This window comes from Pseudomonas sp. NFX183, assembly GCF_047943075.1.
GTDB lineage: Bacteria > Pseudomonadota > Gammaproteobacteria > Pseudomonadales > Pseudomonadaceae > Aquipseudomonas.
The window spans coordinates 1,072,945-1,127,715 of the sequence record NZ_CP181333.1 but is presented as its reverse complement, the minus strand read 5'-3'; the positions used below and the strand labels follow the sequence as shown (position 1 = coordinate 1,127,715).

Genomic DNA, 54,771 nt, shown 5'->3' with positions numbered 1-54,771 from the left:
TGCGTCACCGGTGTGCTGGACCATGCGGTCAAGCGCATCAAGGATGAATTGCTGCCCAAATACGCGAACGTCGATGACGTGGTGGCGCTGACCCACAGCTACGGCTGTGGCGTGGCGATCACGGCAACAGACGCGTACATCCCGATCCGCACCGTGCGCAACCTGGCGCGCAACCCGAACCTGGGTGGCGAAGCGCTGGTGATCAGCCTGGGCTGCGAGAAGCTGCAGGCCGGGCAGGTGATGCACGACAACGACAGTTCTGTCGACCTCAGCGAGCCGTGGCTGTATCGGCTGCAGGATTCCAGCCATGGGTTTACCGAGATGATCGAACAGATCATGGGCCTGGCCGAAATCCGCTTGAAAAAACTCGACCAGCGCCGTCGCGAAACCGTGCCGGCATCGGAGCTGATTCTGGGCATGCAGTGCGGCGGCAGTGATGCGTTTTCCGGCATTACCGCCAACCCGGCGCTGGGGTTTGCCTCGGATCTGCTGTTGCGGGCCGGGGCGACGGTGATGTTTTCCGAAGTGACTGAAGTGCGTGACGCCATTTACCTGCTGACCGCTCGTGCCCAGAGCAAAGACGTGGCCCAAGCGCTGGTCAGGGAAATGGACTGGTACGACCGCTACCTGGCCAAAGGCGAGGCGGACCGCAGCGCCAATACCACGCCGGGCAACAAGAAGGGTGGGTTGTCGAATATCGTCGAGAAGTCCCTGGGCTCCATCGTCAAGTCGGGCAGCAGCGCGATCACTGGCGTGCTTGGCCCGGGCGAGCGTTTCACGGGCAAAGGCCTGATCTTTTGCGCCACGCCAGCCAGTGATTTTGTCTGCGGCACCTTGCAACTGGCGGCCGGGATGAACCTGCATGTGTTCACCACCGGGCGTGGCACGCCGTATGGGCTGGCGATGGCGCCGGTGGTGAAGGTCTCGACGCGTACGGAATTGGCGCAGCGCTGGCCGGACCTGATAGATATCGACGCCGGACGCATCGCCACCGGGCGTGCGAGCATTGAGGAACTGGGCTGGGAGTTGTTCCACTTCTACTTGGATGTGGCCAGCGGCAAGAAGCAGACGTGGGCGGAGCAGCATAAGCTGCACAACGACATTACGTTGTTCAACCCGGCGCCCATCACCTGAGACCGACGCGGCCCCTGTGGGAGCAGGCAAGCCAGCTCCCACATTTGATTTGTGAATACCTTCAAATGTGGGAGGGGGCTTGCCCCCGAAGGCGGCCTACCAGACGCCGCACAGCCGCATGGCTTATCATTAGCCACCTGACGACACCCACCAAGGTTCTCCCCGGCATGCTGGCTATCTTCCTCACCACCCTCACCATCACCGCGCCGGTGTTTGCCATGCTGTTTCTGGGTGTGCTGCTCAAGCGCATCAACTGGATCAACGACAACTTTATCCACACCGCCTCGTCCCTGGTGTTCAACGTCACCATGCCGGCGCTGCTGTTCCTGGGCATCCTGCACGCCGACCTGCACTCGGCGCTCAAGCCAGGTCTGCTGATCTACTTTGCGGTGGCCACGTTGCTGAGCTTTGCGTTGGCCTGGGGCTGGGCGATCTATCGCTGCCCGCGCGTAGACCGCGGTATCTACACCCAGGGTGCGTTTCGCGGTAACAACGGCGTGATCGGCCTGGCGCTGGCGGCCAGCATGTATGGCGACTACGGCATTTCCCTGGGCGCGATCCTCGCGGCGCTGGTGATTCTGTTCTACAACACCCTGTCGACCATCGTGCTGGCGGTGTACAGCCCGGTGATCAAGTCCGACCCGTGGAGCATCTTCAAAAGCGTGGTGGCCAACCCGCTGATCATCAGCGTGATTGCGGCCGCACCGTTCGCGATTTTCAAGATCGGCCTGCCGGGGTGGCTGGAGTCGTCCGGGCAATACCTGGCGGACATGACCTTGCCGCTGGCATTGATCTGCATCGGCGGCACCTTGTCGCTGGCGGCCTTGCGCAAAAGCGGAAGCATGGCCCTGAGTGCCAGCCTGGTGAAGATGATCGGTTTGCCGCTAGTTGCGACGCTGGGCGCATGGCTGCTGGGCTTCAGGGGCCCGGAGCTGGGGATTCTGTTTTTGTACTTTGGCGCACCGACCGCGGCGGCGAGTTTTGTCATGGCCAGGGCGGCCGAGGGCAATCATGAGCTGGCGGCGGCGATTATTGTGATCACGACCTTGATGGCGGCGGTGACCACCAATATCGGGATTTTTGTGTTGCAGGCGGGTGGCTGGATCTGAAGGTTGTGGTGGGGTTGAGGGCCAATCGCAGGCAAGCCAACTCCCACTGTTTGATCTGTGAATACAGTCATAAGTGGGAGCTGGCTTGCCTGCGATGACTATCCAGCCGTCACGGCTTATCCGCCTGATACGCCTCAATCACTTCCTGCGCCGCCCGAAACGCATCAATCGCCGCCGGCACACCGGCATACACCGCGCAATGCAGCAGTGCTTCGCGAATCTCTTCCACTGTGCAGCCATTGTTCAGCGCGCCGCGAACGTGGCCCTTGAGTTCCTGCGGGCACTTGAGGGCGGTGAGGGCGGCCAGTGTGATCAGGCTGCGCGTCTTCAACGGCAGGCCTTCGCGGTTCCACACGCTGCCCCATGCATGCTCATTGACGAAATCCTGCAGCGGCTGGGTGAACTCGGTGGCATTGCCCAGGGCGCGGTCAACGAACACATCGCCCATGACCTGGCGACGCATTTCAACCCCGGACTTTTTCTGTTCGGTCATTGCGATTCCCTCTTGTGTTGGCGGCGCCAGGCTTGCAGCGAGGTGAACAACACAAGCGCGACCAGTGCTGGCAGGACGTAATACAGCATCAATTGTTCAAGCCGGGTGGCCAGCGGCATGCCGAAGGTGAACGACACCACATGCAGCCCATACGCCAGATACAACCCCAGAAACACCAGGCCTTCAGCGCGGGTGACGCGGTAGCCGCTGTAGAACACTGGCAGGCATAACATCACCACGCCGAGCATCACCGGCAAGTCGAAATCCAGTGCGTTGGGCGACACCGACAACGGCGAGGGCGCCACCAGCGCGGTGAACCCCAGCACGCCGAGCAGGTTGAACAGGTTGCTGCCGATCACGTTGCCCACGGCAATTTCGCGCTCGCCGCGCAACGCGGCAATCAGCGAGGTGGCCAGGCACGGCAGCGAGGTGCCGACACCGATCAGCGTCAGGCCGATGATGCGTTCGGACAGGCCCAGGTCGCTTGCCACATCCACCGCTGCGCCCAGCAGCAAATGCCCGGCCAGCACCAGAATCAACAACCCGCCCAGCATCAACAACGCGCTGCTCAGCCAGGGCGCGCGGGCCACCGTGTCCAGCGTGCGCGGACGGCGAGAATGGCGGGTCTGGTAGTGCAACACACCGAGGTAGGCTATCAGCGCAACCACTAAAAAGAGGCCGTCGAGCGGTGTCAGTTCTTCATTGGCGGCCAGGGTAAACACCAAGAGGCCGGCGAAAATCATCACCGGGATGTCCAGCCGCACCAGCTGCCGCGAGACGCGCAACGGAATGATCAACGCCGCCAGGCCCAGGGTGACGAGGGTGTTGAAGATACTGCTGCCGATGACGCTGCCCACGGCGATATCGGAATTGCCGGCCAGGGTGGCCTGCAGGCTCACGGTCATCTGCGGCGCACTGCTGCCGAAAGCGACGATGCTCAAGCCGATAATCAGTGGCCGCACCTTGAGGCTGGCTGCCAGGCGCACGGCGGCACGCACCAGGATTTCGGCGCCGACGATCAGCAACACCAGGCCGCTGATCAGTTCGATCAGGCTCCAGGGCGAGAGGGCGGTTAATCCGAAAATGGCCAGGGCTCCTTTATCAGTTGCTCAGCGCCTGCACGCGAACCCGTGCAGTGCCGCTGCCCAGCATACCGAGTTGTTCGGCAGCCTTGCGTGAAACGTCGATCAGGCGCCCACGGGTATGCGGGCCGCGATCATTGATGCGCACGACCACGGATCTGTTGTTGTTGAGATTGGTCACCTTGACCTGAGTGCCGAAGGGCAGACGCCGATGGGCGGCGGTCAGGGTGTTCTGGTTGAAGGGTTCACCGCTGGCAGTTTTGTTGCCATGGTGCTTGGCGCCGTAATAGGAGGCGGTGCCGGTTTCGTCGTAGCCGTTGGGGTCGATGAGGCCGCTGGCACAACCGGCCAACGCAGAGAACAGGGCCAAGAGGCCGAGTAGACGCTTCACTTTAGTTAAGTCCCCATTATAAATGTGGGAGCTGGCTTGCCTGCGATGCAGGCACCTCGGTGTTTCAGTTGCACCGAGGCGATACTATCGCAGGCAAGCCAGCGCCCACATGGGTCCGAGTTGGGTAGGAAATCCCGCCCGGACCCTTTCACCGCGAATCAGCCTTCGAGCTTGCTTTTCAGCAATTCGTTCACCTGTTGCGGGTTGGCCTTGCCTTTGGAGGCTTTCATCGCCTGGCCGACAAAGAAGCCGAACATTTTGCCGCGCTTGGCTTCGTCTGCGGCGCGGTATTGCTCGACCTGTTCGGCGTTGGCCGCCAGCATTTCATCGAGCACGGCCGAGATCGCGCCGCTGTCGGTGACTTGCTTGAGGCCGCGCTTCTCGATGATCTCATCGGCGCTGCCTTCGCCTGCGGCCATCGCTTCAAACACGGTCTTGGCGATTTTGCCGGAGATGGTGTTGTCCTTGATGCGCAGCAGCATGCCGCCCAGTTGCTCGGCGGTCACCGGGGCTTCGTCGATTTCCAGGCCCTGTTTGTTCAACAGGCTGCCCAGCTCAACCATCACCCAGTTGGCCGCCAGCTTGGCGTCGCCGGCAATGCTCACGACTTTTTCGAAGTAGTTGGCTTGTTCACGGCTGGAAGCCAACACGCTGGCATCGTAGACCGACAGGCCGAACTGCGCCTGGAAGCGTTCGCGTTTGTGCTGCGGCAATTCCGGCAGGGTGGCGCGGATGTCATTGAGGAACGAATCCTCAAGCACCACCGGCAACAGGTCCGGGTCGGGGAAGTAACGGTAGTCGTTGGCTTCCTCTTTGCTGCGCATGGCGCGGGTTACGTCTTTGTTTGGGTCGTACAGGCGGGTTTGCTGGATGACCTTGCCGCCGTCTTCGATCAGGTCGATCTGGCGACGCACTTCGCTGTTGATCGCCTTTTCGATGAAGCGGAACGAGTTGACGTTCTTGATCTCGCAGCGGGTGCCGAACTCGACCTGGCCTTTAGGACGGATCGAGACGTTGCAGTCGCAACGCAGCGAGCCTTCGGCCATGTTGCCGTCGCAGATGCCCAGGTAACGCACCAGCGCGTGGATCGTCTTGACGTAGGCCACGGCTTCCTTGGCGCTGCGCATGTCCGGCTCGGAGACGATTTCCAGCAACGGCGTGCCGGCACGGTTCAAGTCGATGCCGGTAGCGCCCGGGAATTCTTCATGCAGGCTCTTGCCGGCGTCTTCTTCCAGGTGCGCGCGGGTCACGCCGACACGTTTGATGGTGCCGTCTTCCAGTGGGATGTCCAGATAGCCCTTGCCGACGATCGGCAGTTCCATCTGGCTGATCTGATAGCCCTTGGGCAGGTCCGGGTAGAAGTAGTTCTTGCGCGCGAACACGTTGTGCTGGCCGATCTCGGCATCAATCGCCAGGCCGAACATCACCGCCATGCGCACCGCTTCCTGGTTCAGCACCGGCAGCACGCCGGGCATGCCCAGGTCTACCAGGCTGGCCTGGGTGTTGGGCTCTGCGCCGAACGTGGTGGCGCTACCGGAGAAAATCTTCGATTGGGTGGCGAGCTGGGTATGAATCTCCAGCCCGATCACAACTTCCCATTGCATAGTGTTCTCCTCAGAAGCCGGTAGGGGTGCGAGTGTGCCAGTCGGTGTTCAACTGGTACTGGTGCGCCACATTGAGCAGGCGGCCTTCCTGGAAATACGGGGCGAGCAATTGCACACCGACCGGCAGGCCATCGACGAAACCGGCGGGCATGGACAAGCCCGGCAAGCCCGCGAGGTTGGCGGTGATGGTGTACAGGTCTTCCAGGTACTCGGCGATCGGGTCGCCGGTTTTGGCGCCGATCTTCCAGGCCGGGTTCGGCGTGGTTGGGCCGAGGATCACGTCGACTTCTTCGAAGGCAGCCATGAAGTCGTTCTTGACCAGGCGACGGATTTTCTGCGCCTTGAGGTAGTACGCGTCGTAGTAGCCGGCGGACAGGGCGTAGGCACCGACCATGATCCGACGTTGGACTTCGGCGCCAAAGCCTTCGCCGCGCGAGCGTTTGTACAGGTCTTCGAGGCCTTTCGGGTTTTCACAGCGATAGCCGAAGCGCACGCCGTCGAAACGTGACAGGTTGGAAGAGGCTTCTGCCGGCGCGATCACGTAGTAGGCAGGAATCGCGTGCTGGTTGTTCGGCAGGCTGATTTCCTTGATCACGGCGCCGAGCTGTTCCAGCGTCTTGACGCTGTTGTGCACCAGTTCGGCGATACGCGGGTCGAGGCCGGCGCTGAAATACTCTTTCGGCACGCCAATACGCAGGCCTTTGAGCGAGGTATTGAGGCTGGCGCTGTAGTCCGGCACCGGCTCATCAATGCTGGTGGAGTCCTGCTTATCAAACCCGGCCATACCTTGTAACAAAATCGCGCAATCTTCAGCGGTACGTGCCAGCGGGCCGCCCTGATCCAGGCTGGAGGCGTAGGCGATCATGCCCCAACGCGAAACACGACCGTAGGTCGGCTTCAAACCGGTGAGGTTGGTGAACGCGGCGGGCTGACGGATCGAACCGCCGGTGTCGGTAGCGGTAGCTGCCGGCAGGAAGCGCGCGGCAACGGCGGCAGCCGAACCACCGGACGAACCGCCTGGCACGTGATCCAGATTCCACGGGTTTTTCACGGCGCCGTAGTAGCTCGACTCGTTGGCAGAACCCATGGCGAATTCGTCCATGTTGGTCTTGCCCAAAGTCACGGCCCCGGCGGCAGCCAGCTTGGACACCACGGTGGCATCGTAGGGCGCTTTGAAGTTGTCGAGCATCTTCGAGCCGCAACTGGTGCGAATGCCCTGGGTGCAGAACAGGTCTTTGTGGGCGATTGGTGCGCCCAGCAGTGCGCCATTCTCACCGTTGGCGCGACGTACGTCGGCGGCCTTGGCCTGGCTCAGGGCCAGTTCCTGGGTGAGGCTGATGAAGCTGTTGACCTTCGGATCAAGCTCGGCGATGCGCGCAAGCAGGGTTTTGGTCAGCTCTTCGGAAGAAAACTTTTTGTCGGCGAGACCGCGGGCGATCTCGGCCAGAGTCATGTGATGCATGAAAGGCTCTTTCCCTTTAGTCGATGACTTTCGGAACCAGATACAGGCCGTTTTCGACCGCTGGCGCGATGGACTGGTAGGCCTCGCGATTATTTCGCTCGGTCACAACGTCTGCGCGCAGGCGCTGGCTGGCTTCCAGCGGGTGAGCCAGGGGCTCGATGCCGTCGGTATTGACGGCCTGCATTTGGTCAACCAGCCCGAGAATGCTGTTCAGGGCTGCGGTGGTCTGTGGAAGATCGGCTTCATTCAGGCCAAGCGAGGCCAGATGAGCGATTTTTTCCACGTCGGAGCGTTCAAGCGCCATGGGATTCTCCAGTGGAAAACAGAACGGAGGGCGTCCGTGTGTTAGATTGTCGGAACACTACCGCATTTCTACGGTCATATGGCCGCGATTGTGGGGGTTGGTGCACAGAAAGTCGGCCAATTTAGCACATTGGCGCCTTGCCCAAAATCCCTGTCGTTGTTAGAGTTTGCCGCACTTTTTTACCCACGCGTTGCCTAGGGTCCTTTCCCCATGTTCAAGAAACTGCGTGGCATGTTTTCCAGCGATCTTTCCATTGACCTGGGCACTGCCAACACCCTTATTTACGTGCGCGAGCGCGGTATCGTTCTGAATGAGCCATCGGTTGTGGCCATTCGGACCCATGGTAATCAGAAAAGTGTCGTTGCCGTTGGCACCGAGGCCAAGCGCATGCTCGGCCGAACACCAGGCAACATCGCTGCCATTCGTCCGATGAAGGACGGCGTGATCGCCGACTTCAGCGTCTGCGAGAAGATGCTGCAGTACTTCATCAACAAGGTTCACGAAAACAGTTTCCTGCAGCCCAGCCCTCGTGTGCTGATCTGCGTTCCGTGCAAGTCCACCCAGGTTGAGCGTCGCGCCATCCGTGAATCGGCCCTTGGCGCCGGTGCCCGCGAAGTATTCCTGATCGAAGAGCCTATGGCTGCCGCTATCGGCGCCGGCTTGCCGGTCGAAGAAGCGCGCGGTTCGATGGTGGTGGATATCGGTGGTGGTACCACTGAAATCGCCCTGATTTCCCTGAACGGTGTGGTGTACGCCGAATCCGTGCGCGTAGGCGGCGACCGTTTCGATGAAGCGATCATTACTTATGTGCGTCGTAACTACGGCAGCTTGATCGGCGAATCCACCGCCGAGCGCATCAAGCAGGAAATCGGCACCGCTTACCCGGGCGGCGAAGTTCGCGAAGTTGATGTTCGCGGTCGTAACCTGGCCGAAGGCGTTCCACGTGCTTTCACCCTGAACTCCAATGAAGTGCTGGAAGCTCTGCAAGAGTCCCTGGCCACCATTGTTCAGGCAGTGAAGAGCGCCCTGGAGCAATCGCCTCCGGAGCTGGCTTCCGACATCGCCGAGCGTGGCCTGGTGCTGACCGGTGGTGGCGCCTTGCTGCGCGACCTCGACAAGCTGCTGGCCCAGGAAACAGGCCTGCCGGTGATCGTCGCCGAAGACCCGCTGACCTGCGTCGCCCGTGGTGGTGGCCGTGCACTGGAAATGATGGATAAACACACCATGGACCTGCTTTCCAGCGAATAAGATTGCCGGAATGGTTCATGCTTCGCCCGCAGGCAGCACTTTGCAGTGCTGCCTGTTGGCGTTTATCTTCTTCAATCTGCATCCAGGCCGGTTTGATGCCGTATGAATAAAGAGAACATTTGCCCGGGAGGAGCGGCTTATTAAACCGCTTTTCGCCAAAGGCCCCTCATTGGGCGTGCGCTTATTGGTGCTGGTCGTGCTTTCGGTCGCGCTGATGGTGGTCGATGCCCGCTTTGCACTGCTCAAGCCCGTGCGTAGCCAGATGTCGCTGGTGTTGATGCAGACTTACTGGATCACCGACCTGCCGCAACGGCTCTATCAGGGCGTGGCCAGCCAGTTCGGCAGCCGCACCGAGCTTGTCGCCGAGAACGAAAAACTCAAGACCGAAAACCTGCTGTTGCAGGGGCGCATGCAAAAGCTGGCGGCCCTCACCGAGCAGAACGTTCGACTGCGCGAGTTGCTTAACTCTTCGGCATTGGTCAACGAGAAGGTCGAAGTGGCCGAGTTGATCGGCATGGACCCCAACCCCTTTACCCATCGCATCATCATCAACAAGGGTGAGCGCGACGGTGTGGTCCTGGGTCAACCGGTGCTCGACGCCCGTGGCCTGATGGGCCAGGTGGTCGAGTTGATGCCCTACACTTCGCGCGTATTACTGCTGACGGACACCACCCACAGCATTCCGGTGCAGGTCAACCGCAACGGCTTGCGCGCGATTGCCAGCGGTACCGGTAACCCGGAGCGTCTTGAGTTGCGCCATGTGGCCGACACTGCCGACATCAAGGAAGGCGACCTGTTGGTCAGTTCCGGCCTGGGTCAGCGGTTCCCCGCCGGTTACCCGGTAGCGACGGTCAAGGAAGTCATCCACGATTCCGGCCAGCCGTTCGCCATTGTGCGTGCGGTGCCGACGGCGGCCTTGAACCGCAGCCGTTACCTGTTGCTGGTGTTCAGCGACAACCGTACGCCGGAAGAGCGTGTCAACGACGCTGCCCAGGCGCAGGAAGCAGAAGACAAGCAGAACGGCACCGCGCCGGTCATTCCTGCCACGGTGCCAAAGCCAGCCTTCGTGGGGCCGCCTGCACCTGCGGCGACCTCGGTCGCGCCAGTGGCGACGCCCGTCAAACCTGCGGCCCACAGCGCCCGCTCAGCCAAACAGGCCGCGGCCAAGCCAACGGTCACCACGCCGGCCGCCACCGCGCCAGCGGCTAAACCGCCTGCCACGTCGGCAACCCGACCAGCGGCCGCAGCGCCGGCAACCACGCGGCAGAGGGAGGAATAATGGCCGGTACGCATTCGCGCAATGGCTGGATCGTCTGGCTGACCTTCGCCATCGGCTTGCTGCTCAGCGTTTCGCCGTTGCCGCAATTCATGGAAATCCTGCGACCGCTCTGGCTCGCCTTGCTCCTGGCGTTCTGGTCGCTGACCTTGCCGCACAAGGTAGGCATGGTCACGGCGATGTGCCTGGGCTTGGCGGAAGACGTGCTCTATGGCACCTTGCTGGGCCAGAACGCGCTGATCCTGACCCTGATTACTTTCCTGGTGCTGTCATTGCAGCAGCGGTTGCGCATGTTCCCGATGTGGCAGCAGTGCCTGGTGATCCTGGTGATCTTCGGCCTGGCGCAGTTGGTGCAACTGTGGCTCAGCGCCTTGACTGGTAACCGCCAGCCGACCCTGGCCCTGGTGTTGCCGGCCCTGGTCAGTGCGTTGCTGTGGCCTTGGGTCAGCTTCGGCCTGCGTGGTTTACGTCGCCGCTATAAAATCAATTGAATGGATTGCGAGGCTCTGCCTGGTTATCGAACCCTACAGGGAGAGTCTGCAATGAATTCGCTTTATCTAGCCTCGGGCTCCCCAAGGCGGCGTGAACTGCTGACGCAGATCGGTGTGCCTTTCACCGTGGTCAGCGCCGCCATTGATGAAACTCCTCTTACAAACGAATCCGCCGTTGCCTACGTCGAGCGCCTTGCGCACGGCAAGGCCACGGCGGGTTTTGCTGCGCTTGAAAAGACTGCCGGCGCCTGCGTGCTCGGCGCCGACACGGCCGTGATCGTTGATGGTCAGATCCTTGGCAAACCGGTTGACCAGGCCGACGCCCTGGCGATGTTGATGGCCCTGTCGGGACGCGAGCATGAAGTCCTCACCGCCATTGCCGTCACCGATGGCGAGCGCAGCGAAACTCGATGTGTGAGCAGCCGGGTACGTTTTCGCGCTATTTCTGTCGAGGAGGCTACAACCTACTGGCACAGCGGCGAACCTCAGGACAAGGCAGGCGGCTATGCTATCCAGGGGCTTGGATCGGTGTTTGTCGCCGGGCTCAATGGCAGCTATTCCGCCGTGGTAGGCCTGCCTGTGTGCGAAACCGCGCAACTGCTTGGTCAATTCGGCATACCCTGTTGGCAAAACCTTACCGCGCGCTGAACGCCGTATTCCAGCGCCAAGCCTTAAGCGATCGGTCACTATTGTGAAAACGCCTGAACGAGACCCAGCCATGAGTGAAGAGATTCTGATCAATATCACGCCGATGGAATCGCGCGTGGCGGTGGTAGAGAACGGTGTTCTGCAAGAAGTGCACGTCGAGCGCACCCAGAAGCGCGGCATTGTCGGCAATATCTATAAAGGCAAAGTGGTGCGCGTGTTGCCGGGCATGCAGGCGGCATTCGTCGACATCGGCCTGGACCGCGCCGCGTTTATCCATGCATCGGAAATCTCCCTGCGCGAAGGCCCTGCGGTTGAAAGCATCAGCGCGCTGGTACACGAAGGGCAGAGCCTGGTGGTGCAAGTCACCAAGGATCCGATCGGTTCCAAGGGCGCGCGGCTGACCACTCAACTGTCGATTCCATCGCGTTACCTCGTGTACATGCCGCGCACTGCGCATGTCGGTATTTCTTTGAAAATCGAAGACGAAGCCGAGCGTGAGCGCCTGAAAAAGGTCGTCAGCGACTGCGTGGCTGCCGAGGGCATCAAGGAAGCGGGTGGTTTTATCCTGCGCACGGCCGCAGAAGGCGCCGGCGCCGATGAAATCCTCATGGATATCAGGTATCTGCGGCGCTTGTGGGACCAGATCGGCGCACAGATCAAAACCATTGGCGCGCCGAGCGTGATCTATGAAGACCTTGGCCTCGCGCTGCGTACGTTGCGCGATTTGGTCAGCCCGAAAATCGAGAAAATTCGCATCGACTCGCGGGAAACCTTCCAGCGCACCACACAATTTGTCGCCGAATTGATGCCGGAAATAGCCGACCGCCTCGAGCATTACCCCGGCGAGCGGCCGATCTTCGATCTTTATGGCGTAGAAGACGAAATCCAGAAAGCCCTGGAGCGCAAAGTGCCGCTCAAATCCGGCGGCTATCTGGTCGTGGACCCGGCAGAGGCCATGACCACCATTGACGTCAACACCGGCGCGTTTGTCGGCCACCGCAATCTCGAAGAGACCATCTTCAAGACCAACCTCGAAGCCGCCACCGCGATTGCCCGCCAACTGCGCCTGCGCAACCTGGGCGGCATCATCATCATTGACTTCATCGACATGGAAGACGAAGAGCACCAGCGCCAAGTGCTGCGTACCCTCGAGAAGCAACTGGAGCGCGATCACGCCAAAACCAACATCATCGGCATCACCGAGCTGGGCCTGGTGCAGATGACCCGCAAGCGTACCCGCGAAAGCCTTGAGCAAGTGCTCTGCGAACCCTGCAGCAGCTGCCAGGGGCGCGGCAAGCTGAAGACCCCGGAAACGGTTTGCTACGAGATTTTCCGCGAAATCTTACGGGAGGCACGCGCCTATCAAGCCGAAGGTTATAGAGTGCTCGCCAACCAGAAAGTCGTCGATCGGTTACTGGATGAAGAGTCTGGTAACGTCGCTGAACTGGAGGGTTTTATCGGGCGCACGATTCGCTTCCAGGTCGAAACCATGTATTCCCAGGAACAATATGACGTGGTGCTGCTCTGATCCCCAATTGCTTAATTTCTTCGAGAACGGCAGACCTTGATCTGCCGTCCGTTCACTGCTTTGAGGGTCGCCTGACATGGAGCGTCTGATACGCTTTTTTGCCGCTTTGACCCGTTGGGGCCTGGGCTTGTGTGCCTTGCTGCTGGTGTTGGCTGCGGTGTACGTGAGCCTGGGTCGTGAATTGACCCCGCTGGTGGCTGAATACCGCGCCGAAATCGAAGCCAAGGCTCAGGCTGCGGTGGACATGCCCGTGCAAATCGGCAGCCTTGAAGGCCGCTGGAGCGGTTTCGCTCCCGTGTTGCTGGCCCACGACGTGATGGTCGGCGAGGGCAGCAGTGCCTTGCGCCTGGACCAGGTTGAGGTGGTGCCGGATATCTGGGCCAGCCTGATGGCCCGCGAAGTGCGTATAGCCCACCTGGAAGTCAGCGGGCTGCAGTTGAGCGTCAAGGAAGACAAGGACGGCCACTGGGCGCTCCAAGGCCTGCCGGTGCAAGATGACCAACCGTTGGACCCTGAGCAGGTGCTGACGCGCATGCAGATGGTCAAGCGCGTGTCCTTGCTCGATAGCCAGGTCACGCTGCAACCGTTCGGCCAGGCGCCGCTGACCCTGACTTACGTGGGCCTGAGCCTGCACACCGGCGCCAATCGCCAGCGCCTCGATGCGCGCCTGACCCTGCCGGATGGCCAGCCACTGGCTGTAAACCTGCGTACCCGTATTCGCGCCAGCGCTTGGAAAGACGGTGAAGTCCAGGCTTACCTGAGCGTGCCGCAAAGCGACTGGGCCAAATGGATACCCGGCAGGCTGACCCAGCAATGGAACGTCACGCAGTTCAAGGCCGGCGGCGAATTCTGGCTGACCTGGGCCAAAGGCACCGTGCAAAGCGCGGTGGCGCGTCTGAACTCACCCCAGCTCAAAGGCAGCTACGCCGACCGCAAGCCGGTCCATATCGAAAACCTTGCCCTTACGGCTTACCTGCAACGCAGTGAAAGCGGCCTCAACGTGCTGTTTGACTCGCTGGCGATGAACATTGGTGAAACGCGCTGGGAGTCGCGCCTGCAATTGCAGCAGAGCCTGGCTACCGACAAGGATCTGGAAGTCTGGAAACTGCAGGCCGACCGCCTTGACCTGACGCCGATCACGCCGCTGCTGAATGCCTTGGCGCCCCTGCCGGAAGGCTTTGCCAAAACCGTCGAACACCTCAAGGCCACTGGCACGCTGCGCAACGTGCTGGTGGATTTTCGCCCCCAGGATACGAGCGATCAGAAGGTCAGTTTTGCCGCCAACCTTGAGCGCATCGGGTTTGATGCCTACTTCGGCGCACCGGCTGCGCGCAACGTGTCCGGCAGTATCAGCGGCGACCTGGGGCACGGTGAGTTGCGCATGGACAGCAAGGACTTCTCCTTGCACCTGTACCCGATCTTTGCCAAACCGTGGCAGTACATCCAGGCCAATGCACGCCTGACCTGGAAGCTGGATAAAGAAGGTTTCACCCTGATCGCCCCCTACATCAAGGTGCTCGGCGAAGAAGGCAAGGTTGCGGCAGACTTCCTGATTCGTCTGCATTTCGACCATAGCCAGGAAGACTATATGGACCTGCGGGTCGGCATGGTCGATGGCGATGGCCGTTTTACACCCAAGTATTTGCCGGCGGTATTGAGCCCGTCGCTGGATGAGTGGTTGCGCACAGCGATTCTCAAAGGCGCGGTTGACCAAGGTTTCTTCCAGTACCAAGGTTCGCTGAACCATGACGCGCTGCCGGCTGCACGCAATATTAGCCTGTTCTTCAAGGTGCACGATGCCGAACTGGCGTTCCAGCCAGGCTGGCCGCATGTGAGCAAGGTCAATGGTGAAGTGTTTGTCGAGGAGAGCGGCGTGCGCATCCTGGCGAGCAAGGGCCAATTGCTCGACACCAAGGTCAAGGACGTTTACGTCAATATTCCTCACGCGCCAGCCGGTAAAGACAGTCATCTGCTGATCACCGGTGGATTCGCAGGTGGCCTGGGGGATGGCTTGAAGATCCTTCAGGACGCGCCGATCGGCACTGGCTCGACGTTTGCCGGCTGGAAAGGCGAGGGCGACCTGCAAGGCAAGCTGGACCTGGATATTCCGCTGGTCAAAGGCACCGAACCCAAGATCGTGGTGGATTTCCAGACCGACAAGTCCCGCCTGCAATTGGCCGAGCCGACTCTGGATTTGAGCCAGCTCAAGGGCGATTTCCGCTTCGACAGCACCAAGGGGCTGAGCGGCCAGAACATCTCCGCCCAGGCGTTTGATCGTCCGATCACCGCGCAGATCGTTGCCGATGGCAAACCGGGCACTATCAGCACGCGTATCACCGCCAAGGGGCAGGTCACGGTCAAGCGCCTGACGGACTGGTTGAAAATTAGCCAGCCGCTGCCGGTGTCCGGCGATATCCCCTACCAATTGCAAGTGACGCTGGACGGCGCCGACAGCCAACTGATGGTCAGTTCCAACATGAAAGGCGTAGCGGTCGATCTGCCCGCACCGTTTGGCATGCCCGCCAGCCAGGGGCGCGACAGCGTGTTCCGCATGACCTTGCAGGGGGCCGAGCGCCGCTACTGGTTCGATTATGGCGAGCTGGCGAGCTTCACCTTTGCGTCGCCTCCGGACAAATTCAATGAGGGTCGTGGGGAGTTGTTCCTGGGGGACGGTGATGCCGTGCTGCCGGCTGCCAAAGGCTTGCGCATTCGTGGCGTGCTGTCGGAGCTGGATATAGACCCATGGAAAAAACTGGTCGACCGTTACGCCGGCAATGACCCAGGCGGCAATGCCAAGCAACTGCTCAGCGGTGCTGATTTCAAGGTGGGCAAGTTGAGCGGTTTTGGTACCCAATTTGACCAGGTCAACCTGCAACTTGACCGCAAACCGGCCGCATGGGGGTTGCAGTTCGACAGTCAGCAAGCCAAAGGTGCTGTGAACCTTCCGGATGCCAAGGGCGCGCCTATTGCAATCAACCTGCAGTACGTGAAATTGCCAGCGGTGGATCCGAAGGCACAGGCCGACGAAAACGCGCCAGACCCGTTGGCGGACGTCGACCCCAAGGACATTCCAGCACTGGATATCTCTATCAATCAACTGTTCCAGGGGCCGGACTTGGTGGGCGCCTGGTCACTGAAAGTACGGCCGACGGCCAAAGGCCTGGCCTTCAACAATCTGGACCTTGGCCTCAAAGGCATGCAGCTCAACGGCGCTGGTGGTTGGGAAGGCGCGCCGGGTAACAGCAGCAGTTGGTACAAAGGACGCCTGGATGGCAAGAACATCGCCGATGTGCTCAAAGGCTGGGGGTTCGCGCCGACGGTAACCAGTGAAGACTTCCATCTGGATGTGGACGGGCGCTGGCCGGGCTCGCCGGCTTGGGTCGGTCCCAAGCGTTTCTCCGGTAGCCTGGATGCAGCGTTCCGCAAAGGCCAGTTCGTTGAGGTCGAAGGTGGCGCGCAGGCTCTGCGGGTATTTGGCTTGCTGAACTTCAACTCCATCGGGCGCCGTTTGCGTCTGGACTTCTCGGACTTGCTTGGTAAAGGCTTGAGCTATGACCGGGTCAAAGGCTTGCTCGCGGCCAGCAATGGCGTGTTCGTGACGCGTGAACCCATCACCATGACCGGGCCTTCCACCAACCTGGAGCTCAACGGCACGCTGGACCTGGTAGCCGACCGCGTCGACGCCAAGCTGCTGGTCACGTTGCCGGTGACCAATAACCTGCCAATTGCCGCTTTGATTGTCGGTGCACCGGCCATTGGTGGCGCGCTGTTTTTGATCGACAAGTTGATTGGCGATCGTGTTTCGCGCTTCGCCAGCGTGCAGTACAAGGTGCAAGGGCCTTGGAAGGATCCAAAAATCACCTTCGACAAGCCATTTGAAAAACCAAACTGAGAGGCTGTGGAGTAGCATGGCCGCATGCCCTTTTCGGAGTGTCGGCCTATGTCCTTTGCGGTAATTCAGATGGTCAGCCAGAGCGATGTTCTGGCCAACCTGGCCCAGGCCAAGCGCTTGCTGGAGCAAGCGGCGGCGGGCGGCGCGAAGCTGGCGGTACTGCCGGAGAACTTCGCCGCCATGGGCCGTCGTGACGTAGCCGATCTGGGCCGCACCGAAGCTTTGGGCGAAGGCCCGATCCTGCCGTGGTTGAAACAGACCGCTCGCGACCTCACCTTATGGATAGTGGCCGGTACTTTGCCGTTGCCGCCCAAGGACCAACCCAACGCCAAGTCCAACGCTTGCTCGCTGTTGATCGATGATCAGGGCGAAATCGTCGCCCGTTACGACAAGCTGCACTTGTTCGATGTGGATGTAGCTGATGCGCGGGGTCGTTATCGCGAATCTGACGACTATGCTTTCGGGAGCAATGTGGTGGTAGCGGACACGCCGGTGGGGCGATTGGGCCTGACGGTGTGCTACGACCTGCGGTTCCCGGAGCTGTACAGCGAATTGCGCGCGGCGGGGGCTGAATTGATTACCGCCCCCTCGGCCTTTACCGCGGTGACGGGTGCTGCGCATTGGGACGTACTGATACGGGCGCGAGCCATTGAAACCCAGTGCTACTTGCTGGCAGCTGCCCAAGGCGGCGTACACCCAGGCCCACGGGAAACCTTTGGCCACGCAGCGATTGTCGACCCTTGGGGGCGCGTGCTGACACAACAGGATCAGGGCGAAGCGGTGTTGTTGGCCGAACGCGATAGCAATGAACAAGCGTCGATACGGGCGCGCATGCCGGTGGTCAACCATCGGCGCTTTTTCTCGCAGGGCGCGCTGCGGCCTGCTTCGGAACGATGAATTTAAGGCCAAACCTATGAGCGAGTTGTTGTCCTCAGTCAGTGAACACCTCCTGGCACCCGGTGGCGTGACCATCGAAAGCTTGCAAACCGTGCTCGGCGACCTGGCCGGGCCAGGCATCGACGCGGCGGACCTGTATTTCCAGGGGCAGATTTCCGAGTCATGGGCCCTCGAAGACGGCATCGTCAAGGAAGGCAGTTTCAACCTTGACCAGGGCGTGGGCGTGCGTGCGCAATCCGGTGAAAAGACCGGGTTTGCCTACAGTAATGCCATCACCCTTGAAGCGCTGGGTCTGGCGGCCCGCGCAGCGCGCTCGATTTCCCGCGCTGGCCAGAACGGCACGGTGCAGGCGTTCAGTACCCAGGACGTGGCGCAGTTGTACGCGCCGGATAACCCTCTGGAAGTGATCAGCCGTGCGGAAAAGGTCGATTTGCTCAAGCGTATCGACGCCGCTACCCGTGCCCTCGACCCACGCATACAGCAAGTGACCGTGAGCATGGCCGGTGTGTGGGAACGCATTCTGGTGGCGTCCACCGACGGCGGGCTGGCGGCAGATGTACGGCCGTTGGTACGGTTTAATGTCAGCGTGATCGTTGAGCAGAATGGTCGCCGCGAGCGCGGTGGCCATGGCGGCGGCGGGCGTACCGACTACCGTTATTTCCTTTCTGATGACCGCGCCATGGGCTATGCCCGCGAGGCGTTGCGCCAGGCGCTGGTTAACCTGGAAGCCATCCCTGCACCCGCCGGTACCTTGCCGGTGGTGTTGGGTTCGGGCTGGTCCGGGGTTTTGCTGCACGAAGCGGTGGGCCACGGCCTGGAAGGCGACTTCAATCGCAAGGGCAGTTCGGCCTACAGCGGGCGCATGGGCGAGATGGTCGCGTCCAAGCTGTGCACCATTGTCGACGACGGCACCTTGGCGGGTCGCCGTGGTTCGTTGAGCGTTGATGACGAAGGCACGCCGACCGAGTGCACCACGCTGATTGAAAACGGTGTGCTCAAGGGCTACATGCAAGACAAACTCAATGCGCGCCTGATGGGCGTGGCGCGCACCGGTAACGGCCGTCGTGAATCCTACGCGCACTTGCCGATGCCACGTATGACCAATACCTACATGCTCGGTGGCCAAAGCGATCCGGCGGAAATCATCGCCTCGGTCAAACGCGGGATCTACTGCGCCAACCTCGGCGGCGGCCAGGTGGATATCACCAGCGGCAAGTTTGTGTTCTCCACCAGCGAGGCGTACCTGATCGAAGACGGCAAGATTACCGCGCCGGTCAAAGGGGCGACGTTGATTGGTAACGGACCGGAAGCCATGAGCAAGGTGTCGATGGTCGGTAATGACCTGTCGCTGGACAGCGGCGTGGGCACATGCGGCAAGGATGGGCAGTCGGTGCCGGTCGGCGTTGGCCAGCCAACCTTGAAGATTGATGCGATCACCGTGGGTGGCACGGGGTCGTAAGCGGTGGAGCTTCGGGTGGCGCAGAACGCCACCCGGGGAAGAGGATCAGCGCAGGCCGCGTTGAGTCTCGTCCAGCTCACGGATGTACTTGAAAATTTTTCGGCTGGTGGCCGGAGCCTTGTTTTGCGCCAGTTCGTGCTGGGCCTGACGGATCAGGGAGCGCAGTTGCTGGCGGTCCGCGTCCGGGTAGTCCACCACGAATTTCTCCAGTACAGCGTCATCGCCCGAAATCAGGCGGTCACGCCAACGTTCCAGGTTATGGAAACGTTCGTTGTACTGGCGAGTGGAGGCATCGAGTTGATCGAGCAACGTCAGAATGGCGTCAGTGTCCTGATCGCGCATCAATTTGCCGATAAACATGATGTGCCGTTTACGCGCGATATTCGCGGTGTGCTTGGGCGCATCCGCCAGGGCCCGGCGCATTTCGTCGGTCAGTGGCAGTTTTGCAACCAAATCCGGCTTGAGCGTTGTAAGGCGCTCGCCAAGGTCAACCAGAGCATGCAGCTCGCGTTTGACCTGGGTTTTGCTTTTCTCCCCATCGAGGGAGTCGTCGTAAGAATCAACCATGGTGGCAGTCCGCAAAGAAACGCCGCCATGATAACCAGTCGGGGGCCGCTTGTCCGGCCCGGTCGCTCGATGGCCTTAACCGAAAGCAGAATTTGAGTGGAGAAAACCATGAGTGCAGCCCAAAGCGTCGGTCCGCAAGCGTTACCGGCACTGCAGGAACAAGTCGAGCAGATCCTTGCCGAGGCCAAGCGTCAGGGTGCCAGTGCCTGTGAAGTGGCCGTATCGCTGGAGCAGGGGCTGTCGACGTCGGTGCGCCAGCGGGAAGTGGAAACTGTCGAATTCAATCGCGATCAGGGTTTTGGTATCACCTTGTATTCGGGGCAGCGCAAAGGCTCGGCGAGTACGTCGGCCAGCGGTCCGGAAGCGATTCGCGAAACTGTCGCTGCTGCGTTGGCGATTGCCAAGCACACGTCCGAAGACGAAAGCTCGGGCTTGGCCGACAAAGCGCTTATGGCCAAGGACTTGAAGGATTTCGACCTCTTTCACGCCTGGGACATCACGCCTGAGCAGGCTATCGAGCAGGCGCTGATCTGCGAAGCTGCGGCGTTTGATGCCGATCCCCGCATCAAGAATGCTGATGGCACCACCTTGAGCACCCATCAGGGTTGCCGTGTTTACGGCAACAGCCACGGTTTTATCGGCGGTTACGCTTCTACTCGCCATAGCTTGAGCTGCGTGATGATCGCCGAAGCCGATGGCCAGATGCAGCGTGATTATTGGTATGACGTAAGCCGTCAGGGTGAATTGCTGGCGAACCCGGTCAGTATTGGTCAGCGCGCTGCGCAGCGCGCGGCGAGCCGTTTGGGCGCGCGTCCGGTGCCGACGTGTGAAGTGCCGGTGCTGTTCTCGGCCGAACTTGCCGGCGGCCTGTTTGGCAGCTTCCTGGGGGCGATTTCCGGTGGGAATCTGTACCGCAAGTCCTCGTTCCTTGAGGGCGCAATCGGCCAGAAGTTGTTCCCTGAGTGGCTGACCATCGATGAGCGCCCTCATTTGATGCGTGCCATGGGCAGTTCCGCCTTCGACGGTGATGGCCTGGCGACCTATGCCAAGCCGTTCGTCGAGAAGGGCGAGCTGGTCTCGTACGTGTTGGGCACTTACGCCGGTCGCAAGCTCGGGCTGCCGAGCACGGCCAACTCCGGTGGCGTGCACAACCTGTTCGTGACCCATGGCGACGAAGACCAGGCTGCGCTGCTGCGTCGCATGGGCCGCGGCCTGCTGGTGACCGAGTTGATGGGCAGTGGCCTGAATATGGTCACGGGTGACTATTCCCGCGGCGCCGCCGGTTTCTGGGTGGAAAACGGCGAGATTCAGTTCGCCGTCCAGGAAGTGACTATTGCTGGCAACATGCGCGACATGTTCAAGCAGATCGTTGCCGTCGGTAACGATCTGGAGCTGCGCAGCAATATTCGCACGGGGTCGGTGTTGATCGAGCGGATGACCGTCGCCGGCAGCTAAACACTCAACGTCTCAAAAAAAAGGCGCGCCATCCTACAGATGGCGCGCCTTTTTTTGTGCTCGCGCCATGGGTGGATTCACGTGCCACCCTTGTTTTGATTCTCAATATCATTTAATAATAAATATCATTACCGAATGAGTGTGGATCATGAGTTCTGTCCTGCATGAGGATCCGTACCTGGAAAGCTGGCGCTGGATGAGTCGTCAGATTCGCTGCGGCCTCGATCCCAATGAACCTCGCCTGATCGAACATTACCTCAATGAGGGTCGATACCTGGCGTGCTGCACCGCGACCCATCCGTGGACGATCGCTGAAACATCATTCCGTCTGTTGATCGACACCGCCAGCGATGTCGCCTTGCCCTGGCATTGGCGATCCATATGCCTGGACCAGGCGTGGCGCCCGCTGCGTGACCTGGAAAAACTCTCTCACTGTGCCTGCCGCCTCAAGCGCTGGCAGACCTTTGCCTGGCAATTGGCGACCTGCGAATTGCTGCCCTCCATTTCCGTTTCTGACCTGGTGCAAGGATCTTCCGATGAGTAACACCCGTATCGAACGCGACAGCATGGGCGAACTGCAAGTGCCTGCCGGGGCCTTGTATGGCGCGCAAACTCAGCGCGCGGTGAACAATTTCCCAATCAGCAACCAGCGTATGCCGGCGCAATTCATTCGCGCCCTGATTTTGGCCAAGGCCGCCGCCGCCAAGGTCAACGTCGACCTCAAGCAGATCAGCGAAGCGCAAGGCAAAGCCATTGTCGACGCCGCCCAGGGTTTGCTGGAAGGTGATTACATGCCGCACTTTCCGGTGGATATCTTCCAGACCGGTTCCGGCACCAGCTCCAACATGAACGCCAACGAAGTGATTGCGACCCTCGCCAGCCGTTTGCTGGGCGAAGCGGTCAACCCCAACGACCACGTGAACTGCGGCCAAAGCAGCAACGACATTATCCCGACCACCATTCACGTCAGCGCCGCATTGGTGCTGCACGAGCAAACGCTGCCGGCCTTGCTGCACCTGGTGCAGGTGATCGAACACAAGGCCGAGGAGGTCCATCCGTTCATCAAAACCGGCCGCACCCACTTGATGGACGCCATGCCGGTGCGTATGAGCCAAGTGCTTAACGGCTGGGCGCAACAACTCAAAGCCAATATCGGTCACTTGCAGGACTTGCTGCCGAGCTTGCAAGCCCTGGCCCAGGGCGGCACGGCGGTCGGCACCGGGATCAACGCACACCCGGAATTCGCCGCGCGTTTCAGCCAGCAACTGAGCACCCTGACCGGCGTGAAATTCACACCGGGCAAGAACCTGTTCGCGTTGATTGGCTCCCAGGACACCGCTGTGGCCGTCTCCGGCCAGCTGAAAGCCACCGCCGTCTCGCTGATGAAAATTGCCAACGATTTGCGCTGGATGAACTCCGGACCGCTCGCGGGCCTGGGCGAAATCGAACTGGAGGGCTTGCAGCCGGGCTCTTCGATCATGCCTGGCAAGGTCAATCCGGTGATCCCCGAAGCGACTGCGATGGTTGCTGCGCAAGTCATTGGCAATGACACCGTGATCACTGTTGCGGGTCAGTCCGGCAACTTTGAACTCAACGTGATGCTGCCGATCATTGCCCAAAACCTGCTCAGCAGCCTCGAACTGCTGGCTAATTCCAGCCGATTGCTGGCGGACAAGGCCATCGCCAGCTTCAAAGTCAACGAGGCCAAGCTCAAGGAAGCGCTGTCGCGCAACCCGATTCTGGTCACGGCCCTCAACCCGATCATTGGTTACCAAAAAGCCGCTGAAATTGCCAAGAAGGCCTACCAGCAAGGCCGTCCGGTAATTGATGTCGCCCTCGAGCACACCGCCTTGTCACGTAGCCAACTCGAGATCCTGCTGGATCCGGAAAAGCTCACGGCCGGCGGCGTGTAATCACCGACTCTGCTTTGGAGGCTCACCATGGAGCACTGGAAACGCACGATCGAACGAGCCAATCGCTGCTTTATGCAGGGCGAATTGGTTGACGCTCGCGAGGCCTATTTGCAAGCCCTGGCCCTGGCTCAAGTGTTATTCGAGCGTTGGGCGGATGCCGACGAAGCAGTGGCGGCTTGCGTCATCTCCCATCACAACCTGGCGGACTTGCACCTGCGGCTGAACCAGCCCGAGGAAAGCGCGGAATACCTGTGCGCTATCCACCAACGCCTGTTGCAGACCATGCAGGACCCGCGCCTGAGCCCGCAATTGCGCGAGGCGGCGCTGCGCCAGAGCAGCAAGACCTACGTCGAACTGTTGAACTTCATCAGTGATCACGGCGAGTACCCGCGGACCCATCGCTTGCTGGGTGGCACTGCGGCGCAACCGCAAGCGTCGACCCGCAACAGTCCCTATTACGGAGCACATTGATATGTCCTACACCTTGCCTGCCTTGCCCTACGCCTATGATGCCCTGGAGCCGCATATCGATGCGCAGACCATGGAAATCCACTACACCAAGCATCACCAGACCTACATCAACAATCTGAATGCGGCGGTCGAGGGCACCGAGTTTGCGGGCTGGCCGGTTGAAAAGCTGGTCTCCAGCGTCCAGCAACTGCCGGAAAAACTACGCGCAGCGGTGATTAACCAAGGTGGCGGTCACGCTAACCATTCGTTGTTCTGGGCGGTGATGTCTCCCAAAGGCGGTGGCAAACCCGAGGGCGCGCTAGGCACAGCGATCGAGACGCAACTGGGCGGTTTCGACAGTTTCAAGGACGCCTTCACCAAGGCGGCCTTGACCCGATTCGGCAGCGGCTGGGCCTGGTTGAGCGTCACGCCGCAAAAAACTCTGGTGGTCGAAAGCAGCGGCAACCAGGACAGCCCACTGATGAACGGCAACACGCCGATCCTCGGTCTGGACGTCTGGGAGCACGCTTACTACCTGCTCTACCAGAACCGCCGCCCGGAATACATCAACGCCTTCTACAGCGTCATCAACTGGCCGGAAGTCGCCGCACGCTACCAGGCCGCCGTGGCCTGATATTCATCCAATAACAAGATCTAAGGCCGACTATGGGCACTGAAACACTGGCGATCAGCAGCGGACGAATGTTTCGTTATGCGTTTGGTTCGCTGCTGCTATTGGCAGGCACTGCATTGCTGGTGGCCCACGGGCTGGCCTGGCTGGATCTTGAGCCGCGCATCCTGCGCGCCTTGCAGGGCGGGGCGATCTGCGCGCTTGGGACGGCACTGGGCGCAGTCCCGGTGCTGGTGATTCGCCGGATGCCGGTAGCGCTCAGCGATACCCTGCTGGGATTTGGCGCCGGTGTGATGTTGGCGGCGACGGCCTTTTCGCTGATCGTGCCAGGTATTGCGGCCGCTGAAGGCCTTGGGCTATCGCCTTGGGGAGCCAGTGGTTTGATCAGCTTCGGCATCATGCTCGGTGCGTTCGGGTTGTACCTGGTTGACCGCAAGGTCTCCGGCGCCAGCCCGGAAATGCTGGTGGGCACGCCGGACAAGCCGGTGATTCCACCGCGCATTTGGTTGTTCGTGTTTGCCATCATTGCCCACAACATTCCGGAGGGCATGGCCGTAGGTGTCTCGGCGGGTGGCGGCATGCCGGATGCCGACAGCCTGGCCATGGGCATCGCCCTGCAGGATGTTCCGGAAGGTTTAGTGATTGCGCTGGTCTTGGCCGGGGCAGGGATGTCGCGGATCAAAGCGTTCCTGATCGGCGCTGCGTCAGGGTTGGTCGAACCGGTATTTGCGGTGCTCTGTGCCTGGCTGGTGAGCCTGGCGGAAATTTTGTTGCCGCTGGGGCTCGCACTCGCGGCTGGGGCGATGTTGCTGGTCGTGACGCACGAAGTGATTCCCGAATCGCGCCGCAATGGTCACGAAAAGCTTGCCAGCCTGGGGCTGTGCATCGGGTTCTGCTTGATGATGGTGATGGATACTGCTCTGGGATAAACCTCGGCCCATTATTACAAGCCCGGCTTGGCAACGGTGGCGTCCGCCCGGTGACGGCAAGGCTTGAGGGCGTCCCGCCAGCAAGCCGATGCCTGGACGTGGTTATTCGCCTTCGTCAAAGAAGTTATTGATCAGCTTTACCAGCGCGTCCATCGCTTCCTGTTCTTGCTCGCCTTCAGTCTTCAAGTGAATCTTGGTGCCCTTGCCGGCAGCCAGCATCATCATGGCCATGATGCTCTTGCCGTCGACCATGGATTCAGGAGTGCGCCCGGCCCGGATCTGGCAAGGGAACTGCCCGGCCACACCGACGAATTTGGCGGAAGCGCGAGCGTGCAGGCCCAGCTTGTTGATGATTTCAATTTCCAGAGCGGGCATCGAACAGGTGTTCCTTTCAGCTAAGGTCGCGGTGGCGAACCTGGACGTTCTTGAGGGTTTGTTGCAGCACCTGGCCCAGGCGTTCAGTCAGGTAGACAGAACGGTGATGGCCGCCGGTGCAGCCGATGGCGATGGTGACATAGGCACGATTACTCGCGGCAAAACGTGGTAACCATTTGAGCAGGTAGCTGGAAATGTCCTGGAACATCTCTTCGACATCCGGTTGCGCAGCCAGGTACTCGGCCACCGGCTGATCCAGCCCCGACTGATCACGCAGCTCCGGCTTCCAGTAAGGGTTGGGCAGGCAGCGAACATCGAACACCAGGTCGGCATCGACCGGCATGCCTCGTTTAAAGCCAAACGACTCGACGAGAAATGCCGTGCCAGGCTCTGGTTGATTCAGCAGGCGTAGTTTGATGGCGTCGCGCAGCTGATACAAGTTCAGGCCGGTGGTGTTGATCTTGAGATCGGCGAGGTCGATGATCGGCCCCAGCAGCGTGGTCTCGTCCTCAATGGCCTCGGCCAGCGAGCGGTGAGGGCTGCTCAGAGGGTGACGTCGACGGGTTTCAGAGAAGCGCTTGAGCAGCGTCTCTTCGTCGGCATCCAGGTACAGCACGTCGCAATGGATGTGCTTGGCCCGCACTTCTTCGAGCAATTCAGGAAATCGCGAGAGGTGGCTGGGGAGATTACGTGCATCAATTGAAACGGCAACCAGCGGCTGCGCCAACTCAGTGTGAATCAGCGCACGCTCGGCCAGCTCCGGCAGCAGGCCGGCGGGCAGGTTGTCGATGCAATAGAAGCCATTGTCTTCAAGGACATTGAGTGCGGTGCTTTTACCCGAGCCGGAACGGCCGCTGACGATGATCAAACGCATGATTACTGCCTGTTTTGTTCATCCAGGACAACCTGATAGAGCGCCGCGTTGCTGCTGGCACTGCGCAGTTTGTCGCGTACTTCCTTGCGGTCGAGCATGCTGGCGATCTGCCGGAGCAGTTCCAGGTGTGCATCGGTAGCAGCTTGCGGGACCAACAGAACGAACAGCAGGTCAACCGGGGCGCCGTCGATGGCATCAAAATCGATTTTTTCTTGCAGATGTAAAAGTGCACTTACGGGAGAAGTACAGCCTTCAAGGCGGCAGTGAGGAATGGCGATGCCGTTACCAAAACCGGTCGAACCCAGCTTTTCACGGTCAATCAGGGCCTTGAACACAACTTGCTCATCCAGCTCAGGCACTTCACGGCTGATCAGGTTGGCGATGTGTTCGAGGGCTTTCTTCTTGCTGCCGCCCGGCGCGTTCACGAGTGAACGGCCGGGGGTCAGGATGGTTTCAAGTTGGATCATGGGGGAGAGTTAACGACCTGTACCTTGCATCAGGTGCAGATACTTTTCCTTATGCTTTATGAGTTGGCGGTCCAGCTTGTCGTAGAGCGAGTCAATCGCTGCGTACATGTCTTCATGCTCCGCATTGGCGACGAGCTTCGCATTAGGTACGTGCAGGGTGGCCTCGATTTTTTGCTTGAGCTTGTCGACCTCCATGATGACCTGCACGTTGGTGATCTTGTCAAAATGCCCCGCAAGCTTGTTCAGCTTGCTCTCGGTGTACTCACGCAGGGGCTTGGTAACTTCCAGTTGGTGTCCACTGATGTTGACTTGCATACAGCTTCTCCTTCGTTGCCAGTGCATAAAGCGGCAGGCAAAACGCCTGCCACTGGAACGCTATGGCCCGCCCGTCACATCAAACGCTTACGCTCGCTGGAAGGCGCGATCCCGAGGGACTCGCGGTACTTGGCGACGGTTCGACGGGCGACCTGAATGCCTTGTGCCTCCAGTAAACCAGCGATCTTGCTGTCACTCAACGGCTTTTTCTGATTTTCCGCAGCAACCAGTTTTTTGATGATCGCGCGGATCGCCGTGGACGAGCATTCGCCGCCTTCAGAGGTGCTGACATGGCTGGAGAAAAAGTATTTCAACTCATAAATACCCCGTGGGGTATGCATGAACTTCTGCGTGGTCACCCGAGAGATCGTTGATTCGTGCATGCCCACCGCCTCGGCGATGTCATGCAGCACCAACGGTTTCATTGCCTCGTCGCCATATTCCAGGAAGCCGCGCTGGTGCTCGACGATCTGGGTGGCCACTTTCATCAGGGTTTCATTGCGGCTTTGCAGGCTCTTGATGAACCAGCGCGCTTCCTGCAACTGGTTGCGCATGAAGGTGTTATCGGCACTGGTGTCGGCGCGGCGCACAAAGCCTGCGTATTGCGGGTTGACGCGCAAACGTGGCACCGATTCCTGGTTAAGCTCCACCAGCCAGCGCTCGTTGTCCTTGCGCACGATCACGTCGGGAACGACGTATTCGGCTTCGCTGGACTCGATTTGCGAGCCGGGGCGCGGATTGAGGCTCTGTACCAGCTCGATGACTTGGCGCAGGTCGTCTTCCTTGAGCTTCATGCGGCGCATCAGTTGGCTGTAGTCGCGGCTGCCCAGCAGGTCGATGTAATCGGTGACCAGGCGCTGGGCCTCGGCGAGCCAAAGCGTCTTGGCGGGCAGTTGACGCAATTGCAGCAACAGGCACTCGCTGAGGGTGCGAGCGCCGATGCCGGCGGGCTCAAACTGCTGGATGCGGTGAAGGACGGCTTCGATTTCGTCCAGCTCGATGTCCAGCTCCGGGTCGAAAGCCTCGAGGATTTCATCAAGGGTTTCGTCCAGGTAGCCCTGGTTATTGATGCAGTCGATCAGAGTGACAGCGATCAGGCGATCGGTGTCGGACATCGGCGCGAGGTTAAGTTGCCACAACAAATGGCTTTGCAGGCTTTCGCCAGCGGACGTGCGGGTGGTGAAATCCCATTCGTCATCGTCATTGCTGGGCAGGCTGCTGGCGCTGGTCTGGTAAACGTCTTCCCACGCGGTATCCACGGGAAGGTCGTTGGGGATGCGTTCGTTCCATTCGCCTTCCTCAAGGTTATCCACCGTTGGGGCGGTTTCCTGGTAGGAGGGTTCCTGCACGTCGGAGTTGGGTTTTTGCTCGATGTTGTCGGCCAGCGGGTCTGCATTATCGAAGTCGTCGCCTTCTTCCTGGCGTTCGAGCATCGGATTGGACTCCAGGGCCTCCTGGATTTCCTGTTGCAGGTCCAGGGTCGACAATTGGAGCAGGCGGATGGCCTGTTGCAGCTGAGGTGTCATCGTCAGCTGCTGGCCCATTCTCAGGACTAGCGATGGTTTCATGGCAGGGGCTTAACACCTTATTCGCCGGCGCAATGCGCCATCCACGACAGGGCGCGTGAGCGCCAAACATAAGCAAATTATATGCCTGATGTCGGGGGCTTTGCCTAGAGCGCGGTAACAATAAAAAAAAGAGGTTTTTATTGACTCCCGCGCGCCTTGGCGAACAGCCGTGACACCACGGTGCTTACAGGCGGAACTCGTGGCCCAGATACACTTCCTTGACCAGTTCGTTAGCCAGGATTGTGGCCGAATCGCCCTCGGCGATCAGCTGGCCATCGTTGACGATATAAGCCGTCTCACAGATATCGAGGGTTTCACGGACGTTGTGGTCAGTGATCAACACGCCGATGCCCTTGGCTTTGAGGTGGTGGATGATCTGTTTGATGTCGCCGACCGAGATCGGGTCAACGCCGGCAAACGGTTCGTCCAGCAGGATGAACTTCGGTGCGGTTGCCAGTGCACGTGCGATTTCCACGCGACGGCGCTCACCACCGGACAGGCTCATGCCGAGGTTGTCGCGAATGTGGTTGATGTGGAATTCCTGAAGCAGGCTTTCCAGCTCCTTGCGGCGGCCGTCACGGTCGAGTTCCTTGCGAGTCTCGAGGATCGCCATGATGTTGTCCGACACCGACAGTTTGCGAAAGATCGACGCTTCCTGTGGGAGATAGCCGATACCTGCGCGTGCGCGGCCGTGCATCGGCTGGTGGCTCACGTCGAGGTCGTCGATCAATACACGGCCCTGATCCGCCTGGACCAGACCGACGATCATATAGAAGCATGTGGTTTTGCCGGCACCGTTAGGGCCGAGCAGGCCGACGATCTGGCCGCTGTCGATCGACAGGCTGACGTCGCGCACGACCTGACGGCTTTTGTAAGCCTTGGCCAGATGCTGGGCTTTGAGGGTTGCCATTAGTTCGCCTTCTTCGCAGCGGGTTTAGGCGCAGGCTGAGCGGCAGCGTCTTTCTGCTTGGGCTGGATAACCATGTCGATACGCGGCTTCGGCGTGCCGATCTTCGCGCCGGTGGCGCGACCCGCCTGAGCGATCTGCTTCACGGTGTCATAGGTGATTTTCTCACCGTCCGTGGTGTTGCCATCGCTGCTCACAACCCTGGCCTGATCGATCAGGATGATACGGTTTTGCTGGGCGTGATACTGGATGGTCTTGCCGTAGCCCTTCATCGGAGCAGGGTCTGCAGCAGCCTGCTTCTGTTCGAAATAGGCCAGGTTACCCACCGAAGTCACCACGTCGATGTCACCCGCAGGCGTACGCGTGAGCGTCACCGTGTTGCCGGTAATTTTCATCGAACCTTGGGTGATAATCACGGCACCGGTATAGGTTGCAACGCCTTGCTTGTCATCCAGCTGCGCATCGTCAGCCTGAATGTGGATCGGTTGCTGGCTATCGTTCGGCAGAGCCCAGGCGCTCACGCTTCCCAGTGCTGCGCCCAGACCGAGCAAAATAGGGAGGGTTTTAACGAGCCTCATACTGTCCTCTTACGTTCGATAGCAGGTGTATCCTGCTTTCTTTCAAATACGCTTTCATTCCCTTGCCAGTCGATACACCGCCAGCGCCGTCGATTCTAACGTCTTGCTCGGTCTGCGCATATTGCTGTTGTGGGAAAACGGTCATGCGACTGCTGGTAATAATAGTGTCGCGGTTCTTATCGTCAGTACGTGCAACACGTACCGAGTCGATCAGTTCTACCTGAGTGCCGTCCGGGTTGACCTCGCCATGCTTGCTGGTGACATGCCAGGGGAACTCAGTGCCGCGGTACAGGTTCATGTCCGGGTTGGTCAGCAACGTGACTTCGGACGACTTCAAGTGCTCGACTTTGTCCGAGTTCATCTCGTACTGAAGCTTGCCATCCGGCAGGAACTGCACGCTGTAGGCATTGATGGCGTAATAGTCGATAGCACCTTCGTCAACCTGCGCGCCAGATCTGTCGAGAAAGCGTTCGGGGCTGATATTCCAGTAGCCTACCGCCAGAAACAGTGCGGCGATGACCCCGAACAGCAGGAAATTGCGAATCTTTTTGCTCAGCATAAAACGCTCTATAAGTAGGCGGCGTGTGCCGCTTCAAGGCTGCCCTGGGCACGCAGGATCAATTCGCAGAACTCGCGGGCGGCACCTTCGCCGCCACGGGCTGTGGTGATGCCATGGGCGTGCTCGCGAACAAAAGTCGCCGCATTGGCGACGGCCATACCCAGGCCTACGCGGCGGATAACCGGGAGGTCAGGCAGGTCATCGCCCAAATAGGCGACCTGCTCATAGCTTAGGTTGAGTTGGCCAAGAAGCTCGTCCAGAACCACCAGTTTATCCTCACGGCCCTGATACAGGTGAGGAATACCCAGGTTTTGTGCACGGCGTTCCACAACCGGTGTTTTTCGACCGCTGATAATCGCAGTTTGCACGCCCGCGGCCATCAACATTTTGATGCCTTGGCCATCGAGGGTGTTGAACGTCTTGAATTCACTGCCATCTTCGAGGAAGTACAGGCGGCCGTCGGTCAGCACACCATCGACGTCGAAAATTGCCAGTTTGATGTTTTTACCGCGTTGCAGCAGGTCGCTGGTCATTTACATCACTCCCGCACGCAGCAAGTCGTGCATGTTCAGTGCGCCAACCGGGTGATCGTCGCCGTCGACAACTACCAGCGCAAGAATCTTGTGGTCTTCCATGATCTTCAACGCTTCGGCCGCGAGCATTTCCGGGCGTGCGGTCTTGCCGTGAGGGGTCATGACTTCATCGATCGTAGCCGTTTGAATGTCGAGATTGCGGTCCAGCGTGCGGCGCAGGTCACCGTCAGTGAAAACGCCGGCCAGACGCCCGTCGGACTCCAGAATGACAGTCATGCCCAGGCGCTTGAGGGTCATTTCCATCAGCGCGTCCTTTAATAGGGTGCCGCGCTGGACGTGGGGCAGTTCATCCCCCGAATGCATGACGTTTTCCACTTTCAGCAGCAGGCGACGGCCGAGAGCGCCGCCTGGATGCGAAAACGCAAAATCTTCAGCTGTAAAACCGCGAGCTTCCAAGAGCGCCACGGCCAAGGCATCGCCCATGACCAGTGCGGCGGTGGTCGAGGAAGTCGGCGCCAGGTTCAGCGGGCAGGCTTCGTGGGCTACGTGAACATTCAAGTTCACTTCCGCGGCCTTGGCCAGCGTCGAATCCGGGTTGCCGGTAATGCTGACCATCTTGATGCCCAGGCGCTTGATCAGCGGCAGCAGGGTCACGATTTCGTTGGTGGTGCCGGAGTTCGACAAGGCCAGGATGATGTCATCCTTGGTGATCATGCCCATGTCGCCGTGGCTGGCTTCGGCCGGGTGTACGAAAAAAGCCGTGGTTCCGGTGCTGGCCAGCGTGGCGGCAATCTTGTTGCCAACGTGGCCTGACTTGCCCATGCCAACCACGACAACGCGGCCTTTGCTGGCCAGAATCATCTCGCAGGCACGTACGAAATCCGCGTCGATATGGGCCAGCAAGCCCTCTACGGCTTCTAGCTCGAGGCGGATGGTGCGTTGTGCGGATTGAATAAGGTCGCTGGATTGGCTCATGTCTGAAATCGTATAGCCTGACGAAAAGTCGGCGATTATAGCGGTAATGATCAATTCCCTCACGCAAGTTCGTCAGGGTTTATTCTGCTAGTGCACGAGAATCATGCCCAGCAAGGTTTTTTGCCTGTCCCGAATCTGAACGAGCGCTGTTCCGGCCTTGGGGGCTCTGTACCACCAGTGATATAGTTCGCCGCCAGTTCGGTCCGCCCAACCCATGTGACTAATGAATGCGCACCTGTTGCAAACTATTGCGCACCCATTGCAAACGAATGTCGCAAACATGGTGTCTGAGTGAAAGGCTGCATCCCAAGGAGATTAGATGAGTGCCGATAACGCCTACGCGGTCGAGCTGAAGGGGCTTACCTTCAAGCGCGGGACGCGCAGCATCTTCAATAACATCGATATTCGCATTCCCCGCGGTAAAGTCACGGGCATCATGGGGCCTTCCGGTTGCGGCAAGACCACCCTGTTGCGCCTGATGGGCATGCAATTGCGCCCTAGTGCCGGCGAAGTGTGGGTCAACGGCCAGAACCTGCCGAAACTGTCGCGCAGCGATCTGTTCGATGCCCGCAAGCATATGGGCGTGCTGTTCCAGAGCGGTGCCTTGTTCACCGACCTCGATGTTTTCGAAAACGTGGCGTTTCCGCTGCGGGTGCATACCCAGCTGTCCGATGAAATGATTCGTGACATCGTGTTGCTGAAACTGCAGGCCGTGGGCCTTCGCGGTGCCATCGACCTGATGCCTGACGAATTGTCCGGCGGCATGAAGCGCCGTGTCGCGTTGGCGCGTGCCATTGCTCTCGATCCGCAGATCCTCATGTATGACGAGCCCTTCGTCGGTCAGGACCCCATTGCCATGGGTGTGCTGGTGCGGCTGATCCGCCTGCTCAACGATGCGCTCGGCATCACCAGTATCGTGGTGTCCCACGACCTGGCTGAAACCGCGAGCATCGCCGACTACCTCTATGTGGTAGGCGATGGCCAGGTGCTGGGGCAGGGCACGCCTGAAGAGCTGATGAACGCTGACAACCCGCGCATTCGCCAATTCATGACCGGCGATCCCGATGGTCCGGTGCCTTTTCATTTTCCGGCAGCGGACTACCGCTCAGATCTTCTGGGGAAGCGCTGATGCGCAAGACATCTCTCATCGAAAAGGTTCGCCTTTTCGGTCGCTCGGGCATCGACATGGTCGAAGTGCTTGGGCGTTCGACGATTTTCCTGTTTCACGCATTGCTCGGTCGCGGCGGCATCGGTGGCGGCTTTGGCCTGCTGCTAAAGCAACTGCACTCAGTAGGCGTGATGTCCCTGGTCATCATCGTGGTTTCCGGGATTTTCATCGGCATGGTGCTGGCGTTGCAGGGGTTCAATATCCTCTCCAGCTACGGCTCGGAGCAGGCAGTGGGGCAGATGGTCGCCCTGACGCTGTTGCGTGAGCTGGGCCCGGTGGTCACCGCCTTGCTGTTTGCCGGGCGCGCAGGTTCTGCGCTGACTGCCGAGATCGGCAACATGAAGTCCACCGAGCAGTTGTCCAGCCTGGAAATGATCGGCGTGGACCCACTCAAGTACATTGTTGCCCCGCGCCTGTGGGCCGGCTTCATTTCCCTGCCACTGCTGGCGATGATTTTCAGCGTGGTGGGCATCTGGGGCGGTTCGTGGGTGGCGGTTGACTGGTTGGGCGTCTATGACGGCTCGTACTGGGGCAACATGCAAAACAGCGTGACCTTCAGCGGCGACGTGCTCAATGGCATCATCAAAAGCATCGTTTTCGCCTTTGTAGTGACGTGGATCGCCGTATTCCAAGGCTATGACTGTGAGCCCACTTCAGAAGGGATCAGTCGCGCCACCACCAAGACCGTTGTGTACGCCTCGCTGGCGGTACTGGGCCTTGACTTCATTTTGACCGCCTTGATGTTTGGAGATTTCTGATGCAAAACCGCACTGTGGAAATCGGTGTCGGCCTTTTCTTGCTGGCTGGCATCCTGGCTTTACTGTTGCTGGCCCTGCGAGTCAGTGGCCTTTCGGCCAGCCCGACCGCCGATACTTATAAACTTTACGCTTACTTCGACAATATCGCCGGTTTGACTGTCAGAGCTAAAGTGACCATGGCCGGTGTAACCATCGGCAAGGTCACGGCAATCGATCTGGATCGCGACAGCTTCACCGGGCGAGTGACCATGCAGGTAGACAAGAAGGTAGATAATCTGCCGACTGACTCCACTGCATCTATTCTCACTGCGGGTCTGCTGGGCGAGAAGTACATCGGCGTCAGCGTGGGCGGGGAAACAGCCCTGCTCAAGGATGGTTCGACAATCCACGACACACAGTCGTCGCTGGTGCTTGAAGACTTGATCGGTAAATTCCTGCTCAATACGGTCAATAAAGACGCCAAATGAGGAATCTGTTCATGATCTCTACCTTGCGACGTGGCCTGCTGGTGCTGCTTGCAGCGCTGCCCCTGATGGCCAACGCGGCGGGTTCTGCGCACGATCTGGTGCAGGACACGACCAACAAAATGTTGGCTGACCTGACCGCCAACAAAGAGCAGTACAAGCAAGACCCAAGCAAGTTCTACGATGCGCTCAACACCATTGTTGGGCCAGTGGTTGATGCCGAAGGCATTTCCCGCAGCATCATGACGGTCAAGTATTCGCGCAAGGCAACGCCTGCGCAGATGCAGACCTTCCAGGAAAACTTCAAAAAGGGCCTGTTCCAGTTCTACGGTAATGCCCTGCTGGAATACAACAACCAGGGGATTACCGTTGCTCCGGCCGGGGATGAGTCAGGTGATCGCACCAGCGTCAACATGACCGTCAAGGGCACCAACGGCGCCGTCTACCCTGTGCAGTACACGCTGGAGAAGGTCAAAGGCGAGTGGAAGCTGCGCAACGTGATCATTAACGGCATCAACATTGGCAAGCTGTTCCGCGATCAGTTCGCTGACGCCATGCAGCGCAATGGCAACGACCTGGACAAAACCATCAATGGTTGGGCCGGTGAAGTCGCCAAGGCCAAGGAAGAAACCGACAAACAAGCTGCCGGGAAGCCTGCGCAATGACCGAGTCGGCTGTTCGGCTTGGTGACGCCGGCGAATTATTCCTGAGCGGCGTGCTTGATTACCGCTCCGGGCCTGACCTGCGCAAGCAGGGCCAGGCGCTGATCAACAGCAGCAACGCGCCTGCGCTGGTGCTGGATTGCTCGGCAGTGACCAAGTCCAGCAGCGTCGGTTTGTCATTGTTGCTGTGCTTCATGCGGGATGCCGAGGCGGTCAAAAAACCGGTCAGCATCCGTGCGTTGCCTGAGGATATGCGCGAAATTGCCGAGGTTTCCGGTCTGACCGAGCTTCTGGCGCATCCTTAATAGCCAATATCAAGGAAGCCCCCCGTCAGAGTCCTGCTATGCGGGGTTCGCAGGCGCGGGGCTTTTTTGTATGATGTGCGACCCGTGCGCACTGGGCGCCGATAGAGGTTGAGCATGCAGGCCCTAGAAGTTAAAAGCTTCCTTGAAGGAAAGCTGCCCGAAACGAACGTAGAAGTTGAAGGCGAAGGCTGCAATTTCCAGCTGAACGTGATTAGCGATGAACTGGCGGCACTGAGCCCGGTCAAGCGTCAACAGCAGATCTATGCCCATTTAAACCCGTGGATCACCGATGGCAGCATCCACGCGGTCACTATGAAATTTTTCAGCCGCGCGGCCTGGGCCGAGCGCACCTGAGCCCCCAAGGCGTCGAGATTCTTATGGATAAATTGATTATTACCGGCGGTGCCCGCCTTGATGGCGAGATCCGCATTTCCGGTGCGAAAAACTCCGCCTTGCCGATTCTGGCAGCGACCCTGCTGTGCGATGGCCCGGTAACTGTGGCTAACCTGCCGCACTTGCACGACATCACCACCATGATCGAACTGTTCGGTCGCATGGGCATTGAGCCTGTGATCGACGAAAAACTGTCCGTCGAAATCGACCCGCGCACCATCAAGACCCTGATCGCTCCGTACGAGCTGGTGAAAACCATGCGCGCGTCGATCCTGGTGCTGGGCCCGATGGTTGCCCGTTTCGGTGAGGCCGAAGTGGCACTGCCTGGCGGTTGCGCCATTGGCTCGCGTCCGGTCGACCTGCACATCCGTGGCCTTGAAGCCATGGGCGCAACCATCGACGTCGAAGGCGGCTACATCAAGGCCAAGGCGCCGGAAGGCGGCCTGCGTGGTGCCAACTTCTTCTTTGATACCGTCAGCGTGACCGGTACCGAGAACATCATGATGGCCGCAGCCCTGGCCAACGGCCGCAGCGTCCTGCAAAACGCCGCGCGCGAGCCGGAAGTCGTCGACCTGGCCAACTTCCTGATCGCCATGGGTGCCAACATCACCGGTGCCGGCACTGACACCATCACCATCGACGGTGTTAAGCGTCTGCACTCGGCCACTTACAAAGTGATGCCGGACCGTATCGAGACCGGCACCTACCTGGTGGCGGCTGCCGTCACGGGTGGCCGCGTCAAGGTCAAGGACACCGATCCGACCATCCTTGAAGCCGTCCTGGAAAAACTCAAGGAAGCCGGTGCTGAAATCACCACCGGTGCCGACTGGATCGAGCTGAACATGCACGGCAAGCGGCCTAAAGCCGTCAACGTGCGGACCGCTCCTTACCCGGCGTTCCCGACCGACATGCAAGCGCAGTTCATTTCCTTGAACGCGATTGCCGAAGGCACCGGTGCCGTGATCGAAACCATCTTCGAAAACCGCTTCATGCACGTGTATGAACTGCACCGCATGGGCGCCAAGATCCAGGTCGAAGGCAACACGGCCATCGTCACCGGTATCGATAAGCTCAAGGGCGCGCCAGTGATGGCCACCGACCTGCGTGCTTCGGCCAGCCTGGTCATCTCGGCGCTGTGCGCTGACGGCGACACTTTGATCGACCGCATCTACCACATAGACCGTGGTTACGAGTGCATCGAAGAAAAACTGCAGATGCTCGGCGCCAAGATCCGCCGCGTACCGGGCTAGGTCCAGTAGCTGTAAACACCGTCACTGTGGCGAGCGGGCTTGTCGAGTCGTCGCATCGCCCGCGTAGCGACCCCCAAAACGGGACGCTATGCAGTCCAGCGCTGGGCAAGCCCGCTCGCCACGGGATGGTGTTTTGCTGTTAACTGAGCGTGTCCCTGCTGAACTTGTTTCAAATCGAGGCTGTAATGGCCTCGATCTGTGTCTGGCGCCGTTTGCGACCGGACAGCAATAGCCTGATGAAGGACTGACGTTTCCCATGTTGACCATCGCACTGTCCAAGGGCCGCATCCTTGACGACACTTTGCCGCTTCTGGCTGAAGCGGGCATCGTGCCGACCGAGAATCCGGACAAGAGCCGCAAGCTGATCATCCCCACGACCCAGGACGACGTTCGCCTGCTGATCGTGCGTGCCACTGACGTGCCGACTTACGTTGAACATGGCGCGGCCGACCTCGGTGTCGCGGGTAAAGACGTGTTGATGGAATACGGCGGCCAGGGCCTGTACGAGCCGCTGGATCTGCGTATCGCCCTGTGCAAGCTGATGACCGCCGGCCGTGTCGGTGACGTCGAACCTAAAGGCCGCCTGCGCGTGGCGACCAAGTTCGTCAACGTCGCCAAGCGTTACTATGCCGAGCAAGGTCGCCAGGTCGACATCATCAAGCTTTACGGCTCGATGGAGCTGGCACCGCTGATCGGCCTGGCCGACAAGATCATCGACGTGGTCGACACCGGTAACACGCTGCGTGCCAACGGTCTTGAGCCTCAGGATTTTATTGCCGACATCAGCTCGCGACTGATCGTCAACAAAGCTTCGATGAAAATGCAACACGCCCGAATCCAGGCGTTGATCGACACCCTGCGCAAGGCAGTGGAGTCTCGACACCGCGGTTGACTCACCTGCGCGACCCTAGGTCGCGCCCGTCTATCCGCCTCATAGCCAGAATTCTCAGGTGCCCAAGCGGAAACGACTGCTAGTTTAGGGCGCCTGAGTTTTTGCCAATTCTATTGAGGCCCTCGCTATGACCACGTCCACTGCAATTGCCCGACTCAACGCTGCCGACCCGGATTTCGCCCATCATCTGGATCATCTGCTGAGCTGGGAAAGCGTGTCCGACGACTCGGTCAACCAGCGGGTGCTCGACATCATCAAGGCGGTGCGCGAGCGCGGTGATGCGGCGCTGGTGGACTTCACCCGCCAGTTCGACGGCCTCGACGTCGCGTCGATGTCCGATCTGATCCTGCCGCGCGAACGCCTTGAGCTGGCGCTGACGCGCATCACCGCGCCGCAGCGTGAAGCCCTGGAAGTCGCAGCGGCACGCGTACGCAGCTACCACGAAAAACAGAAACAGGATTCCTGGAGCTACACCGAGGCCGACGGCACTGTGCTGGGCCAGAAGGTCACGCCGCTGGACCGCGCTGGGTTGTACGTGCCAGGCGGTAAAGCCTCGTATCCGTCGTCGGTGTTGATGAACGCTATCCCGGCCAAAGTGGCGGGCGTGACCGAAGTGGTCATGGTCGTGCCGACGCCGCGCGGCGAAATCAACGAGCTGGTGTTGGCTGCCGCGTGCATCGCCGGGGTTGACCGCGTGTTCACCATCGGCGGCGCTCAAGCTGTCGCGGCGCTGGCCTATGGCACCGAAAGCGTGCCGAAGGTCGACAAAGTGGTCGGCCCAGGCAACATCTATGTCGCCACCGCCAAGCGGCACGTGTTCGGCCAGGTCGGTATCGACATGATTGCCGGCCCTTCGGAAATCCTGGTGGTGTGTGACGGCCAGACCGACCCGGACTGGATCGCCATGGACCTGTTCTCCCAGGCCGAGCATGACGAGGACGCCCAGGCGATTCTGGTCAGCCCCGATGCCGAGTTCCTCGACAAGGTCGCCGCCAGCATCGACAAGCTGCTGCCGACCATGGAACGCGCCGAGATCATCGAGAAGTCGATCAATGGCCGTGGCGCGCTGATCCTGGTACGCGACATGGCGCAGGCCATTGAGGTGGCCAACCGCATCGCGCCGGAGCACCTGGAGTTGTCCGTGGCCGACCCACAAGCCTGGCTGCCGTCGATTCGCCACGCTGGCGCGATCTTCATGGGCCGCCACACCAGTGAAGCCCTGGGCGACTACTGCGCCGGCCCGAACCACGTGCTGCCGACCTCCGGCACCGCGCGTTTCTCGTCGCCGCTCGGCGTGTATGACTTCCAGAAGCGCTCCTCGATCATCTTCTGCTCGCCACAAGGCGCTTCCGAGCTGGGCAAGACCGCCTCGGTACTGGCCCGCGGTGAATCGCTGAGCGCGCACGCTCGCAGCGCCGAATATCGCATCCTTGAAGACAAGAAGGGGAACTGAGACATGAGCAAATTCTGGAGCCCCTTCGTCAAGAACCTGGTGCCGTACGTGCCCGGCGAGCAACCCAAGCTGACCAAGCTGGTCAAGCTCAACACCAACGAGAACCCCTACGGCCCATCGCCCAAGGCGCTCGCCGCGATGCAGGCCGAGTTGAACGACAACTTGCGCCTGTACCCGGACCCCAACAGCGACCTGCTCAAGCAGGCGGTGGCCAGGTATTACGGAATCGACGCCGGCAAGGTCTTTCTCGGCAACGGTTCTGATGAAGTCCTGGCGCATATCTTCCACGGCCTGTTCCAGCACGATTTGCCGCTGCTGTTTCCGGACATCAGCTACAGCTTCTATCCGGTTTACTGCGGCCTGTATGGCATCAAGTCCGACCCGGTGCCGCTGGACGAGCAGTTCCAGATTTGTGTGGCCGACTACGCCAAGCCCAACGGCGGGATCATCTTCCCCAACCCGAACGCGCCTACCGGCTGCGTGCTGGCGCTGGACGCGGTGGAGCAAATCGTCAAGGCCAGCCCGGATTCGGTAGTGGTCGTCGATGAAGCCTATATCGACTTTGGCGGCGAAACCGCTATCAGCCTGGTGGACCGTTACCCGAACCTGCTGGTGACTCAGACCCTGTCCAAATCACGCTCACTGGCCGGTTTGCGTGTAGGCCTGGCCGTGGGCCACCCGGACCTGATCGAGGCGCTGGAGCGGGTCAAGAACAGCTTCAACTCCTACCCGCTGGATCGCCTGGCGATTGTCGGCGCGGCGGCGGCGTTCGACGACCGTGAATATTTCGAGAAAACCTGCAAGCAGGTGATCGACAGCCGCGACAAGGTGGTCGCGCAGTTGCAAGCCAAGGGCTTTGAAGTGTTGCCATCGGCGGCCAACTTCATCTTTGCTCGTCACCCACGGCACGACGCTGCCGGCCTGGCAGCCAAGTTGCGTGAGCAAGGGGTGATTGTGCGGCACTTCAAACAGGAGCGGATTGCCCAGTTCCTGCGGATCAGCATCGGTACGCCAGAGCAGAACCAGGCGCTGATTGATGGCCTCGGCGAGCTCTAAGCCACACTGAAGATAAAAAAATGTGGGAGCTGGCTTGCCTGCGATAGCGGTGTAGCAGTCGACATATCCGTCGTTTGATACACCGCCATCGTAGGCAAGCCCGCTCCCACACTGCTTTGCGTTGGGTCAGTTAGAGCAACGGCTCATCCGGCTTCTTGTTCTTCCAGCCATCATTGCCCGGCAGCAGCAGGTTCAAACCAATCGCTACCACCGCGCACAGGGCAATGCCCTTGAGGCCGAAATCATCCGGACCGGTGCCGGTGCCGACCAGCACACCGCCAATCCCGAACACCAGGGTCACCGACACAATCACCAGATTGCGCGCCTCGCCGAGGTCGATCTTGTGTCGGATCAGCGTGTTCATGCCCACCGCCGCAATCGAGCCGAACAGCAGGCACAGAATGCCGCCCATCACCGGCACCGGGATGCTCTGCAGCAGTGCGCCGAACTTACCGATAAACGCCAGGCTGATGGCAAATACCGCCGCCCAGGTCATGATTTTCGGGTTGTAGTTCTTGGTCAGCATCACCGCGCCGGTCACTTCGGCGTAGGTGGTGTTCGGCGGGCCGCCAAACAGGCCGGCGGCCGTGGTGGCAATGCCGTCACCCAACAGCGTGCGATGCAGGCCAGGTTTCTTCAGGTAGTCGCGACCGGTCACGCTGCCCACCGCAATCACACCGCCGATATGCTCGATCGCCGGGGCCAGGGCCACCGGGACGATGAACAGAATCGCCTGCCAGTTGAACTCCGGCGCGGTGAAGTGGGGCAGGGCGAACCAGGGTGCAGCGGCGATCTTCGCCGTGTCGACCACACCAAAGTAGAACGACATGGCAAAGCCCACCAGCACTCCGGAAATGATCGGCACCAGGCGGAATATGCCTTTGCCGAACACCGCCACGATCAACGTGGTCAGCAGCGCTGGCATCGAGATCAGCATCGCCGTCTGGTAATGGATCAGCTCGCTGCCATCCCCGGCTTTGCCCATCGCCATGTTGGCGGCAATCGGGGCCATGGCCAGGCCGATGGAAATGATCACCGGGCCGATGACCACGGGCGGCAGCAGCCGGTCGATAAAACCGGTGCCTTTGACCTTCACAGCCAGGCCGAGGAAGGTATAAACGAAACCGGCCGCCATCACCCCACCCATGGTCGCCGCGAGGCCGAACTGGCCCTTGGCGAGAATGATCGGGGTGATAAACGCAAAACTCGATGCCAGGAATACCGGCACCTGCCGCCCTGTCACCACCTGGAACAGCAACGTGCCCAGGCCAGCGGTAAACAGTGCGACGTTTGGATCAAGACCTGTGATCAGCGGCATCAACACCAACGCGCCAAATGCTACGAAGAGCATCTGTGCGCCAGACAGGATCTGGCGCCAAAGCGGGTCGTTGAAATCATCCTGCATGCTCACGCGTCCTTCTGCTTGGTGCCGAAGATCTTGTCACCGGCATCGCCCAGGCCTGGGATGATGTAGCCGTGTTCGTTCAGGCGCTCATCGATGGACGCGGTGTAGATCTGCACGTCCGGGTGGGCCTTCTCGACGGCGGCGATACCTTCGGGCGCAGCCACCAGCACCATGGCGCGGATGTCTTTGCAGCCGGCTTTTTTCAGCAGGTCGATGGTGGCGACCATGGAACTGCCGGTGGCGAGCATCGGGTCGATGATCATCGCCAAGCGCTCGTTGATTTCCGGAACGAGTTTTTCCAGGTAGGTGTGGGCCTGCAAGGTTTCCTCATTACGGGCCACGCCGACGGCGCTGACTTTGGCGCCCGGGATCAGGCTGAGGACGCCTTCGAGCATGCCGATACCGGCGCGCAGGATTGGCACCACGGTGATTTTCTTACCGGCGATTTTCTCGACCTGGACGGGGCCGGCCCAACCAGGAATCTCGTAGGTTTCCAGGGGCAAATCTTTGGTTGCTTCGTAAGTGAGCAGCGCTCCGACTTCCTGAGCAAGCTCACGGAAGTTCTTCGTGCTAATGTCGGCACGGCGCATAAGGCCGAGTTTGTGTCTGATCAGCGGGTGGCGGATCTCGCGAGTGGGCATGGGAAAAGCTCCGGCGGCGGGCAAAAAAACCGGCCTAGATTAATCTATCCGAGGGTGTTGTCCTATAGACATCTAGTACGTTAGTCCATTAAGGCTTGAACGTTGCGCCTCACATGCGTACCTTTGCCCGCTTTTCTTGCCACAGCACCCCCTTGGAGAGCGCCATGTCCGCTGATCTCGAGCATATCCGTCAAATCATGCGCGAGGCTGACTGCCTGTACACCGAAGCGCAAGTCGAAGAGGCGATCGCCAAGGTCGGCGCGCACATCACCCGCGAAATGGCTGACACCAACCCGGTGGTCTTCTGCGTGATGAACGGTGGCCTGATCTTCGCCGGCAAATTGCTGACTCACCTGCAATTCCCGCTGGAAGCCTCCTACCTGCACGCCACCCGTTATCGCAACGAAACCAGCGGCGGCGACCTGTTCTGGAAAGCCAAGCCGGAAGTCTCGTTCATCGACCGCGACGTGCTGATCATCGACGACATCCTTGATGAAGGGCATACCCTGGGCGCGATCATCGACTTCTGCAAACACGCCGGCGCGCGCAAAGTGCACACCGCCGTGCTGATCGACAAAGACCATGACCGCAAGGCACGCCCGGACCTGAAAGCCGATTACGTCGGTCTGCCATGCATCGACCGCTACATTTTCGGTTACGGCATGGATTACAAAGGCTACTGGCGTAATGCCAATGGGATCTTCGCCGTCAAAGGGATGTAAGCCATGGTCCGCTTTCTTGATCAAACACTGTTCACCGAACTGGCCGAGAAAGCGGCTGCCAGCCCCCGTGGCCGGCACCATCATAACTTTCATCAGATGGAAGAGCCTTGCCATCGCCTGGCCGTTGGCATGCAACCCGACACCTATGTGCCGCCGCATCGGCACCTGAGTGCGGACAAGGCAGAGACCCTGATGGTGCTCAAGGGCACCCTGGGCCTGCTGGTTTTCAGCGAAACCGGTGAGGTGATCGCCAAGCGCGTCCTGCAGGCGGGCGGCGAGTGTGCCGGTGTCGACCTGCCGCCCGGTGTATTTCACGGCTTGGTGGTGCTGGAGCCCGACAGCGTGTTGTTTGAATGCAAGGCCGGGCCGTATCGACCCGTAGGCGAGGGCGAGTTGGCTGACTGGGCGCCACACGAAGGCGATGCCGGCGTTGCCGAGTATCAACGCTGGATGCTCGCCCAGTTCGATTGAGCTACAGTGCTCGGCCACCTTCCACGGAGCGGCCCATGAGCCTGTTGAAACGCACCTGCGCCGCCTTGGCGTTGACTCTCAGCTTGCCGCTGGCTGCGGCGCCTGCGCCGATGCACAGCCAGTTCCTGCCGCCCGACGACCTCACCTTGCGCGCCGCCACGCTCGACCAGCAGCAGCTGCTGCAAATTACCGAGTATGCGGTGGTGGTCGGCAATCAGCGTCAATCGACCCAGCAGCCGATCCCGGTGACGTCGCCGCTGATGATTCGCCTCAAGGGCAAACCCTTGAACAAAGGCGCGACCATCGCCCAGGTGGTGCTCAATTTTGATGCCGAAAGCAAAAGCCTGAAAAAGCCGGTGTTCGATGAGAGCAGTAAGACCCTGACCTTGTCTTACCCGGTGGCCCAGTACCGCGTGATCGTCGACCTGCTGCGCAACGACACGGTGTATGTGCAGTTCCTCAGCTATGCCAACGGGCACATTTGGGCGGACCTGCACACCGACGCCGTTCGCGCTAAATAGTGAGACCGCAGGTATCTACACAACTGCTGGCGAACACAAAATCTGTAGCAGGCGAGCTTTTGTGGTGAGCGGGGCAAGCCCGCTCACCACAGGGGATGTGGCGGCCTTTTATGCTGCGATGGTGGCGGGTCAGTGGGCCCAACTGTCACTGATGCACCGCCATCGCAGGCAAGCCAGCTCCCACATAGGTTCTTGGTCGCTTCCGAAGCGTGTGTGCCGCAGGTAAACTGCGTTTCCCGTGTAATGTCTGCAGGCTGGAGTCGGTAATGCGTAAAGATAAGAAACAGGTGATTGGTGACGAGATTGGCGACGACCAGATCAAGTTGTTCTTGGACTTCGAGCCGGTTGACGCGACTTCACCGTCCCTGCACAAATTGATCAAAGCCTACCGTGGCTTGCGTATCGACGACTTCGCGCGGTTCCTGGGCTTTTTCAAGGAAGCCGGCCTGGATCTGGATGGCAAGGACGAGCATGGCCAGACCTTCGTTGACCTGATCAAGGATCAGCGCAACGCCGATGAGTACATCGAGCTGATCAACGCTGCCCGCAGCTGAGTGCCCGAGACCTAAAAAAACGCCCCGTTCTCATGCCGAGAGCGGGGCGTTTTTTATTGCGTCAAAGCCTTATGCGTAGCTTTCGGCTTCGTTGCTTTGCTCAACCAGTTCCAGGCTGATGTTGTTCTGCGTATTGATCTTGCGATACAGCTCGGCATCGGTCTCCAGGACTTTTTCGCGCGCCGGGAAGATCTCGTGCAGTTTGGCCGCCCACTCGCCCGCAGCCTTTTGCGGGAAGCAGCGCTCGATCAGTTCCAGCATGATCGACACGGTCACCGAAGCACCTGGAGACGCGCCCAGCAGGGCGGCCAACGAGCCGTCTTTGGCCGCAACCAGCTCGGTGCCAAATTGCAGCACGCCGCCTTTTTTCGGGTCTTTCTTGATGATCTGCACCCGCTGGCCGGCGACTTCCAGGCGCCAGTCTTCGGCTTTCGCCTCAGGGTAGAAGCGGCGCAGGGATTCCAGGCGTTGCTCCATGGATTGGCGCACTTCGCTGACCAGGTACTTGGTCAGGTCCATGTTGTCGCGAGCCACGGCCAGCATCGGGCCGATGTTGCCGGCGCGAATCGACATTGGCAGGTCCAGGAACGAGCCGTGCTTGAGGAACTTGGTGGTAAAGCCGGCGTAGGGCCCGAACAGCAGGGATTTCTTGCCATCGACCACACGGGTGTCCAGGTGCGGCACGGACATCGGCGGCGAACCTACCGCGGCCTGGCTGTAGACCTTGGCCTGGTGGTGCTTGACCACCTCCGGGTTGTCGCAACGCAGCCACTGGCCGCTGACCGGGAAGCCGCCGAAGCCTTTGCTTTCTTCGATGCCCGAGGCTTGCAGCAGCGGCAGGGCCGCGCCACCGGCGCCGAGGAACACAAACTTGGCGTCGACTTCACGGCTGTTGCCGCTGTTGACGTCCTTGATGCTCACGGTCCAGCCCGCGCCGTTGCGCTTGAGGCCAGTGACGCGCTTGCAGTACTTGACCTGCGCATCCGGTGCGCTGGTCAGGTGCGACAGCAATTGATTGGTCAGGGCGCCGAAGTTGACATCGGTGCCATTCATCACGCGGGTGGCAGCGATTTTTTCGTCGAGCGGGCGGCCCGGCATCATCAGCGGCATCCACTCGGCCATCTCGCTGCGGTCTTCGGTGTAGTGCATGTCCGAAAACGCGTGGTGCTGGCTGAGGGTTTCAAAGCGCTTCTTGAGGAAGGACACGCCCTTGTCGCCCTGCACGAAGCTCAGGTGCGGCACCGGGCTGATAAAGGATTTGGACGAGCCAAAGGTGCCTTTTTTGGTCAGGTACGCCCAGAACTGCTTCGACACCTCGAACTGGGTGTTGATGTGCACGGCTTTCTTGATGTCGATGGAGCCATCGGCGGCCTGCGGCGTGTAGTTCAGCTCACATAGCCCGGCGTGACCGGTACCGGCGTTGTTCCACGGGTTGGAACTTTCCGCGGCACCCGAATCCATCAGCTCAACGACTTCCAGCTTGAGGCCGGGGTCGAGCTCTTTGAGCAGTACGGCCAGGGTGGCACTCATGATGCCGGCCCCTACCAGTACTACGTCGACTGCTTCGTTATGCGCCATTTAACGCGTCTCCAAAATCTGCAGCACCAAATTGACGGCATGGCTGCCAGGAGTGACGGGGCGGTTCACGTGTTGCCCCAGGTTACCCATGGCCAGGATCGCCATGTCCGATTCGCAATTCTTTGCAACTTCAGCACACGCTTCCTGCCGGGCTAATCTGCCTATGAACGCATTCATAGGCGCCTGTGGCAATTCGACTTATGGTCAAAGCGTGCGATTTGTGCAACCAATCCGTAGCGGACAGGCTCAAGCTCCGGTATTTGAGGAGTGCTCGGTCCTGTGTGGTTGGGCTGTTCCAGACGCTGATGGTGCTTGTACAAACGCCAAACTATTCATTTGCTCGCCACACTCTTGTGAAGTTGTGAAAACCCGTTTTTTCACGCTCTTTTGAAGACGTGAACCTCAAAAAAGGGCTGCCCCAGCCTGGCACCTGGCCCGCAAACCTCTGCCGACACGCGGCAAAACGGGCAAACAACTCAAGTGGCCGAGCGCAATGGCAGCTCTGGCAGATTCGGTAAGGCGGGTGGGTTGCAAAGAAAACAGCAAGCGCGCCAGCTTCACTCGATCTGTGTGGGCGGCTCTCTGTGGGCGATTGTTGGGTTAATACCGAGGCATTAACGATGCTGCGAGGCCCGATCAGGAGACGTCCTTATAATCGGGGGGAGATTGTAGCGAAGAACGCCGGGGAAATGGGCGTGTTTTATGACTTTTATTCGTGTCTCGGTCAGGAGGCCAACGCATGCCGCGGTTGTGCGTGCGTAACCTTCGGGCTGACCCGCGCGCTTGCCGGCAGCGGGCGGTGCATCCAGCCCAGGTGAGTCTCCGACACTTCCACCCAACCTTCGCCGACAGGCGGCAGGCTGCACTGCTTGAACGCCAGGCAATGGCCGTGCGCATCAAGCAGCGCATAGTGGCGATGACGGGCGTGTTGCATGAACAATGACTTGAGAAGGCGCATGGCTTTGTACCTGTTGCGTTACATGCTTGAAGGTTGCCAGTGTGGCATGACATTGGAATGACGGATTTATGCGAAATTGTAATTTGAGCATGCCTTCAGCTGCCGTTCAGGATGGCTGGTGAGTGGCGCGCATGCACCGTTATACTGGCGCCCTGTTTGCATCTAGTCCTGGAGAAATGAGTATGTTGCAACGCCTGTTGTTCGGTTTGATCACTGTGACCAGTTTGACCCTGGTTGGCTGCGCCAACAGCCCGCAACAACTCAGCCCGCAACCTAAAGTCACCGCGCAGCTGGCGCCTGTCGGTCACGGTCAGCCGGTATCGGTGCGTGTGGTGGACGGTCGTCCGTCGCCGACGCTGGGTTCGCGTGGCGGGCTGTACCCTGAGACCGCGCTTATTTCGGTCACCGGTCAAGACGTGCTGCCCAAGCTGCAGGCCCAGGCCGAAGCCGCCGTGCGCCTGCTGGGCTTCACACCCGCCAACTCGCCGGGCGCGCCTCAGCTGACCATCACCCTGGCCGAACTGAAATACCAGTCGCCCAAAGAAGGCTTGTACGTGACTGAAGCTTCCATTGGCGCGACGTTCAAGTCCGACGTCAGTGCTGGCACCCGTCGCTACAGTGGCCGCTACGGCGCATCGCTGAATCAGCGTTTCGGCATGTCGCCCAACCAGGAGACCAACACGAAGCTGGTCAGCGACGTCCTCAGCGACGCCCTGACTCGCCTGTTCAAAGACCCAAGCATCGGCCAGCTGCTCAGCGCGCAGTAACCCTGCATAAAAAAACCGGGCTCAGCGATGAGCCCGGTTTTTTTACGCCTGTCGCTTTCATGCCGCGGTTTCGACATAAAAGTCCAGCACACTCACACCGGTGAGCAGGTCCAGCTCCGGCAGGTCGGCGTGCTGGTGCCCGCCCAACGCGCAATACACCAGCCAGTGTCGATCCTGGACATTGAAGGCCAGTGCGCCAACCAGCGCCTCTTGCTCATCGTTTGGGGCGATCAAATACAGCCGATCCTGGTTTTGCGCATGCAGCATGACAAGCTCCCGGGTGTTCGAAGGGCAACAGAGTGGCTTGTTAAGGTGACGTTCAGGTGACGCTGTAAATTAATGGATACATTAATCGTACTTGGGGGACGGAACGTTTCAGCGGCAGGAGGCCGATATCACTCAGGTTTGTATCTGAACTGATACCAGCACACTGTACGACTGAGGTTTGCGATGGCGCTGCCTGCACTGCTGATCAATGTTGTGGCTCTACTGGTGGCCTGCCCAGGCGCAGCGCTGCTGTTCATTACCCGTTTGCGCGAGCAGCGCGCACTGGCCGATCTGACCGCGCAAAGCGAAGATCGCGCGATTGACCAGCCGATGTTGTTTCTGGATGTGCGCACCGAACGGGCGCATCGTCTGGCTTACCGCGTCGGGTTTGCCTGCCTTGGGCTGGCGCTGGCCACGTCCTGGCTCAGTACTCACCTCTAAAAAACACCACAAAACAAATGTGGGAGCGGGCTTGCCCGCGAATGCAGGGGCTCAGTCGATACATCCTTGACTGAACCACCGCTTTCGCGAGCAAGCCCGCTCCCACATTTTGCTTCGGTGTTTACAGTGGAATCCCGGCTTTAACCCGGTATTGATTCCTCACCGGCGTCGCGTACTGCACCACCAGGTACGGGCGATGCTCGGCCGGGCACTCACTCAAGCGCCGCTCCCACTCCGCTTGCGCCTTGGCCAGCTCATCGGCCGGGAACACCTCGGCCGCCGTCGGCACCTGCAATTGCGGGTCGGCGTCGCTCCACTGCGCGTACGCCAGGTAATGCACCGGGAACAGGCGATAGCCGCCGAGAATCTGCCGGTCCATTTCCACCGCCAGCAGCTTGGTGTCCTCGAAACGCTCGGTGATCGGCGGCGCAAAGTTCACATGCACACGGCCCTTGTAGCCGGTGATGCCCAGAGCGATGCTCACATCATCCTCGCCCGGCGCCTTGCTGTAGGTGCCGGTGGTGGCGCGGATATACAGTTCACGGGCCTTGGCCGTGTCGCAGGGGTCGTATTCGTAGCTGATCGACACCGGCGTCAGGTTCAGCGACTGGATCACCTCGGCAAACGGCTCATCCTTGCGGCTGACGTGAAACATCTTGAGGATCGCCGATTCGGTGCGATCATCGCCATCCTTGGCCCGGCCTTCGGCCTGGGCGATCCAGATCGACTGACAGTCGTTGCGGATCGAATGGTTGATGTAGGCCGACAGCAGGTTATACGCCGCCATCTTTTCCTTTCGCCCGGTGATCGAGCGGTGCACGATGAAGCTCTTGTTCAGGCGCATCAGGTCGCTGACAAACGGCTTTTGCAGCAGGTTGTCGCCAATGGCAATGCGCGGCGTCGGCAGGCCGGCGTGGTACACGGCGTAGTTGACGAAGGCGGGGTCCATCACGATGTCGCGGTGGTTGGCCAGAAACAGGTAGGCAGTGCCCGACTTAAGCTGCTCGACGCCGGTATAGGTAACGCCGTCGGTTGCGCGGTCAATGGTGTGGTCGACGTAATATTCGACTTTGTCCTGCAGCGTGGCCACGGTGGTGACACCGGCGAACTCGCGGCGCAGCTTGCGGGCGATCATCGGCTTGAGCAGCCAGCCCAGGGCGCCGGCAAAGCGCGGGAAGCGGAAGTGGGTCAGGATGTCCAGAAAGGCCTTGTCACTGAACAGACGCGCCAGCACTGCCGGGACTTCGCTGTCGTTGTAAGGTCGGATGGTATCGAATTCGCCCATCATGCTCTCTTGTTAGAAACGGCTAGTGTAAGTAAAGGAAGTATCAGGGTGCGGCCGCAATATTGGCTCTGCCGTGAATAGCCCTGTAAATAGACCGGCGATTATACGCACAAGTCACCTGGGAGACCGCGATGCTGGAAACCGAGTCGTACGATTGTCCTTATTGTGGTGAGCCGGCTGAGGCCGTGCTGGACCTTTCCGGCGGCGATCAGTCATACATTGAAGACTGCCCGGTGTGTTGCCGGCCGATAATCTTTGATCTGCAGGTACACGGTGACGAATGGATGCTCACGGTCCGCAGCGAAAACGAGTAACAGGTACGCCCATGCAGCGAATCTATGAACCGGAAAACCTGATGGAAGGCGAGTTGCTGCAACAAATGCTCGCCAGCGAGGGCATCGAGGCGCACCTGGTGGGGCGCCATTTACTCGGTGGTACCGGCGAATTGCCGATTTTCGGCCTGCTGGGCCTGGAGGTAGACAACGACCAGGCCGTTTACGCCCGTGAGCTGATTACGGCCTACATCGGCGCGCAACCGCTGCCTGGCGACGAACCCGACAGCTTTCCCGACGTATTGGTCTGTTAGGCTGTCGGTCGGTTTACCCAAGAGTCGTGTTGCCCCATGTGTGGACGTTATGCCCTGTTTCGCTGGAACCCTACGTTTGCTGCCTTGCCGGGATTCCCGGCCGACCAGCAGGCGCAGTGGAACATCTCCCCGAATGATTCGGTGCTGATTCAGCGCTTGAGCGAAGGCCAGCGCACCCTGGCGCGTGCACGCTGGGGCCTGACGCCGCCCTGGCTGACTGACCTTTCCCGCACCCCGGCCCACGCCCGCGCCGAAACCCTGGCCGAACAGCCGATGTTCCGCGAAGCCTTTCGCCAGCGCCGCTGCCTGCTGCCCGCCAACGGGTTTTACGAGTGGCGCGGTACCCAGCGCAAGCGCCCGTACTGGCTGACGCCGGGCGAGGGCTCGACCCTGTTTTTTGCGGCGATCTGGGAAGCGTATCCGGTGCAGGAGCAGGTGTGGCTGAGCACCGCGGTGGTGACCCAGGCGGCGCAGAGTCAGCGGCGGCCGTTGATTCTGGATGCGGCGGGGCAGGAGGCGTGGCTGGATCCACAAACGCCGTTGCCTGTGTTGCAGGGTTTGCTGGCCAGTGAGCCGGCTGCGTTGCGCGAGCGGGTGTTGGCCAATATGGTCAATGATCCGAAGCTGAATGGGCCGGAGTGCCTGACCCCGGGTTGAGGTTGGAGCCACTGGCCCCTTCGCAGGCAAGCCAGCTCCCACATTTGACGGTATTCACCCATCCAAATGTGGGAGCTGGCTTGCCTGCGATGGCGGCCTCAAACCCGCCACAAATCCCTAAACCTTGAACTGATTGATCAACCGCCGCTGCTGCTCCGCCAGCTTGGTCAACTCCGCACTGGCTGCGCTCGATTCATCCGCGCCGCCCGCCACTTCATTGGCCACCTGGCCGATATTGATCACATTGCGATTGATGTCCTCGGCCACCGCGCTCTGCTCCTCGGCGGCGCTGGCGATCTGGGTGTTCATGTCGTTGATCACCGACACCGCCTGAGTAATTGTCTCCAGCGCCTCGGCCGCCTTCGCCGCATGCTGCACGCTTTCATCGGTGCGGTTCTGGCTGTCTTCCATCACCTTCACCACATCGCGCGTGCCTTGTTGCAACTGCTGGATCATGGTCTGGATTTCTTCGGTGGCCTTCTGCGTCTTCTGCGCCAGGTTGCGCACTTCATCGGCCACCACCGCGAAACCACGGCCTTGCTCGCCGGCCCGCGCTGCCTCGATGGCGGCGTTGAGGGCCAGCAGGTTGGTCTGCTCGGCAATCCCGCGAATGGCTGTGAGGATCGCGTTGATGTTCTCACTGTCCTTGGCCAGGGTTTGCACCACGCCCACCGCTTTACCGATTTCCTGCGCCAATGCGCCGATAGACGTAGAGGTGTCGCGCACGATGCGCATGCCCTGGCTTGCGGCCTGGTCAGCGTGGCTGGCGGCTTGCGCGGCCTGGGTGGCGTTGCGCGCCACGTCCTGGGCGGTGGCCGTCATCTCATGCACAGCGGTGGCCACCTGGTCGATCTCGACCATCTGTTTGTGCACGCCCTGGTTGGTGCGAATGGCGATGTCGGCGGTGTGCTCCGACGAATCGCTGACCTTCTGCACCGAACTCACCACCTGGGTGATCATGCCTTGCAACTTGATCAGGAAGGTATTGAAGCCAGTGGCAATCGCGCCCAGTTCATCGGCGCGGTCACTGGTCAGGCGGCGCGTCAGGTCGCCTTCGCCCTGAGCGATGTCATTGAGCATGGCCACCATTTGCTTGAGTGGGCGGGCGATGCCGTGGCCCACCAGCCAGATCACCAGCAAGCCGAGGCCAGCAATCAACAGGCCCACCATGGCCATGCCGAAGGTGTCGGTCTTGCGCTGGGCTTGCAGGTCGCTTTGCAGTTTTTGCGAATCGGCCATCACCGCGCTCAGTGGCAGCTGCATCATCAAGGTCCAGCGTGCTTCGGCCTGGCCGATGTTGAAGGGCAGGAACAGCTCGATGTGCCCGTGTTCCTTGTCGATGTCGTAGCGCACTTCGCCGACTTTCAACTGGACAAGATTGGCCAGCTCGTTGCTGTCGAGCAAGTCAGTGGCTTTTTCGCCCAGCTTGCTCGCGTCCTTGGTGTAGGCCACCAGGCGACCATTGTTGGAAATCAGCGCCATTTCGCCAGCGCCGTTGTAGAGGTTCTGGTCGGCGCGGGTGAGCATGTCCTGGATGAAGTTCACCGACAGATCGGCGCCGACGATGCCCTGGAAGGTGCCGTCGATCATGATCGGTTCGATAAACGAGGCCAGCATCACCATCACGTTGCCGACCTTGTAAGGCGCAGGGTCGATGGCGCAGGGCTTTTTGCTTTCTTTGGAGCACAGGTAGTACTCACTGGCGCGCACGCCGGTGGCGAGGATGTTCTGGTCGTTGACGTCGGCGAGTTTATCCAGGCCCAGGCTGCCATCGGCGTTGCGGTACCACCACGGCAGGAAGCGCCCGTCGGCGGCCATGCCGACGATCGGCGTGTTCACGTAGGCGGCGTCATTGTGGTCGATCGCATTGGGCTCCCAGCCGATATAGGCGCCGAGGATTTTCGGGTTGCGCACCACGGTTTCGTGCAGCAGGTTGATCAGTTGTTCGCGGCCCACCTGCAAGGCCGGTTCGCCCTTGGCGTCTTTCATGCCGAGCAGGGCGTTGGCTGTGGCCAGGCCTTTGGCGGTCACCAATGGCGCTTCCAGTTCACGCTGGATCAACGTGGCCTGGGTTTGCGCCAGGGCGGTGAGCCGTTGCTCGATGATCTGCTCGAACTGCGCCTGGGTGCGTTGCTGCACCAGTTCCTGGGTGCGCGCGCCGGCGAACACCGCGTAAAGCACCAGGACAGCGACCACACTCAGCACAATGGCGCCGGTCAGTGCTGCGACAGAAAACTGAATCGACTTGAATTTCATGAACGCTCCGGGCGCAAGGGCAGGTGGGCTGCCTTTGTGTATCGGCCACGGGCTCGGGAGGCTTAAGGCTTGGCGGGCGAAATAGTGCCGAATGTCGCAAATGGACTGGTGGCCGCCGCTGTGGGCATGTGGGATGTATCTGAAAGTTAGCGGTTACACGTCTGTTGTATCTGGCGCCGATACACATGAGCGCCTAGGATACGCGCCATGTTTTCAGGGAGCGTGTTCATGAAGAAGTCATTGGCGGTAAGTGGTTTGGTTGCGGCAATGCTGCTGGCGGGTTGCCAGTCGGTAAACACCACCAGCGGCGGCGCCGTCGGGGTAGAGCGCAAGCAGTACATGTTCAGCATGTTGTCGAGTCAGGAAGTCGACCAGATGTATGCCCAGTCCTACCAGCAGACGCTGGGTGAGGCGAGCGGCAAAGGCATGCTCGACAAGACCAGTGCCAACGCCAAGCGCGTGCAGGCCATTGCCAACCGACTGATCGCCCAGGCGCCGACCTTTCGCCCGGATGCGGCGCAGTGGAAGTGGGAAGTGAACCTGATCAAAAGCGATGAGATGAACGCCAATTGCGGGCCTGGCGGCAAGATCTTCGTGTACAGCGCGTTGATCGACAACCTCAAGCTCACCGATGACGAACTGGCCGCGGTGATGGGCCATGAAATCGCTCACGCCTTGCGCGAACACGGCCGTGAAGCCATGTCCAAGGCCTACGGCATCGAGATGGCTAAGCAGGGCGCCGGTGCCTTGTTCGGTCTGGGCCAGGACAGCCTGGCGCTGGCCGATACGGTGGCCAACTACGGCATGACGCTGCCCAACAGCCGCGCCAATGAAAACGAAGCCGACCTGATCGGCCTGGAGCTCTCGGCCCGGGCCGGCTACAACCCGAACGCGGCCATCACGTTGTGGAACAAGATGGCCAAGGCTTCGGAAGGTGCGCCGCCGGAGTTCATGAGCACACACCCGGCCTCCGACAGCCGAATCGCTTCGTTGCAGGCGGCGATTCCGAAAGTAATGCCGCTTTACCAGCAGGCCAAAAAATCCTGAGTTAACGCGGACCCATGTGGGAGCTGGCTTGCCTGCGATGCAGGCGGCTCGGTCATTCAGAAATACCGAGTTGATGCTATCGCAGGCAAGCCAGCTCCCA

Annotated in this window: 60 protein-coding genes and 1 pseudogene (1 of these 61 only partly in view); 36 read left to right on the top strand and 25 right to left on the bottom strand. The window is 60.0% G+C overall.

The features are described from left to right. On the top strand, positions 1 to 1,134 hold the 3' portion of the coding sequence (gene garD, locus ACM530_RS05370) for a galactarate dehydratase (protein ID WP_416364391.1). The gene continues 420 nt to the left of window position 1, outside the view; the window shows 1,134 of its 1,554 coding nt (coding positions 421–1,554); its start codon lies beyond the left edge, outside the window; the stop codon is at positions 1,132 to 1,134. Between the two features lie 167 nt (positions 1,135 to 1,301). Further along, positions 1,302 to 2,243, top strand: coding sequence for an AEC family transporter (locus tag ACM530_RS05365; RefSeq protein WP_416364390.1), 942 nt, complete (start codon positions 1,302 to 1,304; stop codon positions 2,241 to 2,243). Positions 2,244 to 2,352: 109 nt separating this feature from the next. Here the strand turns inward: ACM530_RS05365 and ACM530_RS05360 are convergent, their stop codons facing one another. From ACM530_RS05360 to gatC, 6 genes are all read right to left on the bottom strand, one after another. After that, complete coding sequence (locus tag ACM530_RS05360; protein ID WP_106578660.1) at positions 2,353 to 2,736, bottom strand: carboxymuconolactone decarboxylase family protein; 384 nt, start codon at positions 2,734 to 2,736, stop codon at positions 2,353 to 2,355. Then, positions 2,733 to 3,779, bottom strand: coding sequence for a calcium/sodium antiporter (locus tag ACM530_RS05355; RefSeq protein ID WP_416365076.1), 1,047 nt, complete (start codon positions 3,777 to 3,779; stop codon positions 2,733 to 2,735). The genes ACM530_RS05360 and ACM530_RS05355 overlap by 4 nt, the downstream gene beginning before the upstream one ends. A 58-nt stretch (positions 3,780 to 3,837) precedes the next feature. Then, positions 3,838 to 4,209: a septal ring lytic transglycosylase RlpA family protein gene (locus ACM530_RS05350; protein WP_145165205.1), complete on the bottom strand. Its 372-nt coding sequence runs from the start codon at positions 4,207 to 4,209 to the stop codon at positions 3,838 to 3,840. A gap of 158 nt (positions 4,210 to 4,367) precedes the next feature. Next, positions 4,368 to 5,813, bottom strand: a complete 1,446-nt coding sequence (gene gatB / locus ACM530_RS05345) for an Asp-tRNA(Asn)/Glu-tRNA(Gln) amidotransferase subunit GatB (protein ID WP_262207091.1) — start codon at positions 5,811 to 5,813, stop codon at positions 4,368 to 4,370. 10 nt (positions 5,814 to 5,823) lie between these two features. Next, positions 5,824 to 7,275 (bottom strand): Asp-tRNA(Asn)/Glu-tRNA(Gln) amidotransferase subunit GatA, encoded by a 1,452-nt coding sequence (gene gatA, locus ACM530_RS05340; RefSeq protein ID WP_242194709.1) that lies wholly within the window; start codon positions 7,273 to 7,275, stop codon positions 5,824 to 5,826. Between the two features lie 16 nt (positions 7,276 to 7,291). Continuing rightward, complete coding sequence (gatC, locus tag ACM530_RS05335) at positions 7,292 to 7,579, bottom strand: Asp-tRNA(Asn)/Glu-tRNA(Gln) amidotransferase subunit GatC (protein ID WP_003171764.1); 288 nt, start codon at positions 7,577 to 7,579, stop codon at positions 7,292 to 7,294. Positions 7,580 to 7,789: 210 nt separating this feature from the next. Here gatC and mreB point away from each other — a divergent pair, with 210 nt between their 5' ends. From mreB to tldD, 8 genes are all read left to right on the top strand, one after another. Continuing rightward, on the top strand, positions 7,790 to 8,827 hold the full coding sequence (gene mreB, locus ACM530_RS05330; RefSeq protein WP_002555108.1) for a rod shape-determining protein MreB: 1,038 nt from the start codon (positions 7,790 to 7,792) through the stop codon (positions 8,825 to 8,827). Between the two features lie 139 nt (positions 8,828 to 8,966). Then, positions 8,967 to 10,106 (top strand): rod shape-determining protein MreC, encoded by a 1,140-nt coding sequence (gene mreC / locus ACM530_RS05325; protein ID WP_416365075.1) that lies wholly within the window; start codon positions 8,967 to 8,969, stop codon positions 10,104 to 10,106. Next, positions 10,106 to 10,594: a rod shape-determining protein MreD gene (gene mreD / locus ACM530_RS05320; RefSeq protein ID WP_017138250.1), complete on the top strand. Its 489-nt coding sequence runs from the start codon at positions 10,106 to 10,108 to the stop codon at positions 10,592 to 10,594. The genes mreC and mreD overlap by 1 nt, the downstream gene beginning before the upstream one ends. Positions 10,595 to 10,645: 51 nt before the next feature. Further along, positions 10,646 to 11,242 (top strand): Maf family protein, encoded by a 597-nt coding sequence (locus ACM530_RS05315; RefSeq protein ID WP_416364389.1) that lies wholly within the window; start codon positions 10,646 to 10,648, stop codon positions 11,240 to 11,242. A gap of 70 nt (positions 11,243 to 11,312) precedes the next feature. Continuing rightward, a complete protein-coding gene (rng, locus tag ACM530_RS05310; protein ID WP_010213134.1) occupies positions 11,313 to 12,770 on the top strand; it encodes a ribonuclease G in 1,458 nt (485 codons plus the stop codon). Between the two features lie 76 nt (positions 12,771 to 12,846). Next, positions 12,847 to 16,662: a YhdP family protein gene (locus tag ACM530_RS05305; protein WP_416364388.1), complete on the top strand. Its 3,816-nt coding sequence runs from the start codon at positions 12,847 to 12,849 to the stop codon at positions 16,660 to 16,662. Positions 16,663 to 16,710: 48 nt separating this feature from the next. After that, positions 16,711 to 17,559, top strand: a complete 849-nt coding sequence (locus ACM530_RS05300) for a carbon-nitrogen hydrolase family protein (protein WP_416364387.1) — start codon at positions 16,711 to 16,713, stop codon at positions 17,557 to 17,559. 16 nt (positions 17,560 to 17,575) lie between these two features. Then, positions 17,576 to 19,018 carry a metalloprotease TldD gene (gene tldD, locus ACM530_RS05295; protein WP_145165191.1) on the top strand — a complete coding sequence of 481 codons (1,443 nt, stop codon included), beginning with the start codon at positions 17,576 to 17,578 and terminating at the stop codon, positions 19,016 to 19,018. A 45-nt stretch (positions 19,019 to 19,063) separates the two neighbouring features. Here tldD and yjgA read toward each other — a convergent pair whose 3' ends face one another. Beyond that, positions 19,064 to 19,585, bottom strand: coding sequence for a ribosome biogenesis factor YjgA (gene yjgA / locus ACM530_RS05290; protein ID WP_083360139.1), 522 nt, complete (start codon positions 19,583 to 19,585; stop codon positions 19,064 to 19,066). Positions 19,586 to 19,693: 108 nt separating this feature from the next. On the opposite strand from yjgA, the gene pmbA reads away from it, so the two are divergent. The 6 genes from pmbA to ACM530_RS05260 all read left to right on the top strand — a co-directional run bounded on the left by pmbA (position 19,694) and on the right by ACM530_RS05260 (position 24,963). Next, complete coding sequence (gene pmbA / locus ACM530_RS05285) at positions 19,694 to 21,040, top strand: metalloprotease PmbA (RefSeq protein ID WP_124416442.1); 1,347 nt, start codon at positions 19,694 to 19,696, stop codon at positions 21,038 to 21,040. 148 nt (positions 21,041 to 21,188) lie between these two features. After that, positions 21,189 to 21,584: a FagA protein gene (locus ACM530_RS05280; RefSeq protein ID WP_369302597.1), complete on the top strand. Its 396-nt coding sequence runs from the start codon at positions 21,189 to 21,191 to the stop codon at positions 21,582 to 21,584. After that, complete coding sequence (locus ACM530_RS05275; RefSeq protein WP_416364386.1) at positions 21,577 to 22,953, top strand: class II fumarate hydratase; 1,377 nt, start codon at positions 21,577 to 21,579, stop codon at positions 22,951 to 22,953. Before ACM530_RS05280 ends, ACM530_RS05275 begins: the two co-directional genes overlap by 8 nt. A gap of 27 nt (positions 22,954 to 22,980) precedes the next feature. Continuing rightward, positions 22,981 to 23,424: a hypothetical protein gene (locus ACM530_RS05270; RefSeq protein ID WP_119736611.1), complete on the top strand. Its 444-nt coding sequence runs from the start codon at positions 22,981 to 22,983 to the stop codon at positions 23,422 to 23,424. A gap of 1 nt (position 23,425) precedes the next feature. Continuing rightward, on the top strand, positions 23,426 to 24,037 hold the full coding sequence (locus ACM530_RS05265) for a superoxide dismutase (RefSeq protein ID WP_242194692.1): 612 nt from the start codon (positions 23,426 to 23,428) through the stop codon (positions 24,035 to 24,037). A 32-nt stretch (positions 24,038 to 24,069) separates the two neighbouring features. Then, complete coding sequence (locus tag ACM530_RS05260; protein WP_262207105.1) at positions 24,070 to 24,963, top strand: ZIP family metal transporter; 894 nt, start codon at positions 24,070 to 24,072, stop codon at positions 24,961 to 24,963. A gap of 102 nt (positions 24,964 to 25,065) precedes the next feature. On the opposite strand, the gene ACM530_RS05255 is transcribed toward ACM530_RS05260, so the two are convergent. The 10 genes from ACM530_RS05255 to ACM530_RS05210 form a co-directional block, all read right to left on the bottom strand. Continuing rightward, positions 25,066 to 25,338, bottom strand: coding sequence for an HPr family phosphocarrier protein (locus tag ACM530_RS05255; protein WP_049709983.1), 273 nt, complete (start codon positions 25,336 to 25,338; stop codon positions 25,066 to 25,068). A gap of 16 nt (positions 25,339 to 25,354) precedes the next feature. Then, positions 25,355 to 26,212 (bottom strand): RNase adapter RapZ, encoded by an 858-nt coding sequence (gene rapZ, locus ACM530_RS05250; protein WP_145165179.1) that lies wholly within the window; start codon positions 26,210 to 26,212, stop codon positions 25,355 to 25,357. Positions 26,213 to 26,214: 2 nt separating this feature from the next. Further along, on the bottom strand, positions 26,215 to 26,679 hold the full coding sequence (gene ptsN, locus ACM530_RS05245) for a PTS IIA-like nitrogen regulatory protein PtsN (RefSeq protein ID WP_416364385.1): 465 nt from the start codon (positions 26,677 to 26,679) through the stop codon (positions 26,215 to 26,217). 9 nt (positions 26,680 to 26,688) lie between these two features. Continuing rightward, entirely contained in the window at positions 26,689 to 26,994 is a 306-nt protein-coding gene (gene hpf, locus ACM530_RS05240; protein WP_106578678.1) for a ribosome hibernation-promoting factor, HPF/YfiA family, read from the bottom strand. 74 nt (positions 26,995 to 27,068) lie between these two features. After that, the gene (locus ACM530_RS05235) at positions 27,069 to 28,562 is read right to left on the bottom strand and encodes an RNA polymerase factor sigma-54 (RefSeq protein WP_145165177.1); all 1,494 of its coding nucleotides are present in this window, start codon (positions 28,560 to 28,562) and stop codon (positions 27,069 to 27,071) included. Positions 28,563 to 28,746: 184 nt separating this feature from the next. Further along, positions 28,747 to 29,472: an LPS export ABC transporter ATP-binding protein gene (gene lptB, locus ACM530_RS05230; protein ID WP_016974288.1), complete on the bottom strand. Its 726-nt coding sequence runs from the start codon at positions 29,470 to 29,472 to the stop codon at positions 28,747 to 28,749. Then, on the bottom strand, positions 29,472 to 30,047 hold the full coding sequence (gene lptA / locus ACM530_RS05225) for a lipopolysaccharide transport periplasmic protein LptA (RefSeq protein ID WP_145165175.1): 576 nt from the start codon (positions 30,045 to 30,047) through the stop codon (positions 29,472 to 29,474). The genes lptB and lptA overlap by 1 nt, the downstream gene beginning before the upstream one ends. Then, positions 30,034 to 30,606: an LPS export ABC transporter periplasmic protein LptC gene (gene lptC / locus ACM530_RS05220; RefSeq protein ID WP_242194688.1), complete on the bottom strand. Its 573-nt coding sequence runs from the start codon at positions 30,604 to 30,606 to the stop codon at positions 30,034 to 30,036. The genes lptA and lptC overlap by 14 nt, the downstream gene beginning before the upstream one ends. An 8-nt stretch (positions 30,607 to 30,614) precedes the next feature. Continuing rightward, entirely contained in the window at positions 30,615 to 31,139 is a 525-nt protein-coding gene (locus tag ACM530_RS05215; protein ID WP_145165171.1) for a KdsC family phosphatase, read from the bottom strand. Beyond that, entirely contained in the window at positions 31,140 to 32,114 is a 975-nt protein-coding gene (locus ACM530_RS05210; protein ID WP_106578683.1) for a KpsF/GutQ family sugar-phosphate isomerase, read from the bottom strand. Positions 32,115 to 32,433: 319 nt separating this feature from the next. On the opposite strand from ACM530_RS05210, the gene ACM530_RS05205 reads away from it, so the two are divergent. From ACM530_RS05205 to hisC, 10 genes are all read left to right on the top strand, one after another. Next, entirely contained in the window at positions 32,434 to 33,243 is an 810-nt protein-coding gene (locus tag ACM530_RS05205; protein ID WP_416364384.1) for an ATP-binding cassette domain-containing protein, read from the top strand. Then, the gene (gene mlaE, locus ACM530_RS05200; protein WP_106578684.1) at positions 33,243 to 34,040 is read left to right on the top strand and encodes a lipid asymmetry maintenance ABC transporter permease subunit MlaE; all 798 of its coding nucleotides are present in this window, start codon (positions 33,243 to 33,245) and stop codon (positions 34,038 to 34,040) included. The genes ACM530_RS05205 and mlaE overlap by 1 nt, the downstream gene beginning before the upstream one ends. Beyond that, complete coding sequence (mlaD, locus tag ACM530_RS05195) at positions 34,040 to 34,507, top strand: outer membrane lipid asymmetry maintenance protein MlaD (RefSeq protein WP_005784855.1); 468 nt, start codon at positions 34,040 to 34,042, stop codon at positions 34,505 to 34,507. Before mlaE ends, mlaD begins: the two co-directional genes overlap by 1 nt. 11 nt (positions 34,508 to 34,518) lie before the next feature. Next, the gene (locus tag ACM530_RS05190; protein WP_119736621.1) at positions 34,519 to 35,169 is read left to right on the top strand and encodes an MlaC/ttg2D family ABC transporter substrate-binding protein; all 651 of its coding nucleotides are present in this window, start codon (positions 34,519 to 34,521) and stop codon (positions 35,167 to 35,169) included. Further along, on the top strand, positions 35,166 to 35,471 hold the full coding sequence (locus tag ACM530_RS05185; RefSeq protein ID WP_106578686.1) for an STAS domain-containing protein: 306 nt from the start codon (positions 35,166 to 35,168) through the stop codon (positions 35,469 to 35,471). Before ACM530_RS05190 ends, ACM530_RS05185 begins: the two co-directional genes overlap by 4 nt. 114 nt (positions 35,472 to 35,585) lie before the next feature. After that, on the top strand, positions 35,586 to 35,825 hold the full coding sequence (locus tag ACM530_RS05180; protein ID WP_008434291.1) for a BolA family protein: 240 nt from the start codon (positions 35,586 to 35,588) through the stop codon (positions 35,823 to 35,825). Between the two features lie 23 nt (positions 35,826 to 35,848). Further along, on the top strand, positions 35,849 to 37,114 hold the full coding sequence (murA, locus tag ACM530_RS05175; protein ID WP_106578687.1) for a UDP-N-acetylglucosamine 1-carboxyvinyltransferase: 1,266 nt from the start codon (positions 35,849 to 35,851) through the stop codon (positions 37,112 to 37,114). Between the two features lie 256 nt (positions 37,115 to 37,370). Beyond that, positions 37,371 to 38,006: an ATP phosphoribosyltransferase gene (gene hisG / locus ACM530_RS05170; RefSeq protein ID WP_003188599.1), complete on the top strand. Its 636-nt coding sequence runs from the start codon at positions 37,371 to 37,373 to the stop codon at positions 38,004 to 38,006. A 127-nt stretch (positions 38,007 to 38,133) separates the two neighbouring features. Further along, positions 38,134 to 39,459 (top strand): histidinol dehydrogenase, encoded by a 1,326-nt coding sequence (gene hisD / locus ACM530_RS05165; protein ID WP_145165169.1) that lies wholly within the window; start codon positions 38,134 to 38,136, stop codon positions 39,457 to 39,459. A gap of 3 nt (positions 39,460 to 39,462) precedes the next feature. Then, complete coding sequence (hisC, locus tag ACM530_RS05160) at positions 39,463 to 40,515, top strand: histidinol-phosphate transaminase (RefSeq protein ID WP_145165167.1); 1,053 nt, start codon at positions 39,463 to 39,465, stop codon at positions 40,513 to 40,515. A 130-nt stretch (positions 40,516 to 40,645) separates the two neighbouring features. Here the strand turns inward: hisC and ACM530_RS05155 are convergent, their stop codons facing one another. Together ACM530_RS05155 and upp are read right to left on the bottom strand one after the other, a co-directional pair. Continuing rightward, on the bottom strand, positions 40,646 to 41,920 hold the full coding sequence (locus ACM530_RS05155; protein ID WP_145165165.1) for a uracil-xanthine permease family protein: 1,275 nt from the start codon (positions 41,918 to 41,920) through the stop codon (positions 40,646 to 40,648). A gap of 2 nt (positions 41,921 to 41,922) precedes the next feature. After that, positions 41,923 to 42,561, bottom strand: a complete 639-nt coding sequence (gene upp / locus ACM530_RS05150) for a uracil phosphoribosyltransferase (RefSeq protein WP_017138223.1) — start codon at positions 42,559 to 42,561, stop codon at positions 41,923 to 41,925. Between the two features lie 164 nt (positions 42,562 to 42,725). Between upp and ACM530_RS05145 the strand changes: the two genes are divergently transcribed. From ACM530_RS05145 to ACM530_RS05130, 4 genes are all read left to right on the top strand, one after another. Further along, positions 42,726 to 43,283, top strand: coding sequence for a hypoxanthine-guanine phosphoribosyltransferase (locus tag ACM530_RS05145; protein ID WP_025856323.1), 558 nt, complete (start codon positions 42,726 to 42,728; stop codon positions 43,281 to 43,283). A 3-nt stretch (positions 43,284 to 43,286) separates the two neighbouring features. Continuing rightward, a complete protein-coding gene (locus ACM530_RS05140; RefSeq protein WP_416364383.1) occupies positions 43,287 to 43,754 on the top strand; it encodes a WbuC family cupin fold metalloprotein in 468 nt (155 codons plus the stop codon). A gap of 35 nt (positions 43,755 to 43,789) precedes the next feature. Then, positions 43,790 to 44,275, top strand: coding sequence for a hypothetical protein (locus ACM530_RS05135; protein ID WP_416364382.1), 486 nt, complete (start codon positions 43,790 to 43,792; stop codon positions 44,273 to 44,275). Positions 44,276 to 44,541: 266 nt separating this feature from the next. After that, positions 44,542 to 44,829 (top strand): PA4642 family protein, encoded by a 288-nt coding sequence (locus ACM530_RS05130; protein ID WP_145165158.1) that lies wholly within the window; start codon positions 44,542 to 44,544, stop codon positions 44,827 to 44,829. Between the two features lie 69 nt (positions 44,830 to 44,898). On the opposite strand, the gene mqo is transcribed toward ACM530_RS05130, so the two are convergent. Beyond that, positions 44,899 to 46,407, bottom strand: a complete 1,509-nt coding sequence (gene mqo / locus ACM530_RS05125; protein ID WP_106578695.1) for a malate dehydrogenase (quinone) — start codon at positions 46,405 to 46,407, stop codon at positions 44,899 to 44,901. Between the two features lie 724 nt (positions 46,408 to 47,131). After that, complete coding sequence (locus ACM530_RS05120) at positions 47,132 to 47,365, bottom strand: hypothetical protein (protein WP_145165156.1); 234 nt, start codon at positions 47,363 to 47,365, stop codon at positions 47,132 to 47,134. Between the two features lie 182 nt (positions 47,366 to 47,547). On the opposite strand from ACM530_RS05120, the gene ACM530_RS05115 reads away from it, so the two are divergent. Further along, positions 47,548 to 48,132 carry a YajG family lipoprotein gene (locus ACM530_RS05115; protein ID WP_064450736.1) on the top strand — a complete coding sequence of 195 codons (585 nt, stop codon included), beginning with the start codon at positions 47,548 to 47,550 and terminating at the stop codon, positions 48,130 to 48,132. A gap of 57 nt (positions 48,133 to 48,189) precedes the next feature. Here the strand turns inward: ACM530_RS05115 and ACM530_RS05110 are convergent, their stop codons facing one another. Beyond that, entirely contained in the window at positions 48,190 to 48,399 is a 210-nt protein-coding gene (locus ACM530_RS05110) for a hypothetical protein (RefSeq protein WP_106578697.1), read from the bottom strand. 183 nt (positions 48,400 to 48,582) lie between these two features. Between ACM530_RS05110 and ACM530_RS05105 the strand changes: the two genes are divergently transcribed. Then, positions 48,583 to 48,840, top strand: coding sequence for a hypothetical protein (locus ACM530_RS05105; RefSeq protein ID WP_145165154.1), 258 nt, complete (start codon positions 48,583 to 48,585; stop codon positions 48,838 to 48,840). A 121-nt stretch (positions 48,841 to 48,961) separates the two neighbouring features. On the opposite strand, the gene ACM530_RS05100 is transcribed toward ACM530_RS05105, so the two are convergent. Beyond that, on the bottom strand, positions 48,962 to 50,125 hold the full coding sequence (locus tag ACM530_RS05100; RefSeq protein ID WP_178119739.1) for a 1-acyl-sn-glycerol-3-phosphate acyltransferase: 1,164 nt from the start codon (positions 50,123 to 50,125) through the stop codon (positions 48,962 to 48,964). 131 nt (positions 50,126 to 50,256) lie between these two features. Here ACM530_RS05100 and ACM530_RS05095 point away from each other — a divergent pair, with 131 nt between their 5' ends. From ACM530_RS05095 to ACM530_RS05085, 3 genes are read left to right on the top strand one after another with little or no spacing between them, the layout of a single operon-like run. After that, the gene (locus ACM530_RS05095; RefSeq protein WP_145165150.1) at positions 50,257 to 50,439 is read left to right on the top strand and encodes a CPXCG motif-containing cysteine-rich protein; all 183 of its coding nucleotides are present in this window, start codon (positions 50,257 to 50,259) and stop codon (positions 50,437 to 50,439) included. Positions 50,440 to 50,450: 11 nt separating this feature from the next. Next, positions 50,451 to 50,711 carry a putative signal transducing protein gene (locus ACM530_RS05090; RefSeq protein ID WP_106578701.1) on the top strand — a complete coding sequence of 87 codons (261 nt, stop codon included), beginning with the start codon at positions 50,451 to 50,453 and terminating at the stop codon, positions 50,709 to 50,711. 36 nt (positions 50,712 to 50,747) lie between these two features. Then, the gene (locus tag ACM530_RS05085; RefSeq protein WP_262206924.1) at positions 50,748 to 51,368 is read left to right on the top strand and encodes an SOS response-associated peptidase; all 621 of its coding nucleotides are present in this window, start codon (positions 50,748 to 50,750) and stop codon (positions 51,366 to 51,368) included. A 117-nt stretch (positions 51,369 to 51,485) separates the two neighbouring features. Here ACM530_RS05085 and ACM530_RS05080 read toward each other — a convergent pair whose 3' ends face one another. Both ACM530_RS05080 and ACM530_RS05075 read right to left on the bottom strand, forming a co-directional pair. Next, positions 51,486 to 52,229, bottom strand: coding sequence for a methyl-accepting chemotaxis protein (locus ACM530_RS05080; RefSeq protein ID WP_372241492.1), 744 nt, complete (start codon positions 52,227 to 52,229; stop codon positions 51,486 to 51,488). 114 nt (positions 52,230 to 52,343) lie between these two features. Next, positions 52,344 to 52,538 (bottom strand): annotated as a pseudogene (locus ACM530_RS05075) (HAMP domain-containing protein); the annotation flags it as partial. 1,314 nt (positions 52,539 to 53,852) lie between these two features. Here ACM530_RS05075 and ACM530_RS05070 point away from each other — a divergent pair. Then, positions 53,853 to 54,671, top strand: coding sequence for a M48 family metallopeptidase (locus ACM530_RS05070; RefSeq protein ID WP_145165144.1), 819 nt, complete (start codon positions 53,853 to 53,855; stop codon positions 54,669 to 54,671). The last annotated feature ends 100 nt before the right edge of the window (positions 54,672 to 54,771 follow it).

Coding starts and splice junctions, on each gene's coding strand:
- ACM530_RS05070 (WP_145165144.1), top strand. CDS start 53,853: ATGAAGAAGTCATTGGCGGTAAGTGGTTTGGTTGCGGCAATGCTGCTG.
- murA (WP_106578687.1), top strand. CDS start 35,849: ATGGATAAATTGATTATTACCGGCGGTGCCCGCCTTGATGGCGAGATC.
- ACM530_RS05300 (WP_416364387.1), top strand. CDS start 16,711: ATGTCCTTTGCGGTAATTCAGATGGTCAGCCAGAGCGATGTTCTGGCC.
- ACM530_RS05365 (WP_416364390.1), top strand. CDS start 1,302: ATGCTGGCTATCTTCCTCACCACCCTCACCATCACCGCGCCGGTGTTT.
- ACM530_RS05145 (WP_025856323.1), top strand. CDS start 42,726: ATGTCCGCTGATCTCGAGCATATCCGTCAAATCATGCGCGAGGCTGAC.
- pmbA (WP_124416442.1), top strand. CDS start 19,694: ATGAGTGCAGCCCAAAGCGTCGGTCCGCAAGCGTTACCGGCACTGCAG.
- ACM530_RS05270 (WP_119736611.1), top strand. CDS start 22,981: ATGGAGCACTGGAAACGCACGATCGAACGAGCCAATCGCTGCTTTATG.
- hisG (WP_003188599.1), top strand. CDS start 37,371: ATGTTGACCATCGCACTGTCCAAGGGCCGCATCCTTGACGACACTTTG.
- ACM530_RS05210 (WP_106578683.1), bottom strand. CDS start 32,114: ATGAGCCAATCCAGCGACCTTATTCAATCCGCACAACGCACCATCCGC.
- ACM530_RS05085 (WP_262206924.1), top strand. CDS start 50,748: ATGTGTGGACGTTATGCCCTGTTTCGCTGGAACCCTACGTTTGCTGCC.
- lptC (WP_242194688.1), bottom strand. CDS start 30,606: ATGCTGAGCAAAAAGATTCGCAATTTCCTGCTGTTCGGGGTCATCGCC.
- rapZ (WP_145165179.1), bottom strand. CDS start 26,212: ATGCGTTTGATCATCGTCAGCGGCCGTTCCGGCTCGGGTAAAAGCACC.
- mlaE (WP_106578684.1), top strand. CDS start 33,243: ATGCGCAAGACATCTCTCATCGAAAAGGTTCGCCTTTTCGGTCGCTCG.
- ACM530_RS05280 (WP_369302597.1), top strand. CDS start 21,189: ATGAGTTCTGTCCTGCATGAGGATCCGTACCTGGAAAGCTGGCGCTGG.
- ACM530_RS05140 (WP_416364383.1), top strand. CDS start 43,287: ATGGTCCGCTTTCTTGATCAAACACTGTTCACCGAACTGGCCGAGAAA.
- lptB (WP_016974288.1), bottom strand. CDS start 29,472: ATGGCAACCCTCAAAGCCCAGCATCTGGCCAAGGCTTACAAAAGCCGT.
- ACM530_RS05135 (WP_416364382.1), top strand. CDS start 43,790: ATGAGCCTGTTGAAACGCACCTGCGCCGCCTTGGCGTTGACTCTCAGC.
- ACM530_RS05120 (WP_145165156.1), bottom strand. CDS start 47,365: ATGCGCCTTCTCAAGTCATTGTTCATGCAACACGCCCGTCATCGCCAC.
- ACM530_RS05100 (WP_178119739.1), bottom strand. CDS start 50,125: ATGGGCGAATTCGATACCATCCGACCTTACAACGACAGCGAAGTCCCG.
- ACM530_RS05235 (WP_145165177.1), bottom strand. CDS start 28,562: ATGAAACCATCGCTAGTCCTGAGAATGGGCCAGCAGCTGACGATGACA.
- ACM530_RS05080 (WP_372241492.1), bottom strand. CDS start 52,229: ATGGTCGAGATCGACCAGGTGGCCACCGCTGTGCATGAGATGACGGCC.
- ACM530_RS05185 (WP_106578686.1), top strand. CDS start 35,166: ATGACCGAGTCGGCTGTTCGGCTTGGTGACGCCGGCGAATTATTCCTG.
- tldD (WP_145165191.1), top strand. CDS start 17,576: ATGAGCGAGTTGTTGTCCTCAGTCAGTGAACACCTCCTGGCACCCGGT.
- ACM530_RS05260 (WP_262207105.1), top strand. CDS start 24,070: ATGGGCACTGAAACACTGGCGATCAGCAGCGGACGAATGTTTCGTTAT.
- gatC (WP_003171764.1), bottom strand. CDS start 7,579: ATGGCGCTTGAACGCTCCGACGTGGAAAAAATCGCTCATCTGGCCTCG.
- rng (WP_010213134.1), top strand. CDS start 11,313: ATGAGTGAAGAGATTCTGATCAATATCACGCCGATGGAATCGCGCGTG.
- ACM530_RS05265 (WP_242194692.1), top strand. CDS start 23,426: ATGTCCTACACCTTGCCTGCCTTGCCCTACGCCTATGATGCCCTGGAG.
- ACM530_RS05215 (WP_145165171.1), bottom strand. CDS start 31,139: ATGACCAGCGACCTGCTGCAACGCGGTAAAAACATCAAACTGGCAATT.
- yjgA (WP_083360139.1), bottom strand. CDS start 19,585: ATGGTTGATTCTTACGACGACTCCCTCGATGGGGAGAAAAGCAAAACC.
- hisD (WP_145165169.1), top strand. CDS start 38,134: ATGACCACGTCCACTGCAATTGCCCGACTCAACGCTGCCGACCCGGAT.
- hpf (WP_106578678.1), bottom strand. CDS start 26,994: ATGCAAGTCAACATCAGTGGACACCAACTGGAAGTTACCAAGCCCCTG.
- ACM530_RS05255 (WP_049709983.1), bottom strand. CDS start 25,338: ATGCCCGCTCTGGAAATTGAAATCATCAACAAGCTGGGCCTGCACGCT.
- mqo (WP_106578695.1), bottom strand. CDS start 46,407: ATGGCGCATAACGAAGCAGTCGACGTAGTACTGGTAGGGGCCGGCATC.
- upp (WP_017138223.1), bottom strand. CDS start 42,561: ATGCCCACTCGCGAGATCCGCCACCCGCTGATCAGACACAAACTCGGC.
- gatA (WP_242194709.1), bottom strand. CDS start 7,275: ATGCATCACATGACTCTGGCCGAGATCGCCCGCGGTCTCGCCGACAAA.
- ACM530_RS05105 (WP_145165154.1), top strand. CDS start 48,583: ATGGCGCTGCCTGCACTGCTGATCAATGTTGTGGCTCTACTGGTGGCC.
- ACM530_RS05110 (WP_106578697.1), bottom strand. CDS start 48,399: ATGCTGCATGCGCAAAACCAGGATCGGCTGTATTTGATCGCCCCAAAC.
- mreD (WP_017138250.1), top strand. CDS start 10,106: ATGGCCGGTACGCATTCGCGCAATGGCTGGATCGTCTGGCTGACCTTC.
- ACM530_RS05155 (WP_145165165.1), bottom strand. CDS start 41,920: ATGCAGGATGATTTCAACGACCCGCTTTGGCGCCAGATCCTGTCTGGC.
- ACM530_RS05205 (WP_416364384.1), top strand. CDS start 32,434: ATGAGTGCCGATAACGCCTACGCGGTCGAGCTGAAGGGGCTTACCTTC.
- ACM530_RS05090 (WP_106578701.1), top strand. CDS start 50,451: ATGCAGCGAATCTATGAACCGGAAAACCTGATGGAAGGCGAGTTGCTG.
- ACM530_RS05305 (WP_416364388.1), top strand. CDS start 12,847: ATGGAGCGTCTGATACGCTTTTTTGCCGCTTTGACCCGTTGGGGCCTG.
- ACM530_RS05180 (WP_008434291.1), top strand. CDS start 35,586: ATGCAGGCCCTAGAAGTTAAAAGCTTCCTTGAAGGAAAGCTGCCCGAA.
- mreB (WP_002555108.1), top strand. CDS start 7,790: ATGTTCAAGAAACTGCGTGGCATGTTTTCCAGCGATCTTTCCATTGAC.
- hisC (WP_145165167.1), top strand. CDS start 39,463: ATGAGCAAATTCTGGAGCCCCTTCGTCAAGAACCTGGTGCCGTACGTG.
- mlaD (WP_005784855.1), top strand. CDS start 34,040: ATGCAAAACCGCACTGTGGAAATCGGTGTCGGCCTTTTCTTGCTGGCT.
- gatB (WP_262207091.1), bottom strand. CDS start 5,813: ATGCAATGGGAAGTTGTGATCGGGCTGGAGATTCATACCCAGCTCGCC.
- ACM530_RS05095 (WP_145165150.1), top strand. CDS start 50,257: ATGCTGGAAACCGAGTCGTACGATTGTCCTTATTGTGGTGAGCCGGCT.
- ACM530_RS05115 (WP_064450736.1), top strand. CDS start 47,548: ATGTTGCAACGCCTGTTGTTCGGTTTGATCACTGTGACCAGTTTGACC.
- ACM530_RS05360 (WP_106578660.1), bottom strand. CDS start 2,736: ATGACCGAACAGAAAAAGTCCGGGGTTGAAATGCGTCGCCAGGTCATG.
- ACM530_RS05275 (WP_416364386.1), top strand. CDS start 21,577: ATGAGTAACACCCGTATCGAACGCGACAGCATGGGCGAACTGCAAGTG.
- ptsN (WP_416364385.1), bottom strand. CDS start 26,679: ATGATCCAACTTGAAACCATCCTGACCCCCGGCCGTTCACTCGTGAAC.
- ACM530_RS05315 (WP_416364389.1), top strand. CDS start 10,646: ATGAATTCGCTTTATCTAGCCTCGGGCTCCCCAAGGCGGCGTGAACTG.
- lptA (WP_145165175.1), bottom strand. CDS start 30,047: ATGAGGCTCGTTAAAACCCTCCCTATTTTGCTCGGTCTGGGCGCAGCA.
- ACM530_RS05130 (WP_145165158.1), top strand. CDS start 44,542: ATGCGTAAAGATAAGAAACAGGTGATTGGTGACGAGATTGGCGACGAC.
- ACM530_RS05190 (WP_119736621.1), top strand. CDS start 34,519: ATGATCTCTACCTTGCGACGTGGCCTGCTGGTGCTGCTTGCAGCGCTG.